General features: G+C 73.6%; 17 protein-coding genes and 1 tRNA gene (2 of these 18 running past the window's edge). 13 read left to right on the top strand and 5 right to left on the bottom strand.

The features are described from left to right. From gcvPB to GEV43_RS46615, 5 genes are all read left to right on the top strand, one after another. Positions 1–1,317, top strand: the 3' portion of a protein-coding gene (gene gcvPB, locus GEV43_RS46635; protein WP_160826954.1) for an aminomethyl-transferring glycine dehydrogenase subunit GcvPB. 270 nt of this gene lie to the left of the window's left edge; only the last 1,317 of its 1,587 coding nucleotides appear in the window; its start codon lies beyond the left edge, outside the window; its stop codon occupies positions 1,315–1,317. Then, a complete protein-coding gene (locus tag GEV43_RS46630) occupies positions 1,314–2,417 on the top strand; it encodes an NAD(+)/NADH kinase (RefSeq protein WP_206681764.1) in 1,104 nt (367 codons plus the stop codon). Before gcvPB ends, GEV43_RS46630 begins: the two co-directional genes overlap by 4 nt. A 24-nt stretch (positions 2,418–2,441) precedes the next feature. After that, entirely contained in the window at positions 2,442–3,203 is a 762-nt protein-coding gene (locus GEV43_RS46625; RefSeq protein WP_160826953.1) for an SDR family NAD(P)-dependent oxidoreductase, read from the top strand. 21 nt (positions 3,204–3,224) lie between these two features. Further along, entirely contained in the window at positions 3,225–3,866 is a 642-nt protein-coding gene (locus tag GEV43_RS46620; RefSeq protein WP_160826952.1) for a GntR family transcriptional regulator, read from the top strand. A 159-nt stretch (positions 3,867–4,025) separates the two neighbouring features. Then, positions 4,026–4,886 carry an endo alpha-1,4 polygalactosaminidase gene (locus tag GEV43_RS46615; RefSeq protein ID WP_160826951.1) on the top strand — a complete coding sequence of 287 codons (861 nt, stop codon included), beginning with the start codon at positions 4,026–4,028 and terminating at the stop codon, positions 4,884–4,886. A 91-nt stretch (positions 4,887–4,977) separates the two neighbouring features. Here GEV43_RS46615 and GEV43_RS46610 read toward each other — a convergent pair whose 3' ends face one another. Beyond that, positions 4,978–5,205, bottom strand: a complete 228-nt coding sequence (locus GEV43_RS46610) for a DUF5988 family protein (protein ID WP_160826950.1) — start codon at positions 5,203–5,205, stop codon at positions 4,978–4,980. Next, positions 5,202–7,991, bottom strand: coding sequence for an AAA family ATPase (locus GEV43_RS46605; protein WP_160826949.1), 2,790 nt, complete (start codon positions 7,989–7,991; stop codon positions 5,202–5,204). The genes GEV43_RS46610 and GEV43_RS46605 overlap by 4 nt, the downstream gene beginning before the upstream one ends. 745 nt (positions 7,992–8,736) lie before the next feature. On the opposite strand from GEV43_RS46605, the gene GEV43_RS46600 reads away from it, so the two are divergent. Beyond that, positions 8,737–8,814 (top strand) — tRNA-Leu (locus tag GEV43_RS46600). Between the two features lie 45 nt (positions 8,815–8,859). Here GEV43_RS46600 and GEV43_RS46595 read toward each other — a convergent pair. Further along, the gene (locus GEV43_RS46595; RefSeq protein WP_160826948.1) at positions 8,860–11,757 is read right to left on the bottom strand and encodes a LuxR family transcriptional regulator; all 2,898 of its coding nucleotides are present in this window, start codon (positions 11,755–11,757) and stop codon (positions 8,860–8,862) included. Between the two features lie 946 nt (positions 11,758–12,703). On the opposite strand from GEV43_RS46595, the gene rfbA reads away from it, so the two are divergent. Together rfbA and rfbB are read left to right on the top strand one after the other, a co-directional pair. Then, the gene (gene rfbA / locus GEV43_RS46590) at positions 12,704–13,624 is read left to right on the top strand and encodes a glucose-1-phosphate thymidylyltransferase RfbA (protein ID WP_160826947.1); all 921 of its coding nucleotides are present in this window, start codon (positions 12,704–12,706) and stop codon (positions 13,622–13,624) included. Then, positions 13,621–14,652, top strand: a complete 1,032-nt coding sequence (gene rfbB / locus GEV43_RS46585) for a dTDP-glucose 4,6-dehydratase (RefSeq protein ID WP_160826946.1) — start codon at positions 13,621–13,623, stop codon at positions 14,650–14,652. The genes rfbA and rfbB overlap by 4 nt, the downstream gene beginning before the upstream one ends. 219 nt (positions 14,653–14,871) lie before the next feature. On the opposite strand, the gene GEV43_RS46580 is transcribed toward rfbB, so the two are convergent. After that, entirely contained in the window at positions 14,872–15,639 is a 768-nt protein-coding gene (locus GEV43_RS46580) for an AfsR/SARP family transcriptional regulator (RefSeq protein WP_160826945.1), read from the bottom strand. A gap of 601 nt (positions 15,640–16,240) precedes the next feature. After that, positions 16,241–17,173: an ABC transporter ATP-binding protein gene (locus GEV43_RS46575; protein ID WP_160826944.1), complete on the bottom strand. Its 933-nt coding sequence runs from the start codon at positions 17,171–17,173 to the stop codon at positions 16,241–16,243. Positions 17,174–17,301: 128 nt separating this feature from the next. Here GEV43_RS46575 and GEV43_RS46570 point away from each other — a divergent pair, with 128 nt between their 5' ends. The 5 genes in view from GEV43_RS46570 to GEV43_RS46550 are tightly spaced (at most 25 nt apart) and all read left to right on the top strand, a layout consistent with a single transcriptional unit that may run on beyond the window. Continuing rightward, entirely contained in the window at positions 17,302–24,612 is a 7,311-nt protein-coding gene (locus tag GEV43_RS46570) for a type I polyketide synthase (RefSeq protein WP_206681762.1), read from the top strand. Further along, complete coding sequence (locus tag GEV43_RS46565; protein ID WP_160826942.1) at positions 24,613–31,266, top strand: type I polyketide synthase; 6,654 nt, start codon at positions 24,613–24,615, stop codon at positions 31,264–31,266. Beyond that, positions 31,263–43,394 (top strand): type I polyketide synthase, encoded by a 12,132-nt coding sequence (locus tag GEV43_RS46560; protein WP_160826941.1) that lies wholly within the window; start codon positions 31,263–31,265, stop codon positions 43,392–43,394. Before GEV43_RS46565 ends, GEV43_RS46560 begins: the two co-directional genes overlap by 4 nt. Before the next feature lie 25 nt (positions 43,395–43,419). After that, positions 43,420–55,482, top strand: a complete 12,063-nt coding sequence (locus tag GEV43_RS46555) for a type I polyketide synthase (RefSeq protein WP_160826940.1) — start codon at positions 43,420–43,422, stop codon at positions 55,480–55,482. Between the two features lie 16 nt (positions 55,483–55,498). Next, positions 55,499–57,671, top strand: partial view of a type I polyketide synthase gene (locus GEV43_RS46550; protein WP_160826939.1) — the start only. It continues 9,935 nt past the right edge of the window; 2,173 of the gene's 12,108 nt are visible here — the first part of the coding sequence; it begins with the start codon at positions 55,499–55,501; its stop codon lies beyond the right edge, outside the window.

Genomic DNA, 57,671 nt, shown 5'->3' with positions numbered 1-57,671 from the left:
CAGGAGAACCTCGGCGCCGACCTCAACATCGACGTCGGCCAGGGCACCTGCACGATGAAGTACAGCCCGAAGATCAACGAGCAGTTCGCCCGCGACCACCGGGTCGCCGAGCTGCACCCGCTCCAGGACGAGCGGACCGTGCAGGGCGTGCTGGAGATCGTGCACCGGCTGGAGGGGATGCTCGCCGAGATCTCAGGGATGGACCGGGTCTCGCTCCAGCCGGGCGCGGGCTCGGCGGCGATCTACGCCAACGTCGCGATGATCCGCGCGTACTTCGCCGACCGCGGCGAGCTGGACCAGCGCGACGAGGTCATCACCACGATCTTCTCGCACCCGTCCAACGCCGCCTGCGCCAAGACCGCCGGGTTCAAGGTCATCACCCTCTACCCGGACGCCGACGGCTACCCCGACCTGGAGGCCCTCAAGGCCGCGGTCGGCCCCCGGACCGCCGCGCTGCTCATCACCAACCCCGAGGACACCGGGATCTTCAACCCCCGGATCGAGGAGTTCGTCCGGACCGTGCACGAGGCGGGCGGGCTCGCCTGCTACGACCAGGCCAACGCCAACGGCATCCTCGGCATCACCCGCGCCCGCGACGCCGGGTTCGACCTGTGCCACTTCAACCTGCACAAGACGTTCTCGACCCCGCACGGCTGCGGCGGCCCGGGGGCGGGCGCGTGCGGCGTCTCCGAGGCGCTCGTGCCGTACCTGCCGAGGCCGACCGTCGAGTTCGACGGGACCGCGTACCGGCTCGACGACGACCGGCCCGGCTCCGTCGGGAAGGTCCGGCCGTTCTACGGGGTCGTCCCGAACCTCGTCCGCGCGTACGCGTGGATCATGTCGCTCGGCGCCGAGGGGCTGCGCGAGGTGGCCGAGGTCGCGGCGCTCAACAACAACTACCTGATGAAGAAGGTCCTGGAGATCCGCGGCGTGTCCGCCCCGTACGCCGAGGGCCGCCGGCGCGTCGAGCAGGTGCGCTACAGCTGGGCCGAGCTCGCCGAGGACACCGGCGTGCACAGCGAGGAGATCGGCCTGCGCGCCGCCGACTTCGGCACGCACTACTGGACGAGCCACCACCCGTACGTGGTGCCGGAGCCGATGACCCTGGAGCCGACCGAGTCGTACTCCAAGGCCGACCTGGACGAGTACGCCGCGATCCTCGCCGAGGTGGCGCGCGAGGCGTACGACGACGCCGAGGCCGTCCGGACCGCGCCGCACCGCTCCACCGTGCACCGGGTCCGCGAGGAGACGCTGGAGGACCCGGCGACCTGGGCGGTCACCTGGCGCGCGTACCGCAGGAAGATCCTCGGCGCGTGAGGTTCGGTCTGGTGGTCAACCCGGTCGCCGGGCTCGGCGGCCGGGCCGGCCTGAAGGGCAGCGACGGCGCGGCCGTCCAGGCGCGCGCCCGCGCGCTAGGGGCCCGGCCCCGCGCGTCGGAGCGGGCCGCGCTCGCCCTGGCCGAGCTGCGCGCCCGGCTCGGCGGCGTCCCGCCCGTCCTGACCGCCGCCGGGCCCATGGGCGCCGACGCGGCCGGGGCGGCGGGCGCGGCCTTCGAGGTCCGCTACGAGCCGGGCGACCCGACCGCGCCCGCCGACACCCGCGCCGCCGCGCGGGCGCTCGCCCCGCTCGTGGACCTGCTGCTGTTCGCGGGCGGGGACGGGACGGCGCGCGACGTGCTCGACGCCGTGGGCGCGTCCGTGCCCGTCCTCGGCGTGCCGACCGGCGTGAAGATGCACTCGGCGGTGTTCGGGGTGAGCCCGCGCGCCGCCGGGGAGGCCGCGGCGGCCATGGCGTCGGGCGGCGTGCCGCTCCGCGACGCCGAGGTCATGGACCTGGACGAGGAGTCGGTCCGGCAGGGCCGCGTGTCGGCCCGCCTGTACGGGCACCTGCGGGTGCCGGACGTCCCGGTCCGGATCCAGCAGCGCAAGACGGGCAGCTCGGCGCCGTCGCCCGGCTCGGTCGAGGGCATCGCCGCGGAGCTGGCCGCCCGCGTCCCGCCGTCCGACCTGCTCGTCCTCGGGCCCGGGAGCACGACCCGGGCCGTCGCCGCCGCGCTCGGCGCGGACGTCCCCGTGATGGGCGTCAACGCCCTGCGCGGCGGGACGGCGGTGGCGACCGACCTTCCGGCCGAGCCGCTCGCCGCCCTCGCCCGTTCCGGCCCCGCCTGGGTCGCGGTGACCCCGATCGGCGGGCAGGGGTTCCTGCTCGGCCGGGGCAACCAGCAGATCTCCCCGGAGACCCTGCGCGCCGCCGGCCGCGACCGGCTGCTCGTCGTCGCCACCGAGGCGAAGCTCGCCGCGCTCGGCGGCCGCCCGCTCCTGGTCGACACCGGGGACGACGAGCTGGACCGCGAGCTGGCCGGCCATGTCCGCGTCATCACCGGGCGGAGCCGCACCGCCGTGTACCCCGTCCGCTGACACCCGTCCGACGAAGGAGAAGAAATGATCGATCTGTCCGGGAAGCGCGCCATCGTCACCGGCGCCGGGTCGGGCATCGGCCGGGCCACCGCGGGGCTGCTCGCCGAGCTCGGCGCCGCGGTGGTGCTCGCCGACGTCGACGAGGAGCGCGGCGCCGAGGCCGCCGCGGAGATCACCAAGGCGGGCGGCGCGGCGGACTTCGTGCGCTGCGACGTCTCCAAGGCCGCCGACTGCGAACGCGTCGTCGCGACCGCCCGCGACGTCCACGGCGGGGTGGAGATCCTGTTCAACAACGCGGGCATCATCCGCCGCTCGACTGTGTGCGAGATCACCGAGGACGACTGGGACCTGGTGATGGCCGTCAACATCAAGTCGATCATGCTGATGAGCAGCCGGGTGATTCCCCTGATGGAGGCGGCCGGAGGTGGCAGCATCATCAACACCGGTTCCGGTTGGGGCATCAAGGGCGGCGCCCAGGCCGTATCGTACTGTGCGTCCAAGGGAGCGGTGGTCAACATGACCCGGGCGATGGCGATCGACCACGGACCGCGCAACATCCGCGTCAACTGCGTCTGCCCGGGCGACACGGCCACCGGGATGCTCGCCGACGAGGCCCGCCAGCTCGGCGAAACGGTCGACGCGTTCTACCAGGACGCCGCCGACCGGCCCCTCGGCCGCATCGGCCGGCCGCGCGACATCGCGGGCACCGTGGCGTTCCTCGCCGCCGACATGGCCGCCTTCGTGAGCGGCGCGGTGATCGCGGTCGACGGCGCCGGGACAGCGTGAAACCCGAACAGAAGGAAGAGCATGCCGATCGAGCGCCGTCCGCTGCGCGAACAGATCAAGGACGAGCTGCTCGTCCGGCTCGGCCGGGGAGAGTTCGCCGCGGACGAGCCGATCAACGAGAGCCAGCTCTCCACCGAGCTCGGGGTGAGCCGCACCCCGCTGCGTGAGGCGCTGATCTCGCTCGAACGCGAGGGCGTCATCCGCAGCGAGCGGGGCAAGGGGTTCCGGTTCGCGCCGATGAGCAGCAAGGAGTTCCGCGACCTGACGACCATCGTCAGCGAGATGGAGTCGCTCGCGCTGCGGCTGTCCGATCCGGCGTTCCTGAAGTCGATCGCCCCGCGCCTCCTCGCGGAGGCGCGGGCGTTCTCCGAGCCCCAGGCCGCCTACAAGGTCATCGAGCGCTACGACGACGCCTGGCACGACCTGCTGCTGTCGGGCTGCCCCAACGACCGCCTCATGGACCTCATCGCGTCCCTGAAGCTCACGATGCACCGCTACGAACGCGTCGTGGTCGGCGACCAGGACATGCTGGAGCGTTCGGCCGTGGAGCACGAGCGCATCGCCGAGCACCTGCTGACCGCCGACGTCGAGGGCGCCGTCGCGGCCCTGCGGGTCAACTGGACGAGCGGGATGGACCGCATCCTGGAGCGCTTCGTCCCCTGACCCCGCGCCACCGCACCCCTGCGCCCCCGCGCCACCGGGCTCCCGGCGTCCGTACCCCGTTGGCCTGGGGAGACGTCCTCCGGAGGGCGGATAGGATCACTGGCTGTGCGCGGGGGGCGCGATGGCGCGCCGCCCGCTTCGGCTTCTCGGGGAGTGGTGATGACGCGGGTTGCCCGTGCGGTGGCGGCGGTGTGCCTCGTCGCGATGGCCGCGGCGTGCGGCGGATCGGACGGCGGGTCGGACGACGGCTCGGGGGGAGGCCCGGCGTCCCGGTCCCCGGCGGCGCAGGCGCCGTCGGGGGCGCGCGGGGCGGCGTCGTGGTGGCGGCCGAAGGCCGGGGTGTCGTGGCAGTGGCAGCTCAGCGGCAAGATCGACACCTCCGTGCCCGCCGCGGTGTACGACGTGGACCTGTTCGAGACGCCCGCGGCGACGGTCGCCGAGCTGCACCGGGCGGGCCGCAAGGTGATCTGCTACACCGCGATCGGCACGGCCGAGAACTGGCGTCCCGACTACGGCAGGTTCCCGAAGGCGGCGCTCGGCAAGGGCGTGGACGGGTGGCCCGGCGAACGCTGGGTCGACATCCGCCGGATCGACGCGGTGCGGCCCATCTGGGCGTCGCGGCTCGACCAGTGCAAGAGCAAGGGCTTCGACGCGGTCGAGCCCGACTGGATGGACGGCTACCAGAAGGACACCGGCTTCCCGCTGACGTCCGCGCAGCAGCTCGCGTTCAACCGGATGCTCGCGGACGAGGCGCACCGGCGCGGGCTGGCCGTGGGCCTGAAGAACGACCTCGGCCAGATCCCGCAGCTCGTCGGCGACATGGACTTCGCGGTCAACGAGCAGTGCGCCCAGTACGGCGAGTGCGAGCGGCTGACGCCGTTCGTCCGCGCGGGAAAGCCGGTGTTCCACGCCGAGTACGAGATCCCGCCCGGCAGGTTCTGCGCCGAGTCCGAGCGCCTCGGCCTCAGCTCCATCCGCAAGGCGGTCGAGCTCCCGGCCGAGCGCCAGGCGTGCCCCTGACCGGGGCGGCCCGGAACACGGCGGCCCGGAACACGGCGGGCCTGGACGCGGCGGGCCAGACGCGGCGCGGGCCTGGCCGGGGCGGGCCGCGCTACTCGGCGATCTTGGTGCGCATCGTCCAGTGGAACGTGACGGGGGCGGCGGGCTCGTCCACGAGCTCGAAGTGCTCGTAGCCGCCCCGGTAGGGGATCTTGAGCTTGCGGGCGGCGAGGGTGGAGCGCTCGGCGCGGATCACGGCGGGCACGCCGTCGGGGCCGCCTTCGAGCGTGATGTCGATCGTCTGTAAGCGGTCGTTCCTCTGTAAGCGGTCGTTCCTCATGTTCCGGTTCCTCCGGGTCGGGGGCGGCCGGGGCCGGCCGCCGGGTCTCGGACGGGGGACGCGGCGTCGCGCCGCAGCGCTGACCGAAGGTCGAAGCGTCGCACGTTGAGCTTGCGGTACACCTTCGTGAGGTGCTGCTCCACCGTGCTGACCGTGATGTAGAGCTTGCGGGAGATCTCCCGGTTGGTGTAGCCGTCGGCGGCGAGCGCGGCGACCCTGCGCTCGGCGTCGCTCAGTTCGAGCGTGCTCGGGCAGGGCGGCTCCTCGGTGGTGCGCTCCAGAATTCCGCACTTGCGCGCTAGGGAAAGGGACCTGCGCGACAGCAGCGAGGCGCGTTCGGGCTCGCCGAGGATCTCGTAGGCGCGGCTCTGGTCGGCGAGCGCCCGCGACAGTTCGAGCTGGTCGCCGCAGCTCTGGAGCATCTCCACGGCCTGGCCGAGCAGGGCGGGGCGCGACTCCGGGGGGCTCGTCGCCGCCTGCGCGCGCAGCGACATCCCGCGCGCCCGCAGGTGCTCGGGCTCCAGGAGCGCGAGCTGCTCGTCGACGAGCTCCCTCGCCTGGGCGGCGTCGCCCAGGCGCAGGTGGGCCTCGGCGGCGCCGATCCGCCAGGGCTCCACGGCCGGCAGGTCGATGCCCCAGTCGTTCATCAGCTTGCCGCAGGCGCGAAAGTCGCAGGCGGCGGCGTAGAAGCGGCCCTCCGCCAGGTGGTGCCGCCCCCGCGCGTACAGGTAGTGCAGCCCCATCCGCGTCTGGAACATCGTCTGCGGGACGGGGATGTCGAGCAGGGTGGCCGCGCGCTCGACCTTGCCCATGGCCGTCGTGGCGAGCACCATCGCGGCGAGCGGAAGCCCGACCGCGACGCCCCAGCTCTTCGGCGGGATGAGGCTCAGCGCGGCGTCGGCGTGCCGTTCGGCCGCGATCACGTTGCCCTGCCGGACGTGGATCAGGGCGCGTTCGGCCGCGAACAGCGCGTGCCACGTCGGGCTGCGCCGGGCGACCGCCTCGACCAGGAGGGAGTCGCACCAGGAGGCCGCCTGCTCCAGCCGGTCGTTGTACATCAGCACCGCGAGCGCCGTCGTCAGCGGCGCCAGCGTGCGGTTGCTGAGGCGCGAGCGCTGGAGGATGCCCTCGGCCGTGGTGAGGGCGTCGCTCTCGTTCTCGTCGACCAGCTCGGCCGCCAGCATGGTGGCCTCCTGGAGGTCGGGGAGCGCTCCGGTCGGCTCGGGCTCGTGGTGCGCGGGCACCGGCTCGGCCTTGAGGACGCCCGGGTAGAGGTAGGAGAGCCACAGCCGCGGGGTGTCGAGGTCGACGGACGCGGCGGTGCCGGACTCGGCGGCCTCGTCCTGCGTCCGGACGAGGTCGTCCACGATGCCGAGCGCCTCGCCCACCCGCCCGTGCCAGAGCAGGTAGGTGATCGGGGTGAACGTGTCGCACAGCTCGGGCCGTCCGGTGCGGGCGGGCGCGGCGAAGTCGGGGAGGTGGCGCAGGACGGCCGAGGGGTCCACCCGCCATTCGGCGTCGGCCAGGGCGGACGCGATCTCCGGCCGGAGCCGCTCGTCGTCGCACAGCCGGTAGGCGGCGCGCAGGTGGCGGATCGCGGGGCGGACGTCGTCGTTGGCGAGCGCGTGCTCGGCGGCCTCGCGCAGCAGCGGGACGACCCACGGCGCCTCGATCCGTCCGGCGGCGACGATGTGCGCGGCGACGTCGGTGGGGGCGGCGCCCTCGTTGTGCAGCAGGACGGCGGCGCTGCCGTGCATGGCCATCCGCTCGCCGGACGGGGTGGCGTCGAGGATCGCGGCCCGTACGATCTCGCTCCGGAAGTCGCCGTTCTCCAGGATCCGCGCCTTGGTGAGCGCGTTGACCGCCTGGGCGGTGGACTCGGCCGCGAGGTCCAGCAGCCGGCCGAGCAGCGTGGTCGAGGCCGCCTTCCCGAGGATCGCGATGGCGCGGGCGACCTCGCAGACCGGCGGCTCGTACCGGTAGAGGAACGTCATCACCGCGCGGCTGAACTCCATGCCGGAGCCGAGCTCGCCGCGCCCCGCGGCCGCCGCGGCGCGGTGGTCCTCGATCAGCGCCTGCACGAGCGCCGGATATCCGGAGGTCGCCTCGTGGAACGCGGGCGTCAGGTCCTGCGCCGCCGCGTCGCCGAGGCTCCTGCGCAGCAGCCGCGCGACGCCCGCCTTCGTCAACGGCTCGACGCGGATCTGGCGGAAGAACGGCTCGCGGAGGAACTCGCTGCGCAGCAGCGCGTTCGCCGCCTCCAGGTCGCGGCACTCGCTGAAGATCACGTGGAGGCGCGACGAGCGCAGCCTGCGCAGCAGGTACAGCAGGCAGCGCAGCGACGTCTCGTCGGCGTAGTGCACGTCGTCCACGGCGATCACGACCGGCTGCCGTTCGGCGAGGCCGCGCAGCACCTCGCACAGCCCGCGCAGGACGACCGAGGTCACCTGGCCCGAGCCGCCGGGACCGGCGGCGGAGGTGTTGAGGGCGCCGGCGTCGAGCCAGCGCATGGCGCGCTCGGCGTCGCCGGAGGGCAGGTCGGGGTTGCGGAAGAGCTGTTCGAGGACGCCCATCGGCAGGCCGCGCTCGATGCGCGACGCGACGGCGCTCAGGAACAGGGCGCCGTGCTCGACGGCCCGTTCCCCGAACGCGCGCAGCAGGGAGGTCTTGCCGGTCGCCGTGCCCCCGCTGACCACCACCACCCTGCTTCGCGCGCGTGGGAGCTCGGCGAACAGGCCGTCGAGAGCGGCGAGTTCCTCGTCTCGTTCGACCAGGCTCACAGGCACCCCTATGATGATCGCTCAATTGCGCCGACCCGCGTGGCGGTCGCGGGTGTGATCGAGACAGGCGGCGCCCCGGGCGCCGGATTCGAACGAATACTTGCACCCGTTCCGAACAAGTGCAACGAACGGCGTGTTGATGGTTCATTTCGGACGGTGATGATCGCGCGCCTGACCTGCGGGGCCGTGGCCGCCCGGGCGGCCGGTGATCCATCTCTGCACGCACGGGGACTTGCCAGGCCGCGGGCGATCGGTTATATGGCGGGAATGGTCTTGATCGATCACGCGATAAGCCCGCCCCGCGCGGGCGGATTAGGGGTGGGCGGGCACAGGTTAGGAGGGGTAAGGGGTTGCGCCCGGACGGCCCGGAGTATGTAAATCGTGCTTAAAGACAATGTTAACGGAACGTATGGGGCGGGCGGCGTCCGCCGTCACCCTCGGCGCAATTGCCCGGAGCCGCCGCCACCGGGCCGCGGGCACCCCTAGAAGGCTGCGCCGCAGAACCGAAAAGGGCGTGACCGTTATTCGGCGCCGGCCGCCGGCGGGTCCGGACCGTCCGGCCGACCGCTGGTCAGCGGGCTTCCAGGGCATCGCGGAGACGCCCCGTTCGCGCGCGGGCGGCCGGCGGCGGGTCCGCCCGCCGGTCGGTGATCTTCGGAATGTAGGGGAGCCGCCCGGCCGTTAGGGGATGACCCGCGCGACGCGGTCCGCTTAGATTGTGCATTGAACGGGCGGGTGCTCCCCGCCCCGGGCCCCGGTAGCCCAATTCTGGTAGCCAGGCGACGGACTTAAAATCCGTAGAGTGTGGGTTCGAGTCCCACCCGGGGCACGGCGGTGAACGGCCGCGAACGGCCGGAAGGCACCGGGCCGAAGGCTACCGGTCTCCGGCCGCCTGCCTTAGCGGGCCGCTTCCGCAGCAATCCAGAACGGCCTCCGAAGCGGGCAGCACCACCTCGATGTGCTGGAGCGCGGATTTCAGGTCGAAGCGTTTCACGTTGAGCTTCCGGTAGACCTTCGTGAGGTGCTGCTCCACCGTGCTGATGGTGATGTAAAGCTTCTTGGATATTTCCCGGTTGGTGTATCCGCTGGCGGCCAGAACGGCCACCCTGCGCTCGGCGTCGCTCAGCTTCAGGAACCGTTCGGGGTCGGCCGCCGCCACGCCTCCGGCGTCCCGTCCGGCGCTCCCGGCGAGACCGGCGGCGTGCCCGGCCCCCATCCGGTGGCGGCCGGCCAGGTCGTCCGGCCGGACGACGCCGCCCGGGACGTCCGGGCGCTCCCCTTCGCGGGCCGCGGGCCGCCCGCACTGCCGCGCGAGCAGCTCGGCCTGGTGCGCGAGCTCCCGCGCGCAGTCGTGCTCGCCGACCCATCGGCGCACCTCGGCGAGGTCGGCGAGCGCGTACGACAGCTCCAGCCGGTCGCCGCAGCCCTGGAGCAGCTCGATCGCCTCGCCCAGCAGGTCCGGCCGTTCCGGCACGGGATGTGTCGCGGCCTTGACGCGCAGGGCGACGCCGCGCGTCCGGACGTGCTCGGGCGCGGACCTCAGCAGCTGCTCCTCCATCAGCGCCCTCGCCTCCGCCAGGTCGCCGAGCGCGATCAGGGCCTGCGCGGCGCCGAGCCGCCACGGCTCGACCTCGGGCAGGACGACGGCCCAGCCCTCGCGCATCGTTCCGCAGGTGCGGAAGTCGGACAGCGCGGCGTGGAGCCGGTTGGCGGCCAGGTGGTGCCGGCCGCGCGCGTAGAGGTAGTGCGGGCCGAGCGGCGTGCGGAACATCGCCTCGGGCACCGTGATGCTGAGCAGGTCGGCGGCCTCGCGCGGACGTCCCATGGCCGTCTTCGCCAGGATCATGCACGACAGCGGCAGCCCGACGAGGACGCCCCAGCTCTTCGGGGAGATGAGGTTGAGCGCGGTGTCGGCGTGCCGTTCGGCCGCCGGGAGGTCGCCCTGCCGCAGATGGATCAGCGCGCGCAGCGCGGTGAACAGCGCGAGCCAGGTCGGGCTGCGCCGCGCCGTCGCCTCGGCCAGCAGCGCGTCGCACCAGACCGCCGCCCGGCCCGGCCGGTCGTTGTAGATCAGGGTGGCCAGCGCGATCGCGAGCGAGGCGAACGTCCGATGGTTCAAGCGGGAGCGTTCCATGACCCGCTCCGCCGCGACCAGCGCCCCGCGCACGTCCCTGCGGTGCAGCTCGGCCACGAGCATCGCCGCCGCGTCCTGCCCGGGACCGGGCGCCGCCGCCGGGACCGGGCCGAGGGCGGGGGCGGTGTCCGCCGCCGGGCCGTCCTTCGCCAGCTCGGGATACAGGTAGGCCAGGCAGAACCGCGGGGGGATGACGTCCATCGCCGTCCCGGCGTCGCCCGGCAGCGCGGCGGAGGGCCGGCCGCGCCCGAGCGCGTCGAGCATCCGGACGGCCTCGGAGACCCGCCCGTGCCAGAGCAGCGACATGAACGGCGTGCCGGCGTCCCGCCCGTCGAGCAGGCCGTCCTGGATCGCCAGGCTGAACTCGGGCACCCACCGGAGCGCGACCGAGGGATCGACCCGCCACTCCAGGTCGGCGAGCCGCGCGGCGATCGCCGAGCGCTCCCGCCGGTCGCGGCAGATCTGGTGGGCGACGCGCAGGTAGCGGATGCCCGTTCCGAGGTCGTCGCTCGTCAGCGCCTGCTCGGCGGCCTCCCGCAGGACGGGGATCGCCCACGGCGCGCCGTGCCGGTTGGACGCGACGATGTGGGCGGCGACGTCGGTCGCGGCGGCGCCGTCGGAGTGCAGCTGCTCGGCGGCGCGCTCGTGCAGGACGCCGGGGGCGTCGGGCGGGGCGCTGTCGACGACCGCCGCCTGGGCGGCGCCGTGCCGGAAGCTGCCGGCGTCGAGGATCCCCGCGGAGGTCAGCGTGCCGACGGCGCGGGCGGCGGTCTCGGCGTCGATGTCGAGCAGCCGGCCGATCAGGCTCGGCGGGACGGGCTCGTTGAGGATGCCGATGGCGCGGGCGACCTCCAGGACCGGGAACTCGTGCCGCTGGAGCAGCCCGACGACCGCGCGCCCGAACGCGCCGCCCGCGACCAGCTCGGGCGCGATGAACTCCGGCCCCGCGAGGTAGTCGTCGACGAGCGCGTGCACCAGCGCCGGGTTGCCCGCGCTCGCCTCGTGGAACGCGGGCGCGAGGAGCCGCGCGGTCTGGGCGTCGAGGTCCAGCCGGATCAGCGCTTCCACGCCGTCCGGGGAAAGGGGGCCGAGCCTGATCTGGCGGGAATGCGGTTCGCGGAGGAATTCGCTTTGGAACGGCGCGTTCGGCGCCTGGGAACGGGGGCTCACGGTGAGCACCGTGAGCAGGCGCGCCGAACGCAGCCGGCGCAGCAGGTACAGCAGGCACTGCAACGAGATCTCGTCGGCGTGGTGCACGTCGTCGACGGAGATCACCACGGGCCGGCGTTCGGTCAGGTCGCGCAGGACGTCCCAGAGGCCGCGAAAGCGCATGGGATAGGTCAACGCACGCGCGTTGAGCAGCTTCATCGCGCGCTCGGCGATCGCCTCGGGAACCTCCGGGCTGCGAAAGAGCTGTTCGAGCACGCCCATCGGCAGCGCCGTCTCCACCGACGAGGCGACCGCGTTGAGAACGACCGCGCCGGACTCGGCGGCCTGCCTTTCAAAGGCGTCCAGAAGGGAGCTCTTACCGGTGGCGACGTCCCCGCTGATGATCGCCAGTCTGCTGCGCGCCTCCAGGCAGTCCCCGAACAGCCCGTGGAGGACGGCGACTTCCGCGTTCCGTTCTACCAGGCTCACGAACTCCCCCTGAGCTGCACACTCTCTTCCCCGTTTGCGGCACCCCGCCGCATTGAGTCCCAGGTCACCCGTACCCCGTGGTCGTCTACCGGGCAGAATCTAGTCGCGGTCCTGTCGGCGGGCAACGGGCATTGCGTAATCGGACCGTTTCACAGGGTCGCTAATCACGTCCTGACCTGCGCGTGCAGCACCCTTGTGAGATAGGTTATACATCTGTATACTTCGGGGAAGCGAGGGGAGATGTGCGTCCCGCAGAAAGATTTCGTTAATTTTCTGTGATGGGACTGGAGTATCATCTCCGGAACCGCGATGCTCGAAATTCGCCACACCGCAGACCGGCCGCCGCGAGGCGGGCCCGAACGCCGCGAACCCCTCCCGAAGCCCCTCTGGAAGGCCCTCGGCGCGTGCCGCGCGCCGGCCTCGCAGTCGGTGATCTTTGCTCGGCCGTTCGCGGGCCCGCGACCATTTTAGGAGACCCGCCTAAAGGCCCGCCAACGCATAGGGCATGGCCCTTGCATTCCGCCCGAGTGGGCCGGATGATCACTCTGCCGTTCACCGTGCTGAGGGTCGCGAGAATACGTTCCGAACGGTGCGTACTGCACTCTAGGGGCGGTCGGAGAAGACGGCGTTCGGTCGATTAGGGGCCCCTTAACAACCGGCCAGTCATAAGGTCGAAAAGGCGGTTGACCAGGAGGCATTACGTTCCGCATCGTTCCGGATACGCATCGGGCCTTGCTGGTGATCCGGCCGCGGAGCACCCTTGGATCGGCCTCCTTTGGCCCGCCGGCGCACCGGCGACGACCCCGATGGAACGGAACGGAGAGACGGTGGCCGAACTGAAATCCGGGAGGGCGCGCGAGGTGGCCGCATTCCTCCGCCCCCGGCCGACCACGGCGTTATCCCGCGAAACCTCGACATCCCGCGAACCCTCGACGGCGGGTGCGCGATGAAGGGCGTCATCCTCGCGGGCGGAAAGGGCACGCGGCTCCAGCCCGTCACCGCCGTCGGCTCCAAGCAGCTCATGCCCATCTACGACAAGCCGATGGTCTACTACCCGCTGTCCATCCTCATGTTCGCCGGCATCCGCGACGTGCTCGTCATCTGCCGCCCGTCCGAGGTGGCCGTCTTCCGCGGCCTGTTCGGCGACGGGCGGCGGCTCGGGATGAACATCGACTACGCCGCCCAGGACGAGCCGCGCGGGATCCCCGACGCGTTCCTCGTCGGCGCCGACCACATCGGCGGCGACGACTGCGCGCTGATCCTCGGCGACAACCTCTTCCACGGCTCGGGCCTGCCGTCCCTGCTCCGCCAGAGCGCCGAGCGGATGGACGGCTGCGTCCTGTTCGGCCACCAGGTCTCCGATCCCGAGCGCTACGGCGTCGCCGAGATCGACGAGCGGGGCCGGCTGGTGTCCATCGAGGAGAAGCCGTCCGAGCCCCGCTCCAACCTGGCGATCCCCGGCCTGTACTTCTTCGACAACAAGGTCGTCGAGATCGCCCGCGGCCTCGCCCCGTCCGCCCGCGGCGAGCTGGAGATCACCGACGTGCTCCGCGCCTACCTGGAGGCGGGCCGCGCCGACCTGGTCTGGCTCGGCCGCGGCGTCACCTGGCTCGACACCGGCACGCACGAGACGCTGCTCGAGGCGGGCTGCTTCGTGCGCGACGTCCACCAGCGGCAGGGCGCGCGGATCGGCTGCGTCGAGGAGATCGCGCTCTACATGGGGTTCATCGGCCCGGACGAGTGCTACGAGCTGGGCGCGGAGATGGGCAACTCGCCCTACGGCCGGTACGTGATGGACCAGGCCCGCTTCTACGACCGCGTCCGCGACCTGCTGGACTGGCGCGCCACGTTCCTGGAGGGCGCATGAACCTGCTGGTCACCGGCGCCGCCGGGTTCATCGGCTCCACCTACGTGCGGATGCTGCTCGCTCCCGCCGCCCCGGACCCCGCCGCCCCGGACCCGGTTGCGCCCGACCCGGATGCGGCCGACCCGGACGCGTCCGAGGAGATCCGGGTGACGGTCCTGGACAAGCTCACCTACGCCGGCACGCTCGACAACCTGACGCTCAGCCATCCGCGGCTCCGCTTCGTCTACGGCGACATCTGCGACGAGGACCTCGTCGGCAAGCTGATGTCCGAGGCCGACCAGGTCGTGCACTTCGCCGCCGAGTCCCACGTGGACAACTCGATCGCCGCCGCCGGCGACTTCGTCCGCACCAACGTGGTCGGCACCCACACGCTGCTGGAGCAGGCGCTCGCTCATGGCGTGCGGCGGTTCGTCCACGTCTCGACGGACGAGGTGTACGGCTCGGTCGAGACGGGCCGCTCGCACGAGACCGACGCGCTCGACCCCAACTCCCCGTACGCGGCGTCCAAGGCCGCCTCCGACCTGCTCGCGCTCGCCTACCACCGCACCCACGGGCTCGACGTGCGCGTCACCCGGTGCTGCAACAACTACGGGCCCCGGCAGTTCCCCGAGAAGCTCATCCCGCTGTTCATCACGCGCCTGCTCGACGGCCAGAAGGTCCCCCTGTACGGCGACGGGCAGCACAAGCGCGACTGGCTCCACGTCGACGACCACTGCCGCGCGATCGAGCTCGTCCGCACCGCGGGCGCGCCGGGGGAGGTCTACAACATCTCCGGCCACACCGAGCTGACCAACCACCAGATCACCGGCCTGCTCCTGGAGGCGGTCGGCGGCGACTGGGACCAGGTGGCCTACGTGACCGACCGCAAGGCCCACGACCGCCGCTACGCCGTCCACGACGACAAGGCCCGCACCCGCCTCGGCTACCGCCCGCGCCGCGACTTCCCGCGCGGCCTGGCCGAGACCGTCGCCTGGTACCGCCACAACCGCTCCTGGTGGGAGCCCCTGAAACGCCGAGCGGGCCTCTGACCCCGCCGAAGCGCCGCCCGCCCCGCCCCGTGCCCCATCCGAGCGATGGGGCACACCCATGTGCGGGGGGAGGGGGGCGTCGCGGACGGACGGACGAACGAACGGCCGAGCCGGGGCGGCGGGGGCGCCCGTGGCATCGGCCGTGTCGTCGTTCGTGGCGGTAGGCGGGTAGGCGGGTAGGCGGGGTAGGTGGGGACGGGAGTACGTGGAGCGGGCGGGTCAGGCGGGGATGGGCAGGTCCAGCCGGTGGTCCGAGGTGAGGATGGACCGCTGGAGGTTCTGGAGGTCGCGGCACGGTTCGAGCCCGAGCTCCTCGTTGAGCGTCCTGCGCGCGGACTGGTAGGCGTGGAGCGCGTCCGCGCGGCGGCCCGAGCGGTAGAGCGCCAGCATGAGCTGGCGGTGGAGGACCTCCCGCAGCGGGTGCTCGGTGGTGAGCTGGTAGAGGTCGCCGACGAGCTCGCGGTGCCGGCCGAGCATCATGCGCGACTCCATGAGCATCTCCACGCACTCCAGCCGGGTCTCCCGGAGCCAGGTGTGGAACCCCTCCAGGACGGGCCCGTTGCCGAGGTCGTCGGGCAGGTGGTCGGCGGAGAGGTCGAGCGCCTCCTCGAACGCGGCCGACGCCTGGTCGTGGCGGCCCTGCCTGAAGTCGTTGCGGCCCTGGTTCACCAGCAGCTCCAGGCGGCGCAGGTCCAGCTCGTCGGCCCCGAGCCGCAGCAGGTAGCCGGGCGGCCGGGTGAGGACGGGGTCCTCGGCGCCGGGCCGGTGCAGGAACTTGCGGATCTGGGAGATGTAGACGTGCAGCCCGGCGGTGGCCCGGCGGGGCGGCGCCTCCCCCCAGATCTCGGTGATGAGCTGGTCGACCGGCACCACCTGGTCCGCGCGGACCAGCAGCACCGTCAGCAGGACCCGGATCTTCCGCGCCCGGATGGTGTGCTTCCCGTCCTCGTCGACCACCTGGAACGGGCCCAAGATCTCATAGCGCACGGTTCACCCCCGTCGATAAGCGTGCGAACGGACGGCGTCCTAACGGACGCCGGCTTCCTTCCACTGACGCCATGGCTCCCCCCTTTCGTGCGGGCGGACGCGCCGCCGAGGCGGCGGACGGACGGGCCGGGGTCCCGGCGGATCACCGCCGGGCCGGGCGCGTCCGATCACTACCCACTCAACTTAAGAACCGGCCAAGGCGCGCTGAACCCCTGTCCCGTGCCCGCCGACCCCAGTCGAGACCACCGTTCCCCCTACGGGCTCGCGGGCCGGGCCGCGCGGGCGCGCGACGCTCAGGGCGTCCGCCGGGGCGGTGCGGGCGCGCCGTACGGTCCGGCGGGCGCCCGCCCCAGGGGGATCTAGGGGTGGGGGTGAGGTGCGGGGCGCCTCCGGCAGCGGCGCTGGTCGTGCGCCGCTGCCGGAGGTAGCGGCCCGCCCGGGGCGGCGGTCCGCTCTCGGGGGGATCGGGTGGTCCGCGTTGACGGGGGTGAGGCGCGGCCCATCCGGGTCCCCGGGTTCAAGGGGTGAACGGTTCCGGCGGCCGTCGGGGGCGCGGCCGCGGTCGGTGGTCGGGGTCAGCGGGCGGGGTGGGTGGTCGGGGTCAGTGGGCGGGGGCTCTGTCGGGGCGCGGGCGCGGGCGCCGGGGGCGGTGCGCGCCGTAGTGGCGGAGGAACAGCTCCTCAAGGGTCGGTTCGCGGCTGACGAGGTCGCGGATGCCGACGGACGCGAGGTAGCTCATGAGCTTCTCGATGCTGTCGTGGTCCACATCGCATTCGACGTGGTTGTTCCGGACGGTCACGTTGTGTACGCCGGTCATGTGGGCCAGGGCGAACGGCCGGCCGAGGAGCTGGGCGGAGATCGAGGTGCGGGCGCCGAGCCGCATCTCGGCGAGGACGCCGCTCTCGACCGTGCGGCCGTCGCGGATGATGCTGACCCCGTCGCACAGGGCGTCCACCTCCGACAGGATGTGGCTCGACAGCAGGAACGTGCGGTTGGCGCGGGCCTGCTCCTCCAGGACGACGCGCCGGAACGTCCTCTCCATCACCGGGTCGAGGCCGAGGGCCGGCTCGTCGAGCACGAGCAGCTCGGCGTCGGAGGCCAGCGCGGCGACCAGCGCGACCTTCCGCCGCTCGGCGGGCGGGTAGTTGCGGCACCGCTCCCTCGGGTCCAGGTCGAAGCGCCCGATCAGCTCGTTCCTGCGGTCGCCGTCGAGGCCGCCGCGCAGCGCGCCGATCACGTCGATCACCTCGCCGCCGGTGAGGCCGGGCCACAGGGTGACGTCGCCGGGCACGTACGCGACGTGCCGGTGCAGCGCGGGCGCGTCCGCCCAGGGGTCGCCGCCGAGGAGCCGGGCCGTTCCGCCGTCGGCGCGGGTCAGGCCGAGCAGGATTCGGATGAGCGTCGTCTTGCCCGCCCCGTTCGGCCCGAGGAGGCCGTGCACCTCGCCCCGGTGCACGGTCAGGTCGAGGCCGTCCAGCACGCGCGCGCCGCCGAACGACTTCACCAGCCCGGTCGCCGCGATGGCTCTGGTCACTCTACTGTCCACGTGTCTCGTTTGCTATTCATCTGTATAGCCGAGAATACGTGCGTATTGTCCCGGGGGCAAGCGGGCCTGCCCAACGTATTGGCGGGGCTTTAGAGCGGCGACCCACGATGGGCGGCGTGCTCACAACCCAAGCGGGGATGCCGTCCGACCGCCTCCGTTCCCCGGGAACGGACGCGGCCGCGGACGGCGGCGCGGGCGACGGCGCGCGGCGGTGGTTCGGCGGGTTCCTTGAGGCGGTGGACGGGTTCGACGCCGGTTTCTTCGGCATCGCGCCGCGCGAGGCCGTCGCGATGGACCCGCAGCAGCGCCTGATGCTCGAAGTGGCGTGGGAGGCGCTGGAGGACGCGGGGATCCCGCCGGAGACGCTCGCGGGCAGCCGTACCGGCGTGTTCGTGGGGGCGATCTGGGACGAGTACGCGGCGATCCTCCGACGGTCCGGGCCGGGCACGGGCGAACGGCACGCCATGACCGGGTCCCACCGCAGCATCATCGCCAACCGCGTGTCCTACGTCCACGGGCTGCGCGGCCCGAGCATGACCATCGACACCGCCCAGTCGTCCTCGCTGGTCGCCGTGCACGCCGCGTGCGAGAGCATCCGGAACGGGGAGTGCTCGCTGGCGCTCGCCGGCGGCGTCAACCTCATCCTCGGCGAGGACGGCATGGAGGCCGCCGCCGCGCAGTTCGGCGGGCTGTCCCCGGACGGCCGCTGCCACACCTTCGACGCCCGCGCGAACGGCTTCGTCCGCGGCGAGGGCGCCGCGACGGTCGTCCTGAAGCCGCTGGACGCGGCGCTGATCGACGGCGACCCGGTGTACTGCGTGATCCGCGGGAGCGCCGTCAACCACGACGGCGCCGCGGACGGCCTGACGGTGCCGAGCGCCGCCGCGCAGGAGGACGTGCTGCGCCTGGCGTGCGAGCGGGCCCGCGTGGCGCCGGGGGACGTCCAGTACGTCGAGCTGCACGGCACCGGCACCCCGGTCGGCGACCCGGTCGAGGCGGCGGCGGTCGGCGCGGCGCTGGGCGCGTCCCGCGCGCACGGCGCCCCGCTGCGGGTCGGCTCCGCCAAGACGAACGTCGGCCACCTCGAAGGCGCCGCGGGGATCGTCGGGCTGCTCAAGGCGGTCCTCAGCGTCGCGCACCGCGAGCTCCCGCCGAGCCTCAACTTCACCGCGCCGAACCCGCGGATCCCGCTCGCGGAGCTGGGCCTGCGCGTCCAGGACGAGCTGACCGCGTGGCCGTGCCCGGACCGGCCGCTGATCGCGGGCGTCAGCTCGTTCGGCATGGGCGGGACCAACTGCCACGTGGTCCTCACCGAACCGCCCGCGACCGCCGCGGAGGTACCCGCGACCGGCGGCGCGACGCGCGCGGACGAGCCCGGCACCGCCGCCGGGAGGCCGGCGGCGCCCGTACCGTCGAACGAGACGCCCCCGATCGTTCCCTGGACGGTTTCGGGGAAGAGCGCGGCGGCGCTGCGAGCCCAGGCGGACCGGCTGCGCGAGCACGTGGAGGACCGTCCCGGCCTGGACCCGGCGGACGTCGGGCACGCGCTGGGCGCGACCCGTTCCGCGTTCGCCCACCGCGCGGTGGTCCTCGGCGGCGGCGCCGATGAGCTGCTCGGACGGCTGGGCGCGCTGGGACGGGGCGAGGACGCGCCCGGCGTCGTCCACGGGACCGTGAACGGTGGCGGCGTCGCGGTGCTGTTCAGCGGCCAGGGCAGCCAGCGCCCCCGCATGGGCCGCGAACTGTACGACGCGCACCCGGTGTTCGCCGCGGCGCTGGACGAGGCGTTCGCCTGCCTGGACCCGATGCTGGACCGGCCCCTGCGCGAGGTGGTGTGGAGCGGCGACGCCGCGCCGCTGGACCGGACCGCCTACACGCAGCCGGCGCTGTTCGCCGTCGAGGTCGCCCTGTACCGGCTGGCCGAGTCGTGGGGCCTGCGCCCCGGCCACCTGATCGGCCACTCGGTCGGCGAGATCGCCGCCGCGCACGTCGCCGGGGCGCTGTCGCTGCCGGACGCGTGCACGCTGGTCGCCGCGCGCGGACGGCTCATGCAGGCCGTCACCGCGCCCGGCGCGATGGCGGCCCTGCGCGCGACGCCGGACGAGGCGGCCGAGCTCGTCGCGGGCCGCGGCGGCCTCGGCGTCGCCGCCGTCAACGGCCCCGCCTCCGTCGTGATCTCCGGCGACCGCGACGCCGTCCGCGACGCCGCCGCGGCCTGGCGCGACCGCGGCGGGAAGGCCACGCTCCTGCGGGTCAGCCACGCCTTCCACTCGCCCCACATGGACGCGATGCTCGACGAGCTGCGCGCCGTCGCGGCGGGCCTGGCGTTCGCCGCGCCCGCCATCCCGGTCGTGTCCAACGTGACCGGCCTCCCCGCGACCGCCGAACGGCTCGCGTCCCCGGACTACTGGGCCGAGCACGCGCGCCGCGCCGTCCGTTTCATGCCGGGCGTGCGGTACCTGTGCGGCGAGGGCGTCACCACGTTCGTGGAGCTGGGCCCGGACGGGCAACTGGCGGCCATGGCCCGCGAGTCGTTCCCCGGCCCGTCCACCGAGGGACCGGACGGCCGGCCGCGTCCGGCGGCCCGCCCGGTGGCGCTGGCGGCGCTGCGCCGCGACCGCCCCGAGACCGCCACGTTCGCGACGGCGATGGCCGAGGCGTACGTCCGCGGCGGCGTGGACCTCGACTGGGACCGGATCTTCGCGGGACGCGCGCGCACGCGGGTGGACCTGCCGACGTACGCGTTCCAGCGCGAACGCTACTGGCCGGGCTCCCTGCCCCGCCCCGAAGCCGTCCCGGCCGGGCAGCCGGGGCCGGGGCCGGAGGCGGGTCCGGTTCTGGAAGCCGAGCCGCCTTCGCCGCTGGAACGCCTCGCGGGGCTCTCCGAGCCCGAACGGCGGCGCGCCCTGCTGGACCTGGTCCGGACGAACGCGGCCGTCGTCCTCGGGCACGCGTCGGGCACGGCGATCGACGCGGACCTGACGTTCAAGCAGCTCGGCTTCGACTCGATGGCGGCCGGGGAGCTCAGCGAACGGCTCGGCGCGGCCACCGGCCTGCCGCTGCCCGCCACGCTCACGTTCGACCACCCGACCCCGCTGGACGTGGCCGCGCACCTGAACCGGCGCGCCACCGCGACTCCGGACGGGACGTCCCGGCAGGACGCGCCGGCGGCCGGCCGGAGCGCGGCGGACGACCCGATCGCCGTCGTCGCCATGAGCTGCCGCTACCCCGGCGGCGCCACGACGCCCGAAGCCCTGTGGGACCTCGTCGCCGCGGGACGCGACGTGATCGGCGGCTTCCCGGACGACCGCGGCTGGGACCTGGCCGCCCTGTTCGACCCGGACACGGACCGGGCGGGCACCACCTACGCCCGGGAGGGCGGCTTCCTGTACGACGCGGCGGAGTTCGACGCGGAGTTCTTCGGGATCAGCCCCCGCGAGGCGCAGGCCATGGACCCGCAGCAACGCCTGCTGCTGGAGACGTCCTGGGAGGCGTTCGAACGGGCGGGCATCCGCCTCGGCGCACTGAAGGGCAGCCCGACCGGCGTTTTCGTCGGCGCGACCGCCCAGGACTACGGCCCGCGGCTCCATGAGGCCCCCAAGGGACTCGACGGGCACCTGCTGACGGGCGCGACGCCGAGCGTGGCGTCCGGCCGGGTGGCCTTCACCTTCGGCCTGGTCGGACCCGCGGTGACGGTGGACACGGCATGCTCGTCGTCCCTGGTCGCGATGCACCTGGCCGCGCAGGCGCTGCGCCAGGGCGAATGCGACCTGGCCCTGGCCGGCGGAGCGACCGTGCTCGCCGCCCCCGGCATGTTCACGGGTTTCTCGCGTCAGCGCGGCCTGGCTCCGGACGGCCGCTGCAAGCCGTTCGCCGCGGCGGCCGACGGAACGGGCTGGGCGGAGGGCGTCGGCCTCGTACTGCTGGAACGCCTGTCGGACGCCTTGCGAAACGGCCGCCGCGTCCTGGCCGTGATCCGCGGCTCGGCGGTCAATCAGGATGGTGCGAGTAATGGTTTGACGGCTCCGAATGGTCCGTCGCAGGAGCGTGTGATTCGTCAGGCGTTGGCGTCTGCGGGGTTGTCGTCGTCGGATGTGGATGCGGTGGAGGCGCATGGGACGGGGACGACGCTGGGTGATCCGATCGAGGCGGGCGCGTTGTTGGCGACGTATGGGCGGGGTCGTTCGGGTGGTCGGCCGTTGTGGTTGGGGTCGGTGAAGTCGAATATCGGTCATACGCAGGCGGCTGCTGGTGTGGCTGGTGTGATCAAGACGGTGATGGCGATGCGGAACGGTTCGCTTCCGGCGTCCCTGCATATCGATGAGCCGTCCCCGCACGTGGATTGGAAGTCGGGCGCGGTACGTCTGCTGACCGAGCCGATGGAATGGCCGACCGAAGATGACCGTCCGCGTCGGGCCGCGGTGTCGTCATTCGGCATTTCTGGAACGAACGCCCACCTGATTTTGGAAGCACCTCCCGAGCCGGACAGCGAGCCCGAACGACCTGCGCCGATGGACGTCGGCCCGCTCCCGTGGGTGCTGTCAGCGAGAAGCGAAGAGGCGTTGCGGGGGCAGGCGGCGGCGCTGGCGTCCCAGGTGCGCGTGTCGGATGACGCGCCGTTGGATGTGGGTTGGTCGCTGGCGGCGTCCCGTTCGAATTTCGAGCGTCGTGCGGTGGTCGTCGGGACCGGACGCGATGAATTGCTGGCCGGTTTGGAAGCTGTGGCGAGCGGTGAAGTGCGTTCTGTTGCGCCTTCCAGAGTCGGCGCGGGCCCGGTGTTGGTGTTCCCGGGTCAGGGTTCGCAGTGGGCCGGTATGGGTGCGGGGTTGCTGGATTCCTCGCCGGTGTTCGCGGAGCGTGTTGCTGAGTGTGAGCGTGCGTTGGCTCCGTTTGTTGATTGGTCGCTGTCGGACGTCCTGCGTGGCGACGGGGCGGAGTTGGCGCGGGTTGATGTCGTTCAGCCGGTGCTGTGGGCGACGATGGTTTCGCTGGCGGCTGTGTGGGCGTCTTATGGTGTCGTTCCGTCTGCGGTGATTGGTCATTCGCAGGGGGAGATCGCTGCCGCGTGTGTGGCTGGGGCGCTGTCGCTGGAGGCCGGCGCCAGGATCGTGGCGTTGCGGAGTCGGGCGTTGCGGCGGTTGGCCGGTGGCGGTGCGATGGCTTCGCTTGGTGTCGGTGTGGACGCCGCGCAGGAGTTCCTGTCTGCGGATGTAGCGGTGGCGGCGGTGAACGGACCGTCGTCCACGGTGGTGTCGGGCCCGCCTGAGCAGGTCACCGCAGCGGTGGCCCGTGTGGAAGCTGCCGGGTATCGGGCGCGGCTCATCGACGTTGATTACGCCTCGCATGGGCCGCAGGTCGATGAGATCACCGACGAATTGCATGAAGTCCTCGCGGGCATCGAGCCCGCACCGACAACAGAAGTGGCGTTCTATTCGACCGTGTCGGGTGGGCGGATCGACACCACGAGCATGGACACCGGTTATTGGGTGACCAATCTTCGGGAACGGGTGCGGTTCGCGGATGCCGTTCGGGAGTTGGCGGGCGACGGGCATCGGGTGTTCATCGAGGCGAGCCCGCATCCCGTTCTGACGCTCGGCACGCAGGAGACGCTGGAAGAGGCCGGGACCGTTGCCACGGTGGTGCCGACGCTGCGCCGTGACCACGGTGGTCGGCGGCAGCTCGCGGACGCGCTGGGGCAGGCGTTCGCGGCGGGGGTGGAGGTCGACTGGTCGCGGTGGTTCACCGGTGATCGGGCTCCGCGGCTTGTCGAGTTGCCTACGTACGCGTTCCAGCGCAGGCGCTACTGGCTGGACGGCCGGAGCGGGCCCGGCGGCGATCCGGAGAGCCTGGGGCTGGCGTCGGCCGGGCATCGGCTGCTGGGCGCGGCCGTCGAGCACGCGGGCGCGGACGCGTGGCTGCTCACGGGACGGCTCTCGACGCGGACGCAGCCGTGGCTGGCGCAGCACTCGGTCGCCGGGACGGTCGTCGTGCCCGGTGCGGCGCTGGTCGAGTGGGCTTTGCGGGCGGCGGACGAAGCGGGTTGCGGCGGAGTGGACGAGCTGACCCCGCGGGTTCCGCTGGTGCTGGCCGGTCCGGAGCCCGTACGGGTCCAGGTGGCCGTGGACGCGGCGGCGGACGACGGGACTCGCGACGTACGGGTGTACTCCCGGCCCGACGGCGACGAGGAAGCGGAATGGACCTGTCATGCGGAAGGCGTCCTCTCAGCGGGGTCGCCTGAGCCCGCGCCCGAGCCCGAGCCGGGTGGCGGCGGGGCGTGGCCTCCGCCGGGCGCCGAGCCGCTGGCCGCCGATGACGTCTACGAACGGTTGGCGGAGGCGGGATACGACTACGGGCAGGCGTTCCAGGGCGTGCGGGCGCTGTGGCGGCAGGGCGCGGACCTGCTCGCGGACCTCGTGCTGCCCGAGGCGGCCGGGGGGCCGGGAGGGTTCGGGATCCATCCCGCGCTGCTGGACGCCGCGTTGCATCCGTCGCTGCTCGACGCCGGTCCGGCCGGGGACGGCCGGGTGTGGCAGCCGTTCGCTTGGAGCGGGGTGTCGCTGTGGGCGGCGGAGGCGACCGCGGTACGGGTCCGGCTGACCCCGCACCACGGGGAGCAGGGCGTGCAGGTGGCCGTGGCGGTGACGGACGCGCTCGGCGGGCCCGTCCTGGACGTCGCGTCGGTGGTGATGCGCCCGGCGGACGTTCGGTGGCTCCGCGAGGGCGGTCACCGCGCCGGGCGGCGGGCGTCCACGGCCGCCGGGGGCACTACGCGTGTGCGGCGTGCGGTGGCCGCCGGCGGCGGGAACGGTTCGTCCGTCGACTGGGCCGACCGGCTGGCCGGGCTCGCCGAGGACGAACGGCGCCGGCTGGTGCTCGACCTGGTGCGTACACATGCCGCGACCGTGCTGGGCCATGCCGAGCCCGACGCGGTTCCGACCGGGACCAGCTTCAAGGAGATGGGGTTCGAGTCGCTGACGGCCGTCGAGCTGCGCGACCGGCTCGCCGCCGCGACCGGGCTGCGCCTCCCGGCCGCGCTGGTTTTCCGTTATCCGACGCCGGACGGCATCGCCGATCACCTGGTGGAACGCCTCGTCGCGAAGGAGCAGACACCGCCCAACGGACGCAACGGCGGACGCGCGGGCGAAGGCGGAAACGGCGGCGAGCGCGGAAACGGGAACGGGCACCGCTCCGTGACGGGCGTCGGTTCGGTCCTCGGCGAGCTGGACAGGCTGGAGGACACCCTGGCCGGGTTCGTTCCGGAGAACGGCGACTCCGGCGCGGTCACGGCCCGGCTCGAACGGCTGCTGACCAAGTGGAAGGCGGCGGCGCGGAACCCGGCGGGCGAGCCCAGCGCCGCCGAGCGGCTGGAGTCCGCGTCCACGGATCAGGTCCTTGACTTCATCGAGAACGAGCTTGGGGTGTCCTGAATGGCGAACGAAGAGAAGCTGGTCGACTATCTCAAGCGCGTCTCCGCGGAGCTGCACGACACGCGCCGTCGCCTGAGCGAGGTCGAGGACCGGGCCAACGAGCCGATCGCCGTCGTCGGCATGGCGTGCCGGTTCCCCGGCGAGGTCCGTTCGCCCGAGGACCTGTGGGACCTGCTCGTCTCCGGAAAGGACGCCATCGGCGACTTCCCCGACGACCGCGGCTGGGACCTCGACGGCCTCTACCACCCCGATCCCGCGCATCCCGGCACCAGCTCCACGCGGCAGGGCGGATTCCTGTACGACATCGACCGGTTCGACGCGGGATTCTTCGGGATCAGCCCGCGTGAGGCGCTCGCCATGGACCCGCAGCAGCGCGTCCTGCTGGAGACCGCCTGGGAGACGTTCGAACGGGCCGGAATCGACCCGTTCTCCCTGAAGGGCACCTCGACCGGCGTGTACGCGGGGGTGTCCAGCCAGGACTACCTGGCGCGGGCTCCGCGGATCCCCGAGGGCTTCGAGGGGTACGCGACGACGGGCAGCCTGACGAGCGTCGTGTCCGGCCGGGTGGCGTTCACGCTCGGGCTCCAGGGCCCGGCCGTCACCGTCGACACGGCGTGCTCGGCGTCGCTCGTCGCGATCCATCTGGCGTGCCAGGCGCTGCGGCAGGGCGAGTGCACGCTCGCGCTGGGCGGCGGCGTCTGCGGGCTGGCGACCCCGGTCATGTTCACCGAGTTCTCGCGGCAGCGGGCGCTGTCCCCGGACGGGCGGTGCAAGTCGTTCGCGGCGGACGCGGACGGCACCGGGTTCTCCGAGGGCGTCGGGCTCGTCCTGCTGGAACGGCTGTCGGACGCGCGCCGCAACGGCCACCGCGTCCTCGCGGTGGTCCGCGGCTCCGCCGTCAACCAGGACGGCGCGAGCAACGGCCTCACCGCGCCCAACGACGTCGCGCAGGAACAGGTCATCGAGCGGGCGCTCACGGCCGCGCGGCTCGCGCCGTCCGAGGTGGACGCGGTGGAGGCGCACGGGACCGGCACCCGCCTCGGCGACCCGATCGAGGCCGAGGCGCTCATCGCCACCTACGGCCGGGACCGGCCCGCGGAGCGCCCCCTCTGGCTCGGCTCCGTCAAGTCGAACATCGGGCACACGCACGCCGCGGCGGGCGTGGCCGGCCTGATCAAGATGGTGATGGCCCTGCGGAACGAGACGCTCCCGGCCAACCTGCACCTTTCCGAGCCGACCCCGCACGTGGACTGGGACACCGGCGCGGTGCGCCTCCTCACCGCGCCGGTGCCCTGGCCCCGTGACGACCGTCCGCGCCGCGCGGGCGTGTCGTCGTTCGGCATCTCCGGCACGAACGCCCACCTGATCGTGGAAGAGGCCCCCGAGCCGGCGGATCCGTCCGAGGCGGCTGCCCCGCCCGAGCCAGACTCGGGGGCGGTGGTGCCGTGGGTGTTGTCGGGGCGGAGTGAGGAGGCGTTGCGGGGTCAGGCTGCCGCGTTGGCTGCTCGGGTGGGCGGTTCGGAGGGTTGGGCTGCGGCTGATGTGGGCTGGTCGTTGGTGACGACGCGTTCGGTGTTCGAGCACCGTGCCGTGGTCGTCGGCTCGGAACGCGACGAACTGCTGGACGGCTTGAAGGCGCTGGCGGCGGGCGAGGCGCACCCGAACGTGGTCCATCCGGGGAGCCCGGCCGTGAGTGGCGCGAACGCGCGAGGCCCGGTGCTGGTGTTCCCGGGCCAGGGGTCGCAGTGGGCCGGTATGGGCGCGGAGCTGCTGGATTCCTCGCCGGTGTTCGCGGCCCGGATCGCCGAGTGCGAGTGTGCGCTCGCTCCGTTCGTTGACTGGTCGCTGTCGGACGTCCTGCGGGGCGACGGCGCGGAGCTGACGCGCGTCGATGTCGTTCAGCCGGTGCTGTGGGCGACGATGGTGTCTCTCGCGGCCGTGTGGGCGTCGTACGGTGTCGTTCCGTCCGCCGTGATCGGTCACTCGCAAGGGGAGATCGCCGCCGCGTGTGTGGCCGGGGCGCTGTCGTTGGAGGACGGCGCCAGGATCGTCGCCGTGCGCGGCCAGGAGCTGCGGCGGCTCTCCGGGCGGGGCGCCATGGCCTCGCTCGGGGTGGGGGAGGAGCGCGCCGGGGAACTCGTCGAAGGCGACGTCACGGTCGCGGCGGTGAACGGGCCGTCGTCGACGGTGGTGTCGGGCCCGCCCGAGCAGGTCGCCGCGGTGGTGGCCCGCGCGGAGGCCGCCGGGCACCGGGCGCGGACGATCGACGTCGACTACGCCTCGCACGGCCCGCAGATCGAGCTGATCGGCACGGAGCTGACCGAGAAGCTGGCCGGGGTGCGGCCCGTGCGCGCGGACGTGGGGTTCTACTCGACGGTGACGGGCGGCCGGATCGACACCGCCGGGCTCGACACCGTCTACTGGGTGACCAACCTGCGGCTGCGGGTGCGGTTCGCCGAGACCGTCCGGGCGCTGCTGGACGACGGGCACCGCGTGTTCATCGAGGCGAGCCCCCATCCCGTGCTGACGGTCGGCCTGGAGGAGTGCTTCGAGCAGGCCGGGACCGCGGCCGTCGCCGTCCCGACGCTCCGTCGCGGCGACGGCGGCGCGGGGCAGGTGGCGAAGGCGGCCGGGCAGGCGTTCGCCGCCGGGGCGCGGGTGGACTGGACAGGCTGGTTCCGCGGCCGTCCGGCGGCCCCGCGCGTGGTCGATCTGCCGACGTACGCGTTCCAGCGCGAGCGGTACTGGCTGGAGGGCCTGAACGGCGACGGCGGCGATCCCGCCGGGCTCGGGCTCGTCCCGGCCGGGCATCCGCTGCTGGGCGCGGCGGTCGAGGTCGCGGACGGCGACATCCACCTGCTGACCGGCCGCCTTCCGGGCAACGGGAACGCGGGCTGGCTGGCCGACCACCGGGTGCTCGGGACCGTCCTGGTGCCGGGGACGGCGCTGCTGGAGTGGGCGCTGCGCGCCGCCGACGAGGCCGGCTGCGGCTCCGTCGAGGAACTGGTGCTGCACGAGCCGATGGTCCTGCCCGGCGGGAGCGGCGGGAGCGGCGGCCTGCGCGTGCAGGTGGTCGTCGGCGCGGCGGGCGAGGACGGGCGGCGCGAGGTCCGCGTCAGCTCCCGCCCCGGCCAGGAGGACAGCGCAGGCGAACGCGGAGGCGAGGCGCGCGACTGGGTGTGCCACGCGTCCGGCGTGCTCGCCCCGGAAACGACCGTTCCGGCCCCGGGGCTGGACGGGATCTGGCCGCCTCCGGGCGCGGAGGCCGTTGACGTGAGCGACGTCTACGAACGCGTCGCGGCGTCCGGCTACGAGTACGGCCCCGCGTTCCAGGGCCTGCGGGCGCTGTGGCGGCACGGGACGGACCTCCTCGCGGAGGTCGCGCTGCCCGACGCGGCGGGGAAGCCGGACGGTTTCGGCGTCCATCCCGCGCTCCTCGACGCCGCGCTGCACCCGGCGCTGCTGGAGGACGGCGACGACGACGCGGAGGGCGGCGGCGAGCGCCGGGTGTGGCTGCCGTTCGCCTGGAACGGCGTGTCGCTGCGGGCGGACGGGGCGACCGCCGTCCGGGTCCGACTGTCTCCCGAGGGGGACGGCGCGGACGAGCGGAAGGTACGCGTCACGGTCGCGGACGCCGTCGGCGGTCCCGTCCTGGACGCCGAATCCGTGGTGATGCGCCCGGCCGACATCGACCGCTTGAAGTCGGCGGGCCGTCCCGGCGCGGGAGGAGCGGAAGGGCTCTTCACCGTCGAATGGACGGCCCTGCCCGAGCCCGCCGCGGAACCGTCCGCCGAGGACGACACCGACCACGTCACGCTCGCTCCCACCGCCTCCGCCGAAGACGGCGCCTCGTACGCGGGGCTCGACGGGCTGGCGGCGGCGCTGGACGGCGGCCTTCCCGCGCCGTCGGTCGTCCTCGCCGAGGTCGGCGCCGTCGCGGACGCGCTCGCGCTGGTGCAGCGGTGGCTGGCCGAGCCGAGGCTGTCCGAGGCGCGGCTGGCGGTCGTGACGCGCGGAGCGGTCGCGTGCGAGAACCCCGTACCGGACGGCGCGGGGGTGTGGGGCCTGGTCCGCAGCGCCCAGGCGGAGAACCCTGGACGGTTCGTGCTCCTCGACGTCGGCGCCGAAGCCGACGCCGGAGCCGACGCCGGCTCCCGCGCCGAACAGGCTGAGGCCGTGCGGCGGGCCGTCCGGGCGGGCGAGCCTCAGGTCGCGTGGCGCGACGGGCGGCTGCTCGTGCCGCGCTGGGTGCGCGCGGGCGAGCCGGTCGGGATCGTTCCGCCGCCGGGGGAGCGGGCGTGGCGGCTCGGGCTCTCGGGGACGGCGACGCTGGAGAACGTGTCGGCGACGGCGTGCCCGGAGGCGCTGGAGCCGCTGGAGCCCGGTCAGGTGCGCATCGACGTCCACGCGGCCGGGGTCAACTTCCGCGACGTGCTGATCGCGTTGGGGATGTATCCGGGCGACGCGGCGTTCGGCGGCAGCGAGGGCGCGGGCGTGGTGACGGAGGTCGGCCCGGACGTCGCGGGGCTGGCGGCCGGGGACCGGGTGATGGGCCTGTTCGACGGCGCGTTCGGGTCGGTCGCGGTGGCCGACGCGCGGATGGTCGCGCCCGTCCCGGACGGCTGGGACCTCCGGCAGGCCGCGGCGGCGCCGGTGGCGTTCCTGACCGCCTGGTACGGGCTCGTCCACCTGGGCGCGCTGCGGCGCGGCGACAGCGTGCTGGTGCACGCCGCGACCGGCGGCGTCGGCATGGCGGCGGTGCAGGTCGCGCGGCACGTGGGCGCCGAGGTGTACGCGACGGCGGGACCGGCCAAGCACGGCGTGCTGGACGGCATGGGCATCGACGAGGCGCACCGCGCGTCGTCCCGCGACCTGGACTTCGAGGACGCCGTGCGCCGCGCCACGGGCGGCCGGGGCGTGGACGTCGTCCTCAACAGCCTGTCCGGGCCGTTCACCGACGCGTCGCTGCGGCTCCTCGCGGACGGCGGCCGGTTCGTCGAGATGGGCAAGACGGACGTCCGCGCGCCCGACCCCGCGTCCGACGGGATGGCCGAGGGCGTGGCGTACCGGGCGTTCGACCTGCTCGCCGACGCCGGGCCCGACCGGATCGCGGAGATGCTGTCCGAGCTGGCGGGGCTGTTCTCCAGCGGCGCGCTGCGGCCCCTGCCGGTGCGGGCGTGGCCGCTCGGCCGCGCGCGGGACGCGCTGCGGCACATGAGCCAGGCCCGCCACACCGGGAAGCTGGTGCTGGACGTCCCCGCGACGCCGGACCCGGACGGCACCGTCCTCATCACCGGCGGGACGGGCACGATCGGCGGCGAGGTGGCCGTGCACCTGGCGCGCGACTGGCGCGTCCGGCACCTGCTGCTCCTCAGCCGCAGCGGCCCGTCCGCACCGGGCGCGGACGCGCTCGCCGAACGCATCCGGGAGCTCGGGGCCGAGGCCGCCATCAAGGCCGTCGACGTCGCCGACCCCGTCGCGCTGGACGAGGCGATCGCCGCGATCGACCCGGCGCATCCGCTGACCGGGATCGTCCACGCCGCCGGGACGCTCGACAACGCGCTGGTCACCTCCCTCACGCCGGACGCGCTGGCCGGGGTGTGGGACGTGAAGGCCGGAGCCGCCGCGCACCTGCACGCCGCCACCGCCGGGACGCGGCTCGGGCTGTTCGCCGTGTTCTCCTCGTTCGCGTCCACGCTGGGGACGCCGGGCCAGGCCAACTACGCCGCCGCCAACGCGTACTGCGACGCGCTCGCCGCCGCGCGCCGCGCCGAAGGGCTGCCCGGCCTGTCGGTCGCCTGGGGGCTCTGGGCGACGGCGAGCGGACTCACCGGCGGGCTCACCGAGGCCGACACCGCGCGCATCCACCGCTACGGCATCCGCCCGAACGGCACCGAAGAGGGCCTCGCGCTGCTCGACGCCGCCCAACGGCACGGCGGCCCGGAGGTCCTCGCGCTCAACTTCGACGCCCGCGAACTCGCCGGACGGCCCCCGGACACCCTGCCCGCCCCGCTGCGCGGCCTCGCCGCGACGGCCGCCGCCAAGCCGGGCGGCGTGCCGGGCCGTCCCACCGCCGCGGGCGGCGAACGGCCGACCGACTGGACGGCGCGGCTCGCCGGCCTGCCCCCGTCCGAACGGCACCGCACGCTGCTCAACCTCGTGCGGACCCACGCCGCGGCCGTCCTCGGCCACGCCGACGCGGGGCTCGTCCGCGCGGACGCCTCGTTCAAGGAACTCGGCTTCGACTCGCTCACCGGCGTCGAGCTGCGCAACCGCCTGTCCGCCGCGACCGGGCTGCGCCTGCACGCCGCGCTGGTCTTCGACCACCCGGAGGCGGGCGCGCTGGCCGACCACCTCCTCGAACTGCTCGCCCCGGACGGCGCGCCACCCGCCGGCGCGGACGCCACCGCGCCGGTGCTGGGCGAGGTGGCGCGGCTGGAGAGCACCCTGTCCGCCGTCGCCGCCGGGGCCGTGTCCGCCGACGCGGTCACCGCGCGGCTGGAGGACCTGCTCGCGAACTGGAAGGCGGCGCACGCGCCCGACGGCGGCACCGGCGGCGACGGCGACGCGGACGGCGCGGAGGAGAGGCTCCGGGTCGCCGACGCGGGCCAGATCCTCGACTTCATCGACAACGAGCTGGGCGTGAGGCCGTGAACGAAGAGAAGCTGGTCGACTACCTCCGGCGCGTCACCACCGACCTGCACCACACCCGCAAGCGGCTCAGCGAGGTCGAGGACAGGCAGCGCGAGCCGGTGGCCGTGGTGGACATGGCGTGCCGGTTCCCCGGCGGGGTCCGTTCGCCCGAGGACCTGTGGGAGCTGGTCGCGTCGGGCCGGGACGCGATGGGCGCCTTCCCCGAGGACCGCGGCTGGGACCTGGACCGCCTGTTCCACCCCGACCCCGACCATCCGGGGACCAGCTACGCTCGCGCGGGCGGGTTCCTCTACGACGCCGCCGAGTTCGACCCCGAGTTCTTCGGGATCAGCCCGCGCGAGGCGCTGGTCCTCGACCCGCAGCAGCGCCTGCTGCTGGAGGTGTCGTGGGAGGCGATGGAACGGGCGGGCATCGACCCGTCCACGCTGAAGGGCTCCCGCACCGGCGTGTACGCGGGCGCGGCGCTGCCCGGCTTCGGCACCCCGCACATCGACCCGAGCGCCGAAGGCCACCTGGTCACCGGGAACGCCCCGAGCGTCCTGTCGGGCCGCCTCTCCTACACCTTCGGCCTGGAGGGGCCGGCGGTGACGATCGACACGGCCTGCTCGTCGTCGCTCGTCGCGATCCACCTCGCCTGCCACGCGCTGCGGCAGGGCGAGTGCACGCTCGCGCTCGCGGGCGGCGTGACGGTGATGGCCGTCCCGAACGTGTTCACCGAGTTCGCGCGGCAGCGCGGGCTGGCCGCCGACGGGCGCTGCAAGCCGTTCGCGGAGGCCGCCGACGGCACCGCGTTCGCCGAGGGCGCCGGGATGCTGCTGCTGGAGCGGCTGTCGGACGCCCGCCGCAACGGCCACCCCGTCGCGGCGGTGATCCGCGGCTCGGCCGTCAACCAGGACGGCGCCAGCAACGGCCTGACCGCCCCGAACGGCCCGTCCCAGCAGCGGGTGATCCGGCAGGCGCTGGAGGCCGCGCGGCTCGCCCCGTCCGAGGTGGACGCGGTGGAGGCGCACGGGACCGGCACCCGGCTCGGCGACCCGATCGAGGCGAAGGCGCTGCTGTCGGTCTACGGCGCGGACCGGGACGCGGGCCGCCCGCTCCGGCTCGGCTCCTGCAAGTCCAACCTCGGCCACACCCAGGGCGCCGCGGGCGTCGCCGGCGTGATCAAGATGGTGCTGGCGCTGCGGCACGAGCGGCTCCCCGCGACGCTGCACGTGGACCGCCCGACCCCGCACGTGGACTGGGACTCCGGCGCGGTGCGCCTCCTCACCGAGCCCGCCGGGTGGCCGCGCGGCGGCGACCGCGCGCGCCGGGCCGGGGTGTCGTCGTTCGGCATCTCCGGAACGAACGCGCACCTGATCCTCGAAGAGCCCCCCGCCGAGAACGCCCAGGACGCCGAGCACGCCGAGCACGCCGAGCACGCCGACGACGCCCCGGCCGCCTCCGCCGGGCGCGCCGCGAACGAGGCCCGCGGGCCGATCCCGTGGGTGCTGTCGGGACGCACCGGGCCCGCCCTCGCCGAGCAGGCCGCCGCGCTCGCCGAGCACGTCGCCGCCCGTCCCGAGCTGCCCGCCGCCGACGTGGCCTGGTCGCTCGCGCGGACGCGGACGCCGTTCGAGCACCGCGCGGTCGTCCTCGGCGACGACCGGGACGCGCTGCGCGACGGGCTCGCCGCGCTGGCGGACGGCCGGGACCATCCGGACGTGACGCGCGCCGCGGGCCCTGCGGGGCCGGGCGGGACGGCGTTCATGTTCACCGGGCAGGGCAGCCAGCGGCCCGGCATGGGCCGCGACCTGCACCGGACGTTCGCCGCGTTCGCGGAGGCGTTCGACGAGGCCGCCGCGCACCTGGACCCGCTGCTCGGCCGGTCGCTGCGCGACCTGGTGTTCGCCGACGGCGGCACCGCCGAGGCCGCCGACCTGGACCGCACCGGCGTGACCCAGGCGGCGCTGTTCGCGGTGGAGACCGCGCTGTTCCGGCTGGTGGAGTCGTTCGGCGTCGTCCCCGCCTACCTGACGGGCCACTCGGTGGGGGAGATCGTCGCCGCGCACGTCGCGGGCGTGCTGTCCCTCCCGGACGCCTGCGCGCTGGTCGCCGCGCGGGGCGGGCTGATGCAGGCGCTGCCCGAGGGCGGCGCGATGGTCGCCGTCGAGGCCCCCGAGGACGAGGTGGCGCCGCTGCTCGCCGGGCTGGAGGACCGCGTCTCGCTGGCGGCGGTGAACGGCCCCGCCTCCGTCGTCGTGTCGGGCGACGGGACGGCCGTCGAGGAGGCCGTCCGCCCGCTGCGGGAACGCGGCCTGAGGGTCAGGCGGCTGCGCGTCAGCCACGCGTTCCACTCCCCGCTCCTCGGTCCCATGCTGGACGGCTTCCGCGAGGTCGTGAGCGGTCTGGCGTTCGGGCCGCCGGAGATCCCGCTGATCTCCAACCTCACCGGCGAGCCCGCCGACGCCGGACTGCTCGGCGACCCGGAGTACTGGGTGCGGCACGCCCGGCGGACCGTCCGGTTCCACGACGGCCTGCGCACCCTCCGCGCGGAGGGCGTGACGCGCTACCTGGAGCTCGGCCCGGACCCCGTCCTCACCGCCATGGCGCAGAAGTCCCTGGCGGACGACGGCCCCGCCCCGGCGTTCGCCGCCGCCATGCGCAAGGGCCGCGACGAGCCCCGCACGTTCCTCACCGCCCTCGCCGCGACGCACGTCGACGGCGGCGACGCCGACTTCGCCGCCGCGCTCCCGGCGGGCGCGGGACGCGTACCGCTGCCCACCTACCGGTTCCAGCGCAGGCGGTACTGGCGGCCCGTGCAGGACGCGGCGGCGGAGGTGAGCGCGTCCGGCCTGCGCCCGACCGGCCACCCGCTCCTCCAGGCCGCCGTGGAACCGGCGGACGGCGGGCTGCTGCTCGCCGGACGCCTGTCGCCCCGCACGCACGGCTGGCTCGCCGACCACGCCATCGCGGACGGCGCGCCGCTGCCCGCGACGGCGTTCCTGGAGTTCGCGCTGGTCGCGGCCCGGCGGACCGGCTGCGACGCCGTCGAGGACCTCAGCCTGGAGACGCCGCTGCCGCTGCCCGACGCCGAACCCGTGGACCTCCAGGTCGCGGTCGGCGGCCCGGACGGCGCGGGCCGCCGCCCGGTCACCATCTACTCCCGCCCGGTGGACGACGCGCACGACGACCCCGACGCGCCCGCGGCGGCGCGCCTGGACGACCTCGGACCCGCGAACGGCTGGCGCCGCCACGCCGCCGGAACCCTCGCCGGACCCGACCCCGACCCCGACCCCGCCCCGGCCGCGCCCGCGCAGTCCGCCGCTTGGCCCCCGGAGGGCGCGGACGAGATCGACGCGGCGGAGCTGTACGAGCGGCTGGCCGACCAGGGCTACCGGTACGGGCCCGCGTTCCGCGGGGTGCGCGCCGCGTGGCGGCTCGGCGACGAGCTGTTCGCGGAGGTGCGCCTCGCGCCCGACCAGCACGCCGACGCCGCCGCGTACGCCGTCCACCCGGCCCTGCTCGACAGCGCGCTCCACCCCGTGGACGAGCTCTACGAGCACGACGGGAGCACGGTCCGGCTGCCGTTCTCGTTCGGCGGCGTGCGCCTCCACGGAACGGGCCGCACGCGGCTGCGGGTCCGGATCACGCCCGGCGACGCGGACGTGCTGTCGCTCGCGCTCACCGACGACGACGGCGCCGCCGTCGCGTCCATCGGGTCCCTCGGCCTGCGCAAGGTCCCCGCCGGACGGTGGAACGGCGCCGCGCCCGCCGACGACGCCCTGCACCGGCTGGCCTGGCACCCCCTCCCCGTACCGGACGGCGGGCCCGGAACCGCCCGCCCCGCCGACGACTGGGCCGCCATCGCCGCGGCCGGCCCGGACGCGACCGGTCCGGCTGCGGACGGCCTGAGTGCGGACGGCTTGGGTGTGGTCGCGCCGGACGCCGTCCACCCGGACCTCGCCGCGTTGAAGACCGCGCTGGCCGACGGGCGCCCCACTCCCGCCGTCGTCCTCCTCCCGCTCCCGACCGGCGGGCCCGACGCCGCCGAGCCCGTCGCGCGGGCCCACGACGCCGCGCGGCGCGGGCTCGAACTGCTCCAGGAGTGGCTGGAGGAGGAGCGGTTCGCCGCGGCGCGGCTGATCGCGGTGACGCGGGGCGCGGTCGCCGCCACCGGCGACGACCCGCCCTCCGACCTGGCGGGCGCGCCGCTCTGGGGACTGGTCCGCGCGGCGCAGGCCGAGTACCCCGACCGGATCGTCCTCCTCGACCTCGACGGCGAGGACGCCTCCCGCGACGTTCTGCGGGGCGCGGTCGCCGCCGCGATGGAGAACGGTGAGTCGCAGCTCGCGGTGCGTTCGGGAGACGTCCTGGTCCCGCGGCTCGTTGACGCGGCGGAACGGGACGCGGACGGAACCGCGCCGGCACTCGACCCCGACGGGACCGTCCTGGTCACCGGCGGGACGGGGGCGCTCGGACGGCTCGTCGCGCGGCACCTCGTGACCGCGCACGGAGCGCGGCACCTGCTGCTCACCGGGAGGCGCGGCCCCGCCGCGGACGGCGCGGCCGAGCTGGAGGCGGAGCTCGCCGGGCTCGGCGCGGACGTGCGCGTCGCCGCCTGCGACGCCGCCGACCCGGACGCGCTCGCCGCGCTGCTCGCCTCGGTGCCCGCCGCGCACCCGCTGACGGCCGTCGTCCACGCCGCCGGGATCGTGGACGACGGCGTGATCACCTCGCTGACGCCCGGACGCCTCGCCGCCGTGCTGGCGCCGAAGGCCGACGCGGCCTGGCACCTGCACCGGCTGACCGAGGGGGACGACCTCGCGGCGTTCGTGCTGTTCTCGTCCGCCGCGTCCGTCCTCGGCAACGGCGGCCAGGCGAGCTACGGCGCGGCGAACATGTTCCTCAACGCCCTCGCCGAGCACCGCCGGGCCGGCGGGCGTCCCGCGACGTCCCTGGCGTGGGGCCTCTGGGAGGCGTCCGGCGGGATGGCCGAGGACCTCGCCGCCGCCGACCGCGCCCGCATCACCCGCTCCGGCGTCGCCGCGATGCCGCCCGGCCGCGCCCTCGCCCTGCTCGACGCGGCGCTCGCCGCGCCGCACCCGACGCTCGTGCCGGTCGCGTTCGACCGCGCGGCGCTGCGGGAGCAGGCGGCGGCGGGGACGCTGCCGCCCGTCCTGCGCGGCCGGGTCCGCGTGCCGGCCCGGTCGCCGCGCGGGCCCGCGGCGTCCTCCTTCGCGGCGCGCCTCGCCGGGCTGCCCGCCGAGGAACGGGACCGCGCCGTCGCCTCCGCCGTCCGCGACCAGATCGCGACCGTGCTCGCGCACCCCGAACCCGAGGCCATCGACCTCAACCGGGCGTTCCAGGAGCTCGGGTTCGACTCGCTCACCGCCCTGGAGCTGCGCAACCGGCTGAACGCGGCCACGGGCGCGGCCCTGCCCGCCACCGTCATCTTCGACCACCCGACCCCCGAGGCACTGATCCGCGCCGTCCGCACCCGCCTGGACGGCGCGGCGGGCGGGCGCGCCGTCCGGGCCCCGGTGAACGGCGCGCCGCGCGCAGCGGCCGCGGACGACGGCGAACCGATCGCCATCATCGGCATGGGCTGCCGCTACCCGGGCGGCGTGACGTCCCCGGAGGACCTGTGGGAGCTGGTCGCCTCGGGCGCGGACGCGATCGGGGAGTTCCCGGCCGACCGCGGCTGGGACCTGCCGGGCCTGTTCGACCCCGACCCCGACCGGCTCGGCCACAGCTACACGCGCGAGGGCGGGTTCCTGTACGACGCGGCGCGGTTCGACGCCGGGTTCTTCGGGATCAGCCCGCGCGAGGCCGTGGCGATGGACCCGCAGCAGCGGCTGCTGCTGGAGACGGTCTGGGAGGCGTTCGAACGCGCCGGGCTCGACCCCGCGGACCTGCGGGGGAGCCGCACCGGCGTGATCGCGGGCGTGATGTACGACGACTACGGCAGCCGGTTCCTCGGCCGGACGCCGCGCGCCGTCGAGGGCCGCCTCATGACGGGCAGCACGCCGAGCGTCGCGTCCGGCCGCGTCGCCTACACCTTCGGCCTGGAGGGCCCCACCCTGACGGTGGACACCGCGTGCTCGTCGTCGCTGGTGGCGATGCACCTCGCGGCGCAGGCGCTCCGCCGGGACGAGTGCACGCTGGCCGTGGCGGGCGGCGTCACGGTGATGGCGACGCCCAACACGTTCGTGGAGTTCTCGCGCCAGCGCGGCCTGGCCCCGGACGGCCGCTGCAAGTCGTTCGCCGCGTCGGCGGACGGCGTCGGCTGGGGCGAGGGCGCCGGGATGGTCGTGCTGGAACGGCTGTCGGACGCGCGCCGCAACGGCCACCGCGTCCTCGCGGTGCTGCGCGGCTCGGCGGTCAACCAGGACGGCGCGAGCAACGGCCTCACCGCCCCGAACGGCCCGTCGCAGGAACGCGTCATCCGCGCCGCGCTCGCCGGAGCCGGGCTCGCGCCGTCGGACGTGGACGCCGTCGAGGCGCACGGCACCGGCACGACCCTCGGCGACCCGATCGAGGCGCACGCGCTCCTCGCCGCCTACGGGCAGGACCGCCCGGACGGCCGTCCGCTCTGGCTCGGCTCGGTGAAGTCGAACATCGGCCACACCCAGGCCGCCGCGGGCGTCGCCGGCGTCATCAAGATGGTCATGGCCATGCGCGAGGGTTCGCTCCCCGCCTCCCTCCACATCGCCGAACCGTCCCCGCACGTCGACTGGACGGCGGGCGCCGTGCGCCTCCTCACCGAACCCGTCGAATGGCGGAACGGCGACCGTCCGCGCCGCGCCGGGGTGTCGTCGTTCGGCATCTCCGGGACCAACGCCCACCTCATCCTTGAGCAGGCCCCCGACCCCGCGGAGACTCCCGCGCCCGAGGGCCCGGTCATCCTGAACGGCGCGGCGAGCGCCGAGGCGGAGACAGGAACGGGCGATACGGGCGATACCGGGGTGCCGGACCTCGCCCTGGTCCCGTGGACGGTCTCGGCGCGCGACCCGGACGCCTTGCGCGGCCAGGCCGCCGCGCTCGCCGCCCACGTCTCCGCCCGGCCCGGCCTCCCCGTGGCGGACGTGGCGTGGTCGCTGCTGAAGACCCGGTCGTCGTTCCCCCACAAGGCCGTCGTGGTCGGCGAACGCCCCGCGGAACTCGTCGCGGGACTGGAGGCGCTCGCGGCCGGCGCCGACGCCCACCCGGCCCTGACCGGGCCGGGAGCACCGGCGGCCCCCGGCCGGCTCGTGTGGCTGTTCAGCGGCCAGGGAAGCCAGCGCGTCGGGATGGGCGCCGACCTCTACGTGCGGTTCCCGGCGTTCGCGGAGGCGTTCGACGAGGTGTGCGGCCACTTCGACGAACGGCTCGGACGCCCGCTCGGCGAGGTCGTCTTCACCGGCCCGGCGGACGTCCTGGACCACACCACCTACGCGCAGGCGGGCCTGTTCGCCCTCCAGGTCGCGCTGGCCCGCCTGCTCGGCACGGCCGGGATCCGCCCGGACGCCGTGATCGGCCACTCCATCGGCGAGGTCGCGGCGGCGCACGTCGCGGGGGTCCTCGACCTCCCCGATGCCTGCCGCCTCGTCGCGGCCCGCGCCGGGCTGATGGGACGGCTCCCGTCCGGCGGCGCGATGACCGCCGTCGAGGCCACCCCGGACGAGCTCGCGGACGACCTCGAACGGCTCGGCGGCGGCCTGGTCGCGGTCGCCGCGCTCAACACCCCCGGCAGCACGGTGATCTCCGGCCCGGCCGAGCCCGTCGCCCGGATCGGCGCGCGGTGGGCCGAGCGCGGCCGCAGGACCCGTTCGCTCACCGTCAGCCACGCCTTCCACTCGCCGCTGATGGACCCCGTCCTGGACGAGTTCGCGACGGCCATCGACGGCCTCGCCTACCGCGAACCGGCCATCCCGCTGATCAGCAACCTCACCGGGCTGCCCGCCGACGAGCGCATCACCACGCCCGCCTACTGGGCCGAGCACATCCGCCGCCCCGTACGGTTCCACCCCGCGGTCGCGCACGTCGCCGCCGACGCCGCCGCGTTCCTCGAACTCGGCCCCGACCCCGTCCTCGGCACCGCGACCCGGCGCACCCTCGACACCCTCGATGCCGGCGGGGACCCGGCCGGCGGGCCACCGGTCCTGGCGACCCTCACACGGAAGCAGCCGGAGATCCGCTCCCTCGCGAACGCCCTGGCCGGCCTCCACGTCACCGGCGTCCCGGTGGACTGGGCCGCGGCCTGGTTCCCCGCCGAGCCCGCCCCGCGCGCCGTGGACCTGCCCACGTACGCGTTCCAGCGGGAACGGTTCTGGCTCTCCGCCGACGCCGGAGGCGAGGACGCCGCCGGACTCGGCCTGACCCCCGCCGGGCACCCGCTGCTCGGCGCGGCGATGGACCTGGCGGGCGGCGGCGGCCACGTGCTGACCGGCCGCCTGACGCGCCGGTCCGGGGCGTGGCTCGCGGAGCACGTGGTCGCCGGGACGACCCTCCTGCCCGGCGCGGGCGTCGTCGAATGGGCGCTCCGCGCGGCCGACGAGGTCGGCTGCGGCGGAGTGGACGAGCTGACGCTCCGCGCCCCGTTCGTCCTGCCCGACACAGGCGGACTGCGCGTCCAGGTCGTGATCGGCGCGCCCGGTGAGGACGGCCGCCGCGACCTGCACGTCTACTCCCGCCTCGACCAGGACGGCGAGGCCGCGGAATGGCTGTGCAACGCCGAAGGCGTCCTCACCCCGGAAACCCCCGCCGACCCCGGACCGGAACCGGGCGGCCCCTGGCCCCCGCCGCACGCGGAACCCGTTGACGTCGAGGGCTTCTACGAACGCGCCGCGTCCGGCGGCTACGACTACGGACCGTCGTTCCAGGGCCTGCGGGCGCTGTGGCGCGCGGGCGACGACCTGTTCGCCGAAGTGACCCTCCCCGAAGCGGCCGGCGACGTCGCCGGATACGGCATCCACCCCGCTCTACTGGACGCGGCGCTGCACCCGCTGTTCCTCACGGGCCTGTTCGGCGGAGACCCGTCCGGAAACCGCATCTGGCTGCCGTTCACCTGGAACGACGTGTCGCTGCGGGCCGGCGGGGCGACGGCCGTCCGCGTGCGGCTCTCCCCGAACGAGGACGGCGACACCCTGCGCCTGACCGTCACCGACCCGTCCGCCGCGCCGATCCTCACCGTCGGCTCGCTCGTGATGCGCCCCGCCGACGCCGACCAGCTCCGGGCCGCCGCGCGCCAAGGCGACACACGCGGCCTCTTCACAGTCGACTGGACACCCGTCCCCCTGCCGTCCGCCCCTGCGGACGCGCCCGAACGAGACGACGCAGGCGAATGGGCCGCTCTGGGCCCGGACACGCTACCGCCCGGCCTGGACGCCTACCGCGACCTCCCGACCCTCCTGATGGCCCTCGACGCAGGCCAGCCCCCGCCGTCCCACGTCCTGACCACCATCCCCCCGGAGCCCCCGCCCGGCCGCACCGAAACCGACGTCGCGGCGGACACGCTGCTGCTCCTGCAAGCCTGGCTGGACGAGCCGCGCCTGGCGGATGCGCGCCTGGTGGTGGTGACCCGGGGCGCGGTCGCGTCCGACGTCCCCGATCTGGCCGGTGCAGGGGTGTGGGGCTTGGTACGCAGCGCGCAGGCGGAGAACCCCGGTCGCTTCGTCCTCCTCGACCTCGAAACGGCCCCGGACGGCGATGTCCTCGAACTCGTCCGACGCGCCCTGCACACCGACGAACCGCAACTGGCCGTACGCGGCGGCCAAGCGCTCGTACCCCGGCTGGCCAGAGCGGACCGCCCGGCCGAACTGACCGCCCCCGCGACCCGCGCGGGCTGGCGCCTCGGCGCCGAACGCCCGGGAACCGTGGAGAGCGTCACGATCGTCCCCGCCCCCGAGGCCCTCGAACCGCTCGCCCCCGGACAGGTGAGGATCTCCGTCCGCTCCGCCGGACTCAACTTCCGCGACACCCTCATCGCGCTCGGCATGTACCCAGGCGGCGGCGTCTTCCAAGGCAGCGAGGGCGCCGGCGTGGTGACCGAGGTGGGTCCGGGCGTCGCCTCGGGCCTGTCGGTCGGTGATCGTGTGATGGGTCTGTTCGAGGGAGCGTTCGGCCCGGTGGCGGTGGCGGACGAACGAATGGTCGTTCGTCTTCCGGATGGTTGGGATTTCCGTTCCGGTGCCGCTGTGCCGGTGGTGTTCTTGACCGCTTGGTACGGCTTGGTGGAACTGGCCGGGTTGAAGTCGGGTGAGTCGGTGTTGGTTCATGCGGCGACGGGTGGTGTGGGTTCGGCGGCGGTGCAGATCGCCCGCCATCTGGGTGCGGAGGTCTTCGCCACCGCCAGCCCCGGCAAGCACGCCGTCCTTGAGTCGATGGGTATCGATGCGGCCCACCGCGCCAGTTCCCGCGACTTGGACTTCGAGCGGACGTTCCGCGACGCGACGGGTGGTCGTGGTGTTGATGTGGTGCTCAATAGTTTGGCGGGGGAGTTCACCGATGCGTCGTTGAGGTTGGTGGCTGAGGGTGGTCGGTTCCTGGAGATGGGCAAGACCGACATCCGCGAACCCGAACACATCGCCGCGGAGTACCCTGGCCTCTCCTACCGGGCCTTCGACCTCGTCACCGACGCCGGACCCGACCACGTCGGGGAGATGCTGGCACGGCTCACCGAACTGTTCAGCGCCGACACCCTACGGCCGCCGCACGTTGAGGCATGGCCACTGGCCCGCGCTCGCGAGGCTTTGCGGGTGATGAGTCAGGCCAAGCACACCGGCAAGCTCGTTCTGGACATCCCTCCGACTTTGGACCCGGACGGCACCGTGCTGATCACCGGCGGCACGGGAACACTGGGCGGTCTGGTCGCCGAACATGTGGTCGGGACGTGGGGTGTCAAGCGGTTGGTGCTGGCCAGTCGTCGTGGCCTGCAAGCCCCGGGCGCCGACGAACTGGTCGAGCGCCTCACCCGAGAGTTGGGCGCGCAGGTACGGGTCGTCGCGGCCGATGTGTCCGACGCCGACGCCGTCACCGACCTCATCACCGCGACCGACGCCGACCCCGCGCACCCCCTCACCGGCCTCATACACACCGCCGGACTCATCGACGACGCGGTGATCGGCTCCCAGACACCCCAACGCCTCCACCACGTCTGGAACGCCAAAGCCACCGCCGCACACAACCTCCACACCGCCACCCGACACCTCCCCCTCGCCGCGTTCGTCATCTTCTCCTCGGCCGCCGGGACGATCGGGAGCGCCGGGCAGGCCAACTACGCCGCCGCCAACGCGTACTGCGACGCGCTCGCGGTTCGGCGGCGTTCGCTCGGGCTGCCGGGGGTGTCGGTGGCGTGGGGGCTGTGGGAGTCCAGCAGCGGGATCACCGGCCACCTGGGCGACGCCGACCTCGCGCGGATGGGCCGCTCCGGCTTCCGGCCGCTCACGGACCGGCACGGCCTGGCCCTGCTGGACGCGGCGAGCAGGCACGGCGCCGCTCATCTCGTCGCGGTGGACCTCAGGACGAGCGCGCTGGCGGGTCAGCCCGCGGAGAACGTTCCGCCGATGCTGCGGACGCTCGCGGCGACCGCCTCGGCCGGGGGCGCGGCGGCGCGGCCGACGGCGGGCGGTGTGCGGCGGCCCGCCGACCTGGCCGCCCGGCTGGCGGCGCAGTCCCGGACGGAGCAGGAACGCACGCTCCTCGGCCTCGTCCGGACGCAGGCCGCCACCGTCCTCGGCCATCCGAACCCCGACGCCATCCGTCCCGACAACTCGTTCAAGGAGCTGGGCTTTGACTCCCTCACCGCCGTCGAACTGCGCAATCGGCTCGCCGCGAGCACGGGGCTGCGCCTGCCCGCCTCGCTCGTCTTCGACTATCCGGAGGCGGCGGTCCTCGCCGACCATCTGCGACGCAGGCTCGCGCCGAACGGCGAGAGCGCGCCGGCGCAGGACGCCGTCGATCCGCTGCTCGGGGAGCTGGGGCGGATCGAGAGCGCGCTGGCCGCGCTCGCCCTGGACGACGAGGCGCGGAGCAGGGTCGCCAGGCGGCTCAACGGGCTGCTTTCGGCGGTGAACGGCGGTTCGAACGCTTCGGCGGAGACGGGCGGGTTCGACGACGTCGAGTCCGCGTCCGACGACGAGATCTTCGAGCTGATCGACAGGGAGCTCTGAGCGTGCGCATGGAGGGCGGGAACTGATGTCGGAGACCGAGGAGAAGCTCCGCCAATACCTGAAGCGGGTCACGGTCGACCTCGGGCAGACCCGCCAGCGCCTCCGCGAGGCGGAGGAGCGGGGCCGGGAGCCGGTGGCCGTGGTCGGCATGGCGTGCCGCTTCCCGGGCGGCGTCTCGTCCCCCGAAGAGCTGTGGGAGCTGGTCGACTCGGGCGGCGACGCGATCGGCGCGTTCCCGGACGACCGCGGCTGGAACCTGGAAGCCCTTTACAACCCCGACCCCGATCAGCCCGGCGGCAGCTACGTCCGCGAGGGCGGTTTCCTGTACGACGCGGACCTCTTCGACGCGGGGTTCTTCGGCATCAGCCCGCGCGAGGCGCTGGCGATGGAACCGCAGCAGCGGCTGCTGCTGGAGACGTCATGGGAACTGCTGGAACGGGCCGGCATCGAACCGGGCTCGTTGAAGGGCAGCGCCACCGGCGTGTACGCCGGAGCGGGCCTTCCCGGTTTCGGCACCCCGCACATCGAGGAGAGCGCCGAAGGGCACCTGGTGACCGGCAACGCGCTCAGCGTCCTGTCGGGACGCGTCGCGTTCACGCTCGGCCTGGAGGGCCCGGCGGTGTCGGTGGACACCGCGTGCTCGTCGTCGCTCGTCGCCATCCACCTCGCCTGCCAGGCACTGCGACAGGGCGACTGCTCCATGGCGCTCGCGGGCGGCGTGACGGTGATGGCCGTACCGGCCATGTTCACCGAGTTCTCGCGCCAGCGCGGCCTGGCCCCGGACGGCCGATGCAAGCCTTTCGCCGAAGCCGCCGACGGCACCGTCTTCTCCGAAGGCGTGGGCCTGGTGCTGCTGGAACGCTTGTCGGACGCGCTGCGCAATGGCCGCCGGATCCTGGGTGTGGTGCGGGGCTCGGCGGTCAACCAGGACGGCGCGAGCAACGGTCTCACGGCCCCGAACGGCCCGTCGCAGGAGCGGGTGATCCGGCAGGCGCTGGCGTACGCGGGTTTGTCGGGCGTCGAGGTGGACGCGGTGGAAGCCCACGGCACCGGGACCACGCTGGGCGACCCGATCGAGGCGGGCGCGCTGCTCGCGACCTACGGACAGGGCCGCCCGGACGACCGGCCGCTGTGGCTGGGTTCGGTGAAGTCGAACATCGGGCACGCGCAGGGCGCGGCGGGCGTGGCCGGCGTCATCAAGATGCTCATGGCCATGCGGAACGGCCGGCTCCCCGCCACCCTCCGCGTGGACCGCCCCTCGTCGCACGTCGACTGGGAATCCGGCGCGGTGAGCCTGCTGACCGAACCCGTCGAATGGCCGCGCGAGGACCGTCCCCGCCGCGCGGGCGTATCGGCGTTCGGCATGTCCGGCACGAACGCCCACCTGATCCTCGAAGAACCCCCCGAGCCGACCGAACCCGACGACGTGCCCGAACGACCTGCGCCGATGGACGTCGGCCCGCTCCCGTGGGTGCTGTCGGCGAGAAGCGAAGAGGCGTTGCGGGGGCAGGCGGCGGCGCTGGCGTCCCAGGTGCGTGTGTCGGATGACGCGCCGTTGGATGTGGGTTGGTCGCTGGCGGCGTCCCGTTCGAATTTCGAGCGTCGTGCGGTGGTCGTCGGGACCGGACGCGATGAATTGCTGGCCGGTTTGGAAGCTGTGGCGAGCGGTGAAGTGCGTTCTGTTGCGCCTTCTGGAGTAGGTGCGGGTCCGGTGTTGGTTTTTCCGGGTCAGGGTTCGCAGTGGGCCGGTATGGGCGCGGAGCTGTTGGATTCCTCGCCGGTGTTCGCGGAGCGTATTGCTGAGTGCGAGCGTGCCCTCGCTCCGTTCGTGGACTGGTCCCTGTCGGACGTCCTGCGTGGCGATGGCGCGGAGTTGGCGCGCGTTGATGTCGTTCAGCCCGTGCTGTGGGCGACGATGGTGTCTCTGGCGGCTGTGTGGGCGTCGTACGGTGTCGTTCCGTCCGCGGTGATCGGTCATTCGCAAGGGGAGATCGCTGCCGCGTGTGTGGCCGGGGCGCTGTCGTTGGAGGACGGCGCCAGGATCGTTGCGTTGCGGAGTCGGGCGTTGCGGCGGTTGGCCGGTGGCGGTGCGATGGCTTCGCTTGGTGTCGGTGTGGACGCCGCGCAGGAGTTTCTGCCTGAGGGTGTTGCGGTGGCGGCGGTGAACGGGCCGTCGTCGACGGTGGTGTCGGGCCCGCCCGAGCAGGTCACCGCAGCGGTGGCCCGTACCGAGGCTGCTGGGCATCGGGCGCGGTTGATCGATGTTGATTACGCCTCGCATGGTCCGCAGGTCGATGAGATCACCGACGAACTGCATGAAGTCCTCGCAGGCATCGAACCCGTACCGACAACAGAAGTGGCGTTCTATTCCACGGTCCGTGCCGCTGCGATCGACACCGCGACCCTGGACACCGGTTATTGGGTGACCAATCTCCGGGAGCGCGTGCGGTTCGCCGAGACCATTGACGCGCTTCTCGAAGACGGGCACCGGGTCTTCATCGAGGCCAGTCCCCATCCCGTCCTGACGGTCGGGATGGAGGAGACCTTTGAACAGGCCGGGGTCGATGGCACGACCGTTCCCACGCTTCGTCGTGATCACGGTGATCGCAAGCAGCTCGCGGATGCGCTCGGGCAGGCATTCTCGGCGGGTGTGGAGGTCGATTGGACCGGGTGGTTCCCGGCGGAGTGGGCTCCGCGGCTTGTCGAACTGCCTACGTATGCCTTCCAGCGGCAGCGGTACTGGATCGACGCGCAGGGTGGCCGGGGAGGCGATGCCGCGAGTCTCGGGCTGGCGTCCGCCGGGCATCGGCTGCTGGGCGCGGCGATCGAGCAGGCGGAAGGGGACGTCCGCCTTCTGACCGGACGGCTGTCCGCGACGGGCGACGCGAGCTGGCTGGCCGATCACCAGGTCGCGGGAACGGTCGTCGTGCCCGGCGCGGCGCTGCTGGAGTGGGCGTTGCGCGCGGCGGACGAGGCCGGGTGCACGGGTGTGGAGGACCTGGTCCTCCGTTCGCCGCTGGTCCTTCCCGCGTCCGGGAGCGTACGGGTGCAGGTGGTCGTGGGCGCGGCCGGGGAGGACGGGCGCCGCGACGTGCGGGTCTACTCCAAGCCCGGCCAGGACGGCGACTTCGATGACGACGCCGGGTGGACGTGCCACGCGGAAGGAACGCTCGGGCCCGAGACCGGGGACGCCGCCGAGGGCTTGGCCGGGGCCTGGCCTCCGCCGGGCGCGCAGCCCGTGGACGTGAGCGGGTTCTACGACTTCGCGGCGGCGTCCGGGTACGAGTACGGTCCGGCGTTCCAGGGCCTCCGGGCGGCCTGGCGGAACGGGGCGGACGTGCTCGCGGAAGTGGAGTTGCCGGAGGCCGCCGGTGAGCCGGGCGGGTTCGGTGTCCACCCCGCGCTGCTGGACGCCGCCCTTCACGCGGGCCTGCTGGCCGACGGACACGGCGACGACGGGGACGTGTGGCTGCCGTTCGCGTGGAGCGGGGTTTCGTTGTGGGCCACTGACGCGACGGCGGTCCGCGTTCTGCTGTCTCCGCTTCCGGAGGGCGAACGCGGTGTGCGTGTCGTCATGGCCGACGCCGTTGGCGCACCGGTTCTGACGGCCGACGCGGTGGCGTTGCGGCCGATCGACACCGAACGGCTGCGCGCCGAGGACGGTCGCGGTCCTGACGGCCTGTTCGTGCTCGACTGGGTCGCGGTGCAGGAGTCCGCGCCGTCCGCCGAGGCCAACGAACCGGGCGCGCTGTGCGGGCTCGGCGACTTCGATGACTCCGTGCTGCCGTCCGTCCCCGATGTGGACGCGCTGCTGGCACGCCTCGACACCGAGGATCTTCCGACTCCGTTGACGGTGCTGACTGTTCTCCCGCCCGAGGGCGAGGGCGGTGGCCTCGACCTGACCGGGCGCGTGCTCGCTCTGCTGCAAAGGTGGCTGAACGAACCGCGCCTGGACGACGTCCGGCTGGCGCTGGTGACGCAGGGCGCCGTCGCGGTCGAGAACCCGGACGTGGCGGGTGCGGCGGTGTGGGGGCTCGTCCGCAGCGCGCAATCCGAGGAACCGGGCAGGTTCGTTCTGGTCGATGCCGGTCTCCCGGATCCCGGCGCCGCGTTCGCCCAGGACGCCGCCGACGCGGTACGGCGCGCGGTGGAGGCGAACGAGCCGCAGGCGGCCGTGCGTGCGGGGCAGTTGCTCGCGCCACGTCTCGCGAGGACCGACACCCGCGCCCCCGACCCTGCCTACGCGGGCGATCGCGAGGGCGGTCATGGGCTGCCGGTCCTCGATCCTGACGGGGCCGTGCTGGTCACCGGGGGGACGGGCAAGGTCGGCGGCCTGGTCGCCGAGCATCTCGTTCGCGCGTGGGGGGTCACGCACCTCGTGCTGGCCAGCCGCCGGGGCTCCGACGCGCCCGGCGCATCGGAGCTGGAGAGCCGCCTGGCCTCGCTGGGCGCGCACGTTCAGGTGGTCGCGGCCGACCTGGCGGACGCGTCGGCCGTTGACGAACTGGTCGGACGGATCGCCGCCGAACGCCCGCTCACCGGCGTCGTGCACGCGGCCGGCGTCCTGGACGACGCGGTGATCGCCTCGCAGTCGCCGGAGCGGCTGGCGGGGGTGTGGGCGGCCAAGGCCGCCGCCGCGTACAACCTGCACGTGGCGACGGCGGACCTGCCGCTGGGCCTGTTCGTGCTGTTCTCCTCGGCCGCGTCGTGCCTGGGCAGCCCGGGACAGGGCAACTACGCCGCCGCCAACGCGTTCTGCGACGCTCTCGCCGCGCACCGCCGGGCGTCCGGCCTGCCGGGCGTGTCCGTCGCGTGGGGACTGTGGGCGGACGCCAGCGGCATGACCGGGCACATGACCGAAACCGACCTCGCCCGGGTGAGCCGTTCGGGGAACGTCCCGCTCACCAGCGACGAGGCACTGGAACTCTTCGATGCCGCCTGCGGGCACGGCGGCGCCTACCTGCTCGCCCTCCACCTGAACGCGAGCGCCCTCGCCTCCGCCGACCTGCTTCCTCCTCCGCTGCGGGCCTTTGGCGCCCGCCGTGATCGCGGCGGGCGCGTCCGGCGCGCCGCCGCCGCAGGAGGCCGCCAAGGATCGGAGCTGCTCTCGCGGCTCGCCGGACTCGACGCGAACGGCCGGGCCGACGCGGCGCTGGAGGTCGTCTCCGAGTGCGCCGCCGGAGTCCTCGGGCACCGTTCGCCCGACGGCGTACGGGCCGAGGCGAACTTCAAGGACCTCGGGTTCGACTCGTTGATGGCGGTCGAGCTGCGGAACCGCCTGTCGGTGATCTCCGGCGTCCGGCTGCCGGCGACACTGGTGTTCGACTACCCGACCCCGCACGCCCTGGCCGGATACCTGTGTGCGCGCCTGGACGGGCCGGCGACGTCCGTGGCCGGTCCGTCCGCCGGTCCGACGACGGCCACGGCGGACGACCCGGTCGCGATCGTCGCGATGGCGTGCCGGTTCCCCGGCGGCGTCGTCTCCGCCGAGTCCCTCTGGGAGATGGTGGCCGCGGGCGGCGACGCGATCGGCGCGTTCCCCCAGGACCGCGGCTGGGATCTGGACGGGTTGTTCCACCCGGACCCCGACCACCCCGGCACCAGCTACGCCCGCGAGGGCGGCTTCGTCCACGACGCGGCGGAATTCGACGCGGAGTTCTTCGGCGTCAATCCGCGTGAGGCGTTGGCGATGGATCCGCAGCAGCGTTTGTTGTTGGAGGTGTCGTGGGAGTTGTTGGAGCGTGCGGGGCTTGATCCGGTGTCGTTGAAGGGCAGCCGGACGGGCGTGTACGCGGGTGTGATGTACCACGACTACGGGGCCGGGATCGCGGCCGGCGACTCCCGCCTTGAGGGCTACGCGCTGATGTCCAGCTCGGGCAGCGTCGTCTCCGGCCGCGTCGCGTACACCCTGGGCTTCGAGGGCCCGGCGGTGACGGTGGACACGGCGTGCTCGTCGTCCCTGGTCGCGATGCACCTGGCCGCGCAGGCGCTGCGCCAGGGCGAATGCGACCTGGCTTTGGCCGGTGGGGTGACCGTGATGGCCACCCCGGACGTGTTCACGGGTTTCTCGCGTCAGCGCGGCCTGGCTCCGGACGGCCGCTGCAAGCCGTTCGCCGCGGCAGCGGACGGGACGGGTTGGGGCGAGGGCGTTGGGCTGGTGCTGTTGGAGCGCTTGTCGGACGCGCGCCGCCGTGGGCATGAGGTGTTGGCGGTGCTGCGTGGTTCGGCGGTCAATCAGGATGGTGCGAGTAATGGTTTGACGGCTCCGAATGGCCCGTCGCAGGAGCGTGTGATCCGTCAGGCGTTGGCGTCTGCGGGGTTGTCGTCGTCGGATGTGGATGCGGTGGAGGCGCATGGGACGGGGACGACGCTGGGTGATCCGATCGAGGCGGGCGCGTTGCTGGCGACCTATGGGCGGGATCGTTCGGGCGATCGGCCGTTGTGGTTGGGGTCGGTGAAGTCGAATATCGGTCATACGCAGGCGGCTGCTGGTGTGGCTGGTGTGATCAAGACGGTCATGGCGATGCGGAACGGTTCGCTTCCGGCGTCCCTGCATATCGATGAACCAAGCCCGCACGTGGATTGGGAGTCGGGCGCGGTACGTCTGTTGACCGAGCCGATGGAATGGCCGACCGAAGATGACCGTCCGCGTCGGGCTGGGGTGTCGTCATTCGGTGCTTCGGGAACGAACGCACACCTCATCCTGGAACAAGCGCCCGAACCGAAGAACGAACCGGAGGACGAATCCGAGCCGGTGCCGTTCGACGGTGTCCTGCCGTGGGTTCTGTCGGCGCACAATGCCGACGCCTTGCGCGGTCAGGCCGCCGCGCTGGCGGCGCACGTGTCCGCCACGGATGACACGTCCGTCGAAGTGGGCTGGTCGCTGCTGAAGAGCAGGTCGCTGCTCGACCAGCGGGCCGTTGTCCTTGGAGAGGACCGTGCTCAACTGCTCGCGGGTGTCGAGGCATTGGCGGCGGGCGAGCCGCATCCGGCGCTGGTGCGAACCGGTCCCGCCGCTACTGCGAGTGGAAAGTCCGTGTTCCTGTTCAGTGGGCAGGGGAGCCAGCGGGTTGGGATGGGTGCCGGGTTGTATGAGCGGTTCCCTGTGTTCGCGGGTGCGTTCGATGAGGTGTGCGGGCTGCTGGATGAGCATTTGGAGCGTCCGTTGAAGGACGTGGTGTTCACTGGATTGCCCGATCAGCCTGAGCTTTTGGATCACACCACGTATGCGCAGACGGGTTTGTTTGCGTTGCAGGTGGGTTTGGCGCGGTTGTTGGCGTCGTTGGGTGTGGTGCCTGATGTGGTTGTCGGGCATTCGGTGGGTGAGATCGCCGCCGCGCATGTGGCCGGAGTATTCGGTCTGGAGGATGCGTGCCGTTTGGTGGCGGCGCGTGCGACGTTGATGGGTGGGTTGCCGTCGGGTGGGGCCATGGCCGCCATTCAGGCGACCGCCGACGAACTCACCGACGACCTCGCACGTTTCGCCGGACGAGTGGCCATCGCCGCGCTCAACACCCCGGACAGCACGGTCGTCTCCGGACCGGCCGACCTGGTCTCCGAGGTGGCCGCCGCGTGGAAGGAACGGGGCCGCAAGACCAAGGCGCTCGCGGTCAGCCATGCGTTCCATTCGCCGATGATGGACCCGATCCTGGACGAGTTCACCGACGCGATCAGCGATCTGACCTACCGGCGGCCGAACGTGCCGCTGATCAGCAACCTCAGCGGTCTCCCGGCGGACGACCAGATCACCACGCCGGAGTACTGGGCCACGCACATCCGCCGGCCGGTCCGCTTCGCGCCCGCCATCGCTCACCTCGCCCCGCAGGCGGGCGTGTTCCTGGAACTGGGGCCTGATCCGGTACTGGCGACCGCCGCCCAGCACACCCTTCACCACGCCATGGACGAGCACGAGGACGGCGGGACGGATGAGGCCGGTCGGCCCGTTCCCCCGACGCTCTCCACGCTCAATGGCAAGCAGGACGATCCGCACGCGTTCGCGCACGCCATGGCGAGGCTCCACACTTCGGGCGCGGGCGTGGACTGGACGGACTGGTTCCCCGCCAAGCCCGCGCCTCGGGTCGTCGCGCTGCCCACCTATGCGTTCCAGCGCGAGCGGTACTGGCTGGCGCCCGGTCGCGGAGCCGGGGACGTGGCGGCGGTCGGCCTGCGGCGGGTCGAGCACGCGGTGCTGCCCGCGGCCGTCCCGCTCGCGGACGGCGGTCTGCTGCTGACCGGCCGGATGTCGGCGTCCGGCGGCTGGGCGTCCGACCACCGCATGTTGGGAACGACGCTGGTGCCGGGAGCGGCATTGGCGGAGTGGGCGTTGCGGGCCGCCGACGAGACCGGCTGCGGCGCGGTCGAGGAACTGGTGCTGCAAGCGCCGCTCGTACTCCCGCCGACCGGCGCCGCGCAGATCCAGGTCGTGGCCGACGCGCCCGGGTCCGATGGACGCCGCGAGCTGCGTGTCTACTCCCGTCCGGAACACGACGACGGTTCCGTCACCGAGGCGCCGTGGGTCTGCCATGCGATGGGCGTCCTCACGCCCGAGGCGCGGGACGTTCCGGAAGGGCTCGACGGTGCGTGGCCACCTCCCGGTGCGGAACCGGTGGACGTGACCGCCTTCTACGAACGAATGGCCGCGACGGGCTACGAGTACGGACCGTCGTTCCGCGGACTGCGCGCCGCGTGGCGCGACGGGCCCGACATCCTGGCGGAGGTGCAGTTGCCGGAGGCCGCCGGAGACCGCGCCGGCTTCGGCGTCCATCCCGCGCTTCTCGACGCCGTCCTGCACGCCGGCCTGTTGCCGGACGGAGAGGGCGAAGGGGAGCAGGACGGCCGGGTCTGGCTGCCGTTCGCCTGGAACGGGATCTCGCTGTGGGCGAGTGAGGCTGCCACGGTCCGCGTCCGGCTCGCGCCCGTCCACGACGGCGACGGCGAGGGCCGGGACGAACGCGGGGTGCGCGTCACCGTCGCCGACAGCGCGGGCGCGGCGGTCCTGACCGTTGACTCGGTCGTCACACGCCCTGCGGACATCGACAAGCTGAAGGCCGCCGGTGAACCCGACGCGGACGGCCTGTTCGCGCTCGAATGGACGCCCCTGCCCGCTCCGGCGCTCAGTGACCCGACGCTCGGCGACGACGACTGGGCCGTCCTCGGAACGGACGCGTTCGGCCCGGCCGATTGCGCCCGGTTCCCGGACCTGGCGGCACTGTCGGCGGCGCTCGATGCGGACCGGCCGTCCCCGACGCTCGTGCTGGCCGACGCCTCGTACGGCGAGAGCGACGACCTCGACGCGGTCGGGAACGTCCTGTCGCTTCTCCAGGCGTGGCTGGACGAGCCGCGTTTGGCGGATGCGCGCCTGGTGGTGGTGACCCGGGGCGCGGTCGCGTCGGACGTTCCTGATCTGGCCGGTGCAGGGGTGTGGGGCCTGGTCCGCAGCGCGCAGGCGGAGAACCCCGGCCGTTTCGTTCTCCTCGACCTCGAAGCGGACACGTTCCTCTCGACCGGTCTGGCAGACGCCGTGGCGCGTGCCGCCGAGGCCCGCGAGCCGCAGCTCGCCGTCCGGTCGGGCGAACTGCTGATCCCCCGGCTGGTGCGCGCGAGCGAACGGCAAGGCATCGCGGCCCCCACCGGCGAACGCGCCTGGCGGCTGGCCGTCGCCACCCCCGGCACCGTCGAGAACGTGGCACCGGAACCGTTCCCGAAAGCCCTCGAACCGCTGGCCGCCGGCCAGGTCCGCATCGAGGTGCGCGCGGGCGGCATCAACTTCCGCGACGTCCTCGTGACCCTGGGCATGGTGCCCGGTCAGACCGGCCTCGGCGGCGAGGGCGCCGGCGTGGTGACCGAGGTGGGGCCGGGCGTCTTCTCGGGCCTGTCGGTCGGTGATCGTGTGATGGGTCTGTTCGAGGGCGCGTTCGGCCCGGTGACCGTGGCGGACGAACGAATGGTGTCCCCGATCCCCGAGGACTGGGACTTCCGCAGCGCGGCAGCCGTCCCGATCGTCTTCCTGACCGCTTGGTACGGCCTGGTGGAGTTGGCCGGGTTGAAGTCGGGTGAGTCGGTGTTGGTTCATGCGGCGACGGGTGGTGTGGGTTCGGCGGCGGTGCAGATCGCTCGCCATTTGGGTGCGGAGGTTTTCGCCACGGCCAGCCCTGGTAAGCACGCTGTTCTGGAGGCGATGGGTATCGACGCGGCCCATCGCGCCAGTTCCCGCGATCTGGAGTTCGAGCGGACGTTCCGTGATGCGACGGGTGGTCGTGGTGTTGATGTGGTGCTCAATAGTTTGGCGGGGGAGTTCACCGATGCGTCGTTGAGGTTGGTGGCTGAGGGTGGCCGGTTCCTGGAGATGGGCAAGACCGACATCCGCGAACCCGAACACGTCGCCGCAGAGCATCCGGCGGTCGGTTATCAGGTGTTCGATCTGGTGACGGACGCCGGGCCGGTTCGGATCAGTGAAATGTTCCGGGCGTTGGCGGAGCTGTTCGCCGAACAGGTATTGCGGCCTGCTCCGACTCAAGCATGGCCGCTGGCTCGCGCGCGTGAGGCGTTGCGGGTGATGAGTCAGGCCAAGCACACCGGCAAGCTCGTTCTGGACATTCCCCCGGCCCTGGACCCGGACGGGACGGTGCTGATCACCGGCGGCACGGGAACGCTCGGCGGTCTGGTCGCTGAACATGTGGTCGGGACGTGGGGTGTGAAGCGGCTGGTGCTGGCCAGTCGTCGTGGCCTGCAAGCCCCGGGCGCGGATGAGCTGGTCGAGCGTCTCACCCGAGAGTTGGGTGCTGAGGTGCGGGTGGTCGCGGCGGATGTGTCCGACGCCGACGCCGTCACCGACCTGATCACCGCGACCGACGCAGACCCCGCGCACCCCCTCACCGGCCTCGTGCACACCGCCGGACTCATCGACGACGCGGTGATCGGCTCCCAGACACCGGAACGCCTCCACCACGTGTGGGACGCCAAGGCCACCGCCGCACACAACCTCCACACCGCCACTCGACACCTCCCCCTCGCCGCGTTCGTCATCTTCTCTTCGAGTGCGGCGATGCTCGGGAGTCCGGGGCAGGGCAACTATGCCGCCGCCAACGCGTACTGCGACGCGCTCGCCGCACGTCGTCAGGCCGCAGGGCTTCCGGCCGTGTCCGTCGGATGGGGGCTGTGGGAGGCCACCAGCGCGATGACCGGGAGTCTCACCGAAACCGATCGCGCCCGGATGAGCCGTTCGGGTGTCGGCGCGCTGCCGAATGAGCACGGCTTGGCGTTGCTGGACGCGGCGCTCAGGCACGGCGACGCGTCGCTGCTCGCCGCGAACCTCGATCTGCGCGCGCTCGCGGTCCAGCCCGCCGAGTCCCTGCCGGGTGCGCTGCGCGCCCTCGTGTCCGGCGGCGGCGAACGTGTCAGGCGTACCGCGGCCACGGGAAGCGCGCGGCCGGACGACTGGGCCGGGCGGCTGGCCGGAATGTCCGCGGCCGAGCAGCAGCGCGCCATGCTCAACCTGGTGCGCGGTCACGTCGCGACCGTGCTGGGACGTACCGACGCCGACTCCGTACGGGGCGACGCGTCGTTCAAGGAACTCGGGTTCGACTCGCTGACCGGGGTGGAACTGCGGAACCGGCTGGCGGACGCGACGGGCCTGCGCCTGCCTCCCGCCCTGGTGTTCGACTACCCGCAGGCCGGGGTCCTCGCCGAGCACCTGCGCACGCGGCTCGTACCGGAGGGCGCTGACGCCTCGGCCGCCGGCGCGGGCGTCGAGCCCGTCCTGGACGACCTGGCCAGGCTCGAAAGCACCCTGAACGCCGCCGCCGCTCTGGAGGACGGCGATTCCGACGCGGTCACGGCCCGGCTGGAAAGCCTCCTCACCCACTGGAGAGCCGTACGGAGCGGCCGGGCGGCGAACGGACACCACGGGCGCAACGGCCACGCCGAGCCGAGTGGGAACGACGGGCAGAACGGCCACGACGGGCAGGACGGGGAGGACGGCACGGCCGTTGACCGGCTGGAGTCGGCGTCCGCGGACCAGGTTCTCGACTTCATCGACAACGAATTGGGCGTGTCCTGGAACGGGCCGGACGCGACCACGACGCGATAGGGCTGGGTGACTCCGCATGGCGACCGAAGAACGGCTGGTTGAGTACCTCAAGCGCGTCACCGCCGACCTGCACGACACGCGCCTGCGCCTGCGCCGGATGGAGGAGCGCTCCGAGGAGCCCGTGGCCGTGGTGGGCATGGCCTGCCGGTTCCCCGGCGGCGTGGACTCGCCGGAGTCCCTGTGGGACCTGGTCGCCGCGGGCGCCGACGCGATCGGCGACTTCCCGGACGACCGGGGCTGGGACCTCGACGGCCTGTACCACCCCGACCCCGACCACCCCGGTACGACGTACACGCGCAAGGGCGGCTTCGTCGACGACGCCGACCGGTTCGACGCGGCGTTCTTCGGGATCAGCCCGCGCGAGGCGATGGCGACCAGCCCGCAGCAGCGGCTCCTGCTGGAGACGTCCTGGGAGGCGTTCGAACGGGCGGGCATCGACCCCGTCTCGCTGCGCGGCACCCGGACCGGCGTCTACGCGGGGACGGCGACCACGGGCGCGGCGGCGCACGGCGGCTCGTCCCGCAAGGAGGCGGAGGGGTACGCGGGGAACGCCCCGAGCCTGCTGTCCGGCCGCGTCGCGTACACGTTCGGGCTGGAAGGGCCGGCGGTCACGATCGAGACGGCGTGCTCGTCGGCACTGGTCGCGATGCACTTGGCGGGGCAGGCCCTGCGCCAGGGCGAATGCACCCTCGCCTTAGCGGGCGGCGTGACGGTGATGGCGACGCCAGAGGTGTTCACGGGCTTCTCCCGGCAGCGCGGCCTGTCGCCCGACGGCCGCTGCAAGGCGTTCTCCGCGGCGGCCGACGGCACCGGATGGGGCGAGGGCGTCGGCGTCGTCGTGCTGGAACGACTGTCGGACGCGCGCCGCAACGGCCACCGCGTCCTCGCGGTCATCCGCGGCTCCGCCGTCAACCAGGACGGCGCGAGCAACGGATTCACCGCCCCGAACGGCCCGTCCCAGCAGCGCGTGATCCGCCAGGCCCTCACGCAGGGACGGCTGTCGGCCGCCGAGGTGGACGCGGTCGAGGCGCACGGGACCGGCACGGCCCTCGGCGACCCCATCGAGGCGGACGCGCTCATCGCCGCCTACGGCCGCAACCGCCCGCCCGAACGTCCCCTGTGGCTCGGCTCGGTCAAATCGAACATCGGCCACACCCAGGGCGCGGCCGGCGTCGCGGGCGTCATCAAAATGATCATGGCGATGCGGCGCGGCGTACTCCCCGCCTCCCTGCACATCGACCAGCCGACGCCCCACGTCGAATGGGGCGACGGCGCGGTACGCCTCCTCACCGAACCCGTTCCCTGGCCGGACACCGACCGCCCGCGCCGCGCGGGCGTGTCGTCGTTCGGCATCTCCGGCACGAACGCCCACCTGATCCTGGAACAGGCCCCCGAACCCGTCGAGGCGCCCGAGCCGGAGCCAGAGTCGGGGGCGGTGGTGCCGTGGGTGCTGTCGGGGCGAAGTGAAGAGGCGTTGCGTGGCCAGGCTGCCGCGTTGGCCGCTCGGATGGACGGTTCGGAGGGTTGGGCACCCGTCGATGTGGGTTGGTCGTTGGCGACGACGCGTTCGGTATTCGAGCACCGCGCCGTGGTCGTGGGCTCGGAACGCGACGAACTGCTGGACGGCTTGAAGGCGCTGGCAACGGGAGAAATGCATCCCGGACTCGTCGGCCCCGGACTCGCCGCCCACCCCGACGCCTCCGCCCCCGTTTTCGTTTTTCCGGGTCAGGGTTCGCAGTGGGCCGGTATGGGCGCGGAGCTGCTGGATTCCTCGCCGGTGTTCGCGGAGCGTATTGCTGAGTGTGAGCGTGCGCTGGCTCCGTTCGTTGATTGGTCCCTGTCGGATGTGCTGCGTGGTGATGGCGCGGAGTTGGCGCGCGTTGATGTCGTTCAGCCGGTGCTGTGGGCGACGATGGTCTCTCTCGCTGCTGTGTGGGCGTCGTACGGTGTGGTTCCGTCCGCGGTGATCGGTCATTCGCAAGGGGAGATCGCCGCCGCGTGCGTCGCCGGCGCCCTGTCGCTGGAAGACGGCGCGCGGATCGTGGCGCTGCGGAGTCGCGCGTTGCGGCGGCTCGCCGGTGGCGGCGCGATGGCCTCGCTGGGCGTTGGTGTGGACGCCGCGCAGGAATTCCTGCCTGAGGGTGTTGCGGTGGCGGCGGTGAACGGACCGTCGTCCACGGTGGTGTCCG

Origin of the sequence: Actinomadura sp. J1-007, from assembly GCF_009793335.1 — a bacterium.
Classification (GTDB): domain Bacteria; phylum Actinomycetota; class Actinomycetes; order Streptosporangiales; family Streptosporangiaceae; genus Spirillospora; species Spirillospora yumaensis.
The sequence above is the reverse complement of the archived record's forward strand: the minus strand, read 5'-3'. Positions and strand labels throughout refer to the sequence as shown.

Bases quoted from the DNA above. Each gene is read 5' to 3' on its own strand.
- GEV43_RS46565 (WP_160826942.1), top strand. From the start codon at position 24,613: ATGGCGAACGAAGAGAAGCTGGTCGACTATCTCAAGCGCGTCTCCGCG.
- GEV43_RS46620 (WP_160826952.1), top strand. From the start codon at position 3,225: ATGCCGATCGAGCGCCGTCCGCTGCGCGAACAGATCAAGGACGAGCTG.
- rfbA (WP_160826947.1), top strand. From the start codon at position 12,704: ATGAAGGGCGTCATCCTCGCGGGCGGAAAGGGCACGCGGCTCCAGCCC.
- GEV43_RS46610 (WP_160826950.1), bottom strand. From the start codon at position 5,205: ATGAGGAACGACCGCTTACAGAGGAACGACCGCTTACAGACGATCGAC.
- GEV43_RS46555 (WP_160826940.1), top strand. From the start codon at position 43,420: ATGTCGGAGACCGAGGAGAAGCTCCGCCAATACCTGAAGCGGGTCACG.
- GEV43_RS46615 (WP_160826951.1), top strand. From the start codon at position 4,026: ATGACGCGGGTTGCCCGTGCGGTGGCGGCGGTGTGCCTCGTCGCGATG.
- GEV43_RS46625 (WP_160826953.1), top strand. From the start codon at position 2,442: ATGATCGATCTGTCCGGGAAGCGCGCCATCGTCACCGGCGCCGGGTCG.
- rfbB (WP_160826946.1), top strand. From the start codon at position 13,621: ATGAACCTGCTGGTCACCGGCGCCGCCGGGTTCATCGGCTCCACCTAC.